Source organism: Stenotrophomonas sp. 93052_Sma (genome assembly GCF_056481145.1).
The window spans coordinates 3,473,340-3,531,010 of record NZ_CM151134.1 but is presented as its reverse complement, the minus strand read 5'-3'; the positions used below and the strand labels follow the sequence as shown (position 1 = coordinate 3,531,010).

Below are 57,671 nucleotides of genomic sequence, written 5' to 3'. Positions count from 1 at the left end.
GCGATCGAACACGTTCTGCACCGAGGCGTTCAACTCGAAGGCTTCAGTGATGTTCCAGCGGCCCGACAGGTCGAAGGTGGTGAACGAGGAGATCTTCTTGACGTCCGTTCCGTCTGCATACGCGAACAGATAGGAGCCGTTCGGACCACGGAAGTCCTTGTTGTCCATCTTCGAGATGTAGTTGGCAACGCCGCTGACGCTCCACGGACCCTGCCTCCAGGTGGTGCCGAAGTTGATGCGGTCCTTCGGGGTGCCGATGCAGTTGGTCACGTCGCAGTTGCCGTGAGTACCCGCGTAGTCAACCGTCACGTCGGCATCGGTGCGCTCGAACTTGAGCACATGGCTCCACTGCAGGTCCATCTCCAGCTGGCCCGGGCCGATGTCGAAGGTCTGGCGGATATCGGTATCGATACCCCGGACCCGGGTCGATGCGGCATTGATGTACTGCGTGTTGACTGCCAGGATGCTGCCGGTGCCGGGCACGCCGTTGAGCAGGTTGCTGTCACGCAACACGTTGCCGGCGGCGATGGCTTCGGAGGTGCTGCCCTGGGCAATTTCGTTGGTGCGCTTGATCTGCCAGGCATCGATGGTCAGCGAGGTCGTGGACGTCGGCTGCAGGACGATACCCACCGAGTAGCTCTTGGACTCTTCCGGCTTCAGATCCTTGTTCGGGCGGGTGATGATGGCCACCGGCAGGGCACCGCAGTCATCCCCGGTGGCACCCGGTGCAGGGTTGCCGTTCGGGCAACGTACCGGATCGGACGCGTTGGAGAACGCTGCCAGGCCACCATCGCCGTTCTCGGCCGGGTTGGGTGCCCGGAAGCCTTCGGCGTAGCTGCCACGCAGTGCGATCCAGTCGGCCGGGGTCCACTTGATGCCGATCTTCGGCGTGGCCTTGCCTTCACCGCTCTCGTACTTGTCGTAGCGAACCGCACCGGACAGTTCCAGGGTTTCCAGCACGGGCGCAGACAGCTCAACGTAGCCTGCGTACACGTTCTGGGTGCCGTCGTAGGCCGAGTAGCCCAGGCCGATGATCTGGCCCTTGTCGGTGTAGGTCTGCGGGGTCAGGCTGTTGCTGGTCTTGCGCCATTCGGTACCCAATGCCAGGCCCAGCGGGCCACCCTTCAGGTCCATCAGGCTGCGCGACACGGTGAAGTCGAACATGTCCAGGCTGGACTTGGCGCGGGCGCTGATATCCGGCGAGATGAAGTCGTACAACGCCTGCGAGTTCATGCCCGCGTTGTCACCGATGCGCCAAACACCACCGGCGCAGTTCGGGTTGGCCAATGCGCAACGTACGTTGTCGTAGTTGAGAAAGCCGGTGCGCTTGTTGACCAGATCAGTGCCCGAGTGCAGATAGGCGGTGTCGTAGCTCCAGTCGCCCCAGTTGCCCTTGACGCCGACCAGGAAGCGGGTGAACTCATTGGTGTTGTTGGTCACGCGGGGACCGACATCCCACGCCGAATAACGCAGGCGCGAGGCCTGGCCGGGAATGGGATTGTCAGGATGATTCGGGCCCAGCACCACTGCGCCCGGGCCACTGTTGCCGTTGACCGGGCCTTCGGGGAAGCCCCAGCTGCCGGATACGCCGGACGGGGTGTTGCTGAAGGTGGTCTCTTTCTTCGAGTAGCCGATTTCGGTGTAGATCTCGCCACCTTCACCAAACGCGAAGCTGGCACGGCCAAACACGTTGACGTACTTCTCTTCCGGGGTCAGATCGCGATACAGCTGGTTCGGATCCCACAGGCAGCCCTGCGCCTGTGCAGTAGCCTCGGTCTGGCCGGGAATGGTGGTCAGGCCAGCACAGCCCGGCAATGCGACCAGGAAGGCAGGATTGTCCTTGGTCACATTGCGATCGTCATACACCGAACCGTTCGGACCAACACCGCCGCGGGTCTTGCCGCTGAGGAAGGCGCCGCCGAGGAACTGGGCGTTGTTGCCATAGCCCCACGGGCGGGTATCGCCGGTACCGATCCACTTGCGGTTCTTGCGATCACTGATCTTGATCGCGTCGGTCTTTGCCACATCCAGGCTGAAGAAGGCATTCCAGCCGTCGGTGGCCAGATCGCCGGTACCGGCGGTCAGGGTCGCCTTCTTCGCGTCGCCATCGCTGTCGCCAGACAGGCCGTAGGAGCCCCGGAGGATCGCGCCCTGGAAGTCGCTGCGCAGGATGATGTTGACCACGCCGGCGATGGCGTCGGAACCATAGATCGCCGAGGCGCCGTCCTTCAGCACTTCCACGCGTTCGACGGCGTCGAGCGGGATGGTGCTCAGGTCGGTGAAGACCTTCTGGCCGTCATCGGCCAGGCCGTAGGTGGCCATGCGGCGACCATTCAACAGGACAAGGGTCGAACCCGCGCCCAAGCCGCGCAGCGAGATGCCGGCACCACCGCCGGCAAAGCCGTTGCCGAAGGTCTTGGGAATGGAGCCGGAACCGTCGGCGGTCAGTGTCTGCAGGTACTCGGCAACCGTGGTCTTGCCCGTACGGTCGATTTCCTGGCGGGTCACCACCTGCACCGGGGACGGTGTTTCAGTGTTGGTGCGCGGGATGTTCGAACCGGTGACCGTGATGCGGTCCAGGTTGGTGGCCTTTTCCTGCGCGAAAGCGGAGGTGGAAGCCACGGCGCCAACCAGCAGCAGCGTGCCGCCGGTAAGGATATGGGTGATGGACGATGCCAGGGTGGTGCGGCGGCGGCTGGCGGGCCGTTGGATCAGGTGTTTCACAGCTTCTCTCCTAACTGGAAAACCGTAGCGTTGAGGGCTGTCTCCGGAAGATTCCGGGACGGACCAATCTAGGTTTCCGACAGGTGACGAAGTCGTGAATTTTTGCTTAATCAATAACAGTTGATCCTGTTCCGTCCGTACCCGTCCGGACGGAAGCGCCGGCCCGGCAAGCAGCCGGGCCGGCGATCACCTCAGTCCGGCAGCGAGAACTGCACCGGCACCATGCCGATGGCCGGCACGGCCACGCCATCACGCTGGGCCGGCTCGAAGCGCCAGTGCCTGAGCACCTGTTGGCGTGCGGCCTGGTCCAGGCTGCGCGAGCCACTGCTGCGCTCGATGCTGACCACCGCCGGCTGCCCGTGGGAGTCCACCTCTACCCGCAACAGCACCGTCCCCTGCTCGCGGTTGCGCAGTGCCGCCAGCGGGTAGGCCGGCGGCGGGGCGCTGCGGTACTGCAGCTGGGCGCCGGCCAGAGGCGTGGAGGTGTCGATGCTCGGTGCCAGCTGGGGCGGAGCCGGTTCGGCGGCCGGCAGTGCGATGCCCTGGGTCTCCTCCACGGTCGCGGTAGGTGCGGGCAGGGGCGGTGCTACCGGCTGCGTCCGGGGTTTCGGCATCACCTGGACGATCTCTTTCGGCGTGATCGGAACCGGCGGCGTGGGCGGTGGCGGGATCTTCTCGATCAGCCTGACCGCAGTCTTGTCACGTGGGACCTGCACGGCCTGGTAGGTCGCCGGGATCAGCAGCAACAGGAAGGCCAGCAGATGCAGGGCGATGGCCGCGCTCCAGGCGGCAACGCGGGCGGGGTCGAAATGCGGGGATGCAACGGGATACGTACGAACCATGGTCCACCTCCATGCCAGTGACGAAGTCCTCAACGCACCAGGGCCCGTGGCGGGGTTGCCGCACGCGGCTGGCAGTCCATCAGTAGCGCGACAGGGCGGCCACTGCCTAGAGGCAGGGGGGCGATCGTTGGGCTGGCCTTCAGCCAACGCCGGCTGCGGGCATGAAAAAGGCGGACCCCCTGCGGGATCCGCCTTTGTCGGCAATGGCGAACGGGATCAGCGACCCAGTTCGAACACCACGTCCAGGTTGACCGAGACGGTCGACTCACCCGGTGCGACCGGGGTGGCCTTGTCCATCGCCGCGCCGGCCGACATGGCCCGCATCATCGGCATCGGGCGGTAGCCGCCGCCAGCGTTCTCGGAAATGCTGACGATGCGGCGCACCTGCAGGCCCAGCGACTTGGCATAGGTCTGGGCACGGGCCTGGGCTTTCTTCAGGGCAGCCAGGCGGGCTTCGTCATAGACCGGTTCCGGCTGGTCGATCTCGAAGCTGGGGCCATTGATCTGGTTGGCACCCTGTGCGGCCAGCGCGTCGAGCACCTTGCCGAGCTTGGCGATGTCGCGGACCTTCAGGCTGACCGTATTGCTGGCCTGGTAGCCGGTGATCTTCGGTGCTTCATTGTCGGCATAGCGGTACTGCGGGTTCAGGCTGACGCCGCTGGTCTGCACGTCGCGCTCGGCGATGCCGGCGGCCTTGATCGCGGCCAGCACCTTGTCCATCTGCTGGGCGTTCTGGCGCATGGCGCTGTTGCCGTCGGCGGCCTGGGTGACCACGCCGGCCGACAGGGTGGCGACGTCCGGCACGCGGGTCGCCTCGGCGTTGGCCGAGATGTTGAGCAGGGTGCCTTCGGCCGCGGCGGCGATCGACGGCGACGACGGGGCAGCATGGGCGGTCATCGAGGTTCCAAGGGCGAGGGACAGGGCGAGCAGCAGCGGGGTGGCGGTCAGGCGCATGGAGAACTCCTTGTTGTGCCGTTGAGGGTGGTGTCGTAGCGATGAACGCGCTGTGAGCCCGTTCGGGGTTGCGCACGTTCCGGGACGGGTTGCCGACGATTCAGGTGGCGGCCTCAGGTTATGCTGTGCCGATGCTCTATCTTGCTTCCCGCTCCCCCCGACGCAACCAGCTGCTGGCCCGACTCGGACGCCCCTTCCAGGCCCTGGACCTGGAGGTCGTCGAGCAGCGCGCCCGCTGAAAGCGCCGAACAGTATGTCTGCCGGGTCGCCGCCGACAAGGCGCGCCGGGCTGGCCCGGGTGCTGGCCGATGACCCGCAGGCGCGCGTGCTCGGCTCGGACACCGAGGTGGTGCTGGATGGCGACGTGTTCGGAAAGCCCACTGACGCCGCCGATGCGCGGGCGATGCTGGCGCGCCTTGCCGGGCGTACCCATCAGGTGATGACCGCCGTGGTGGTGGTCGGCGCGGACGGGCTGGACAGCGAACTGGTCATTTCCGAAGTGACCTTCGCCCCGATCGACGCTGCCGACATCGCCGCCTATGTCGCCACCGGCGAGCCGCTGGACAAGGCCGGTGCCTACGCCATCCAGGGCGGGGCCGAACGCTGGATCGAACACCTTTCCGGCAGCTACTCCGGCGTCATGGGGCTGCCATTGCTGCATACCGATCGTCTGCTGGCGCGCTGCGGCGTGCCGGCCACAACTGCCGATGCCGCCAGGGAGGCTGCCGATGTCTGAGGAAATCCTGGTCAATGTGACCCCGCGCGAAACCCGGGTCGCGGTGATCGAGAACGGCATGCTGCAGGAACTGCACATCGAGCGCGGCTGGCGCCGGGGTGTGGTCGGCAACATCTACAAGGGCAAGGTGCAGCGGGTGATGCCCGGCATGCAGGCGGCCTTCGTCGAAGTCGGGCTGGAGCGCGCCGCGTTCCTGCACGCCAATGACGTGGTGCGACCGGCGCCGGTGGCCAGTGCCGATACCGAGAACACCACGCTGCCGCCGCCGTCCAGCGTGCCGATCGTCGAGCTGCTGCGTGACGGCCAGGACATCGTGGTGCAGGTGGTGAAGGACCCGATCGGGACCAAGGGCGCACGCCTGACCACGCAGATCAGCATTCCCTCGCGCTACATGGTGCTGCTGCCGCAGTCGAAGGTGGTGGGCGTGTCGGCGCGCATCGAGGACGAAACCGAGCGCGCCCGCCTGAAGGCGCTGGTGACCGAACTGTCGGCGCAGCACGGGGGCTACGGCTACATCGTGCGTACCAATGCCGAGGGCCAGCCGGCAGAGGCCATCGCCGAGGACATCGCCTACCTGTCGCGGGTCTGGAACGTGGTCGAGCGTCGTGGCCGCGAAGCGGCCTCGTGCAGCAACATCTATGAAGACCTGAGCCTGCCGCTGCGATCGGTACGCGACCTGATCCGCAAGGACGTTGACAAGGTGAAGGTGGACTCCAAGGAGACCTTCGCGCAGTTGCAGGCCTTTGTTGCCAAGTACATGCCGGTGCTGGCCGAGAAGATCGAGCTGTACAGCGGTGATCGCCCGATCTTCGACATGTTCGGGGTGGAGGACGAGATCGGCCGCGCGCTGGACAAGCAGGTGCCGCTGAAATCCGGTGGCTACCTGGTGATCGACCAGACCGAGGCGATGACCACCATCGACGTCAACACCGGTTCGTTCCTCGGCCAGCGCAACCTGGAAGAGACGGTGTTCCGCACCAACCTGGAAGCGGCGCAGGCGGTGGCACGGCAGCTGCGGCTGCGCAACCTGGGCGGCATCATCATCATCGATTTCATCGACATGGACGATGCCGAGCATCGCCGCCAGGTGCTGCGCACCCTGGAAAAGGCGCTGGCCCGCGACCATGCCAAGACCACGGTGTACGACTTCTCGCCGCTGGGCCTGGTGGAGATGACCCGCAAGCGCACGGTGGAAAGCCTGGAGCGCCAGCTGTCGGAGACCTGCCCGCAGTGCAGCGGCCGCGGCAGCATCAAGACCACCGAGACGGTGACCTACGAGATCTTCCGCGAGATCACCCGTGCCGTGCGCCAGTTCGATGCCGCGCGCCTGCTGGTGATCGCGTCGACCAAGGTGGTCGCGCGCATCACCGACGAGGAATCCGCGGCGGTGGCCGAGCTGGAGGAATTCCTCGGCAAGAGCATCCGCTTCCAGGCGGACGAGCAGTACCTGCAGGAGCAATTCGATGTCGTTCTGCTCTGATCCTCGCCGGCCGCAGGCCGGCGGTGGCCGATGAGCGCGCCGCCGCGCCTGCGACTGCGAAGGATCCGCCGTCATTTCATTGCCGCCTGCGCGGTAGGCCTGGTCGGGCTTGCACTGCTGGTGGGCACCTTCAGCCAGCTGCTGCCGCTGGCTGAGCGCCATCCCGACAGGATTGCCGCCTGGCTGAGCGAGCGTGCTGGCCAGCCGGTGCGTTTCGACCAGCTGCAGACCGCCTGGACCCGGCGTGGTCCGCTGCTGCAGCTCAAGGGCCTGCGCATCGGCGCCGGCCAGGGCCTGGCGATCGGCGAGGCCGAGGTGCTGGTATCGATGTACAGCGGCCTGTTGCCTGGCCGGTCGCTGACCGAGCTGCGCCTGCGTGGCCTGGCGCTCGACCTGCAGCAGGGCGAGGACGGTCGCTGGTCGGTACGCGGCCTGCCGCAGGCCGCCAATGGCGGGGACCCGCTGGATGCGCTGCGCCGGCTGGGCGAGCTGCAGGTGATCGGAGGCCGCCTGGGCGTGCATGCGCCGGGGCTGGGGATCGACACCACGCTGCCACGCATCGACGTGCGCCTGCGGGTCAACGGCGACCGCCTGCGTGTAGGCGTGCGTGCCTGGGCCCAGACCGAAGCGCTGCCGTTGACGGCGGTGCTGGACGTGGACCGCGTGCGCGGCAATGGCCAGGCCTGGCTGGGCGCCGATCCGGTCGATTTCCATGCCTGGTCGCCGCTGCTGGCGGCCGGCGGTGTGCGCCTGCGCGAAGGCAAGGGCGAACTCAACCTGTGGCTGACCCTGCGCGATTTCGCGCCGGTGGCGGTGACCACCGATTCGGACCTGCGTGATGTCCGCATCGATGGCGCACCGATGCCCTCGATGGCGGCTCCGCAGCTGCAGCTGCAGCGGTTGCAGGCACGCCTGCGCTGGCAGCGCCAGGCTGATGGCTGGGCGTTGCAGGTGCCGCGCCTGCGCCTGAAAACCGAAGAGGGCGAGCAGCAGCTCGATGGCCTGCAGCTGCAGCTTGGCAAGCAGCTGCGGGTCCGTTCTGGCGAAGTGCAGGCCGGCACCGCGCTGCGTGCGCTGGCCCTGAGCGATCGTCTCGAACCGGCCCTGCGTCGCTGGCTGTTCCTGTCCAGGCCGCAGCTGGATGTGCGCGAGTTGCAGCTGGCGGGCGATCGCGATGGCCCGCTGTGGGCGCAGGGCGAACTGCAGTCGCTGGGCTTCGCCAGCGTGGGCAATTCGCCCGGCCTGCGCGGCCTGGGCGGGCGCTTCGAAGGCGACGCGGATGGCTTCAGCCTGCAGTTGCAGCCGCAACGGCAGCTGCAGTTCGATTGGCCGACCGGCTTTGGTGTGCGTCATGACCTGCATCTGGCGGGACAGGTGGTGGGCTGGCGCGACGAGGGCGGTGGTTGGCGTATCGGTACTGCGGCGATGCGCGTGGAAGGCACCGACTATGCGGCCGACGTGCGCGGCGGGGTCTGGTTCCAGGGCGACGGTACGCGGCCGTGGCTGCAGCTGGCGGCCAAGCTGGACGACGTGCCGATGACCGCGGCCAAGCGCTTCTGGATCCACTCCAAGATGAGCAAGGGCGCCACCGACTGGCTGGACATGGCGCTGGCCGGCGGCCAGGTGCGCAATGGCATCGGCCTGGTCAGTGGCGACCTGGACGACTGGCCGTTCGACAACAACGATGGCCGCTTCGAGGCCACCGGCCATATCACCAACGGTGACATCCGTTTCCAGCACGATTGGCCGTTGATGAGCCAGGTCGACGCCGATATCGCCTTCATCGGCCCCGGCTTCGACATGCATGGGCGCGGCGATCTGGCCGGTGTGGCGGTGCAGAAGTTCGAGGCGGGCATTCCGGATTTCGGGCAGCAGCCGCTGTATGTGCGCGCCGATGCGCAGAGCGAGGCGGGCAAGCTGCTGGCGATGCTGCGGCAGAGCCCGCTGCACAAGGATTATGGCGACACCCTGGACAACCTCACTGCTGCCGGCCCGGCGCATGTGACCTTCGATCTGCTGCAGCCACTGCACCACGATGAAGGTGGCGGCCACCTGCAGGGGACGGTTGATCTGGCCGGCGTGAAGCTGGTCGACAAGCGCTTCCAGCTCGCCTTCGACAACATGCAGGGGCAGGCGCGCTACAGCAATGGCGGTTTCGATGCCGAGGCACTGTCGGTGCGCCACCTTGGCCAGGACGGTCGCCTGAGCCTGCGTGCCGGTGGCTACGTGCACGACAGCAGACTGGCCTTCGAATCGCAGCTGTCGGCCACGCTGGATGCTGGCGTGCTGATCGACCGCGCGCCGGAGATGGCCTGGCTCAAGCCCTACATCACCGGAACCTCGCCGTGGACCATCGCGGTCAGCCTGCCCAAGGTCGCTCCAGGGGCGCCTGCGCCGCCCAGCGAGCTGCGGTTGAGCTCCGATCTGGTCGGGACCCGGCTGGACCTGCCGGCGCCGCTGGACAAACCGGCTGCCGAGCCGTTGGCGACCACCGTGGCTGCACAGCTGCCGATGGGGGCCGGCCGCATCGACGTTGCGTTCGGCCAGCGCCTGGCGCTGGCCGCACGCAGCCACAACAACCAGACCGGTGTGCAGGTGACGCTGGGCAGCGACCATGTCGACCGCGAGCCGCCGCCGAGCGGATTGACCGTCAATGGCCGCAGTCCGACCCTGGACGCTCTGGAGTGGATCAGTCTGGCGCGGGGTGGCAGTGATGACGACGCCATGCCGCTGCGTGCGGTGGACGTGCAGGTCGGCCAGTTGAAGCTGATCGGTGGCGTGTTCGAGCAGACCCGGTTGCAGCTGCGCCCGGGCGCGCAGGCACTGGATGTGCGCCTGGACGGCCCGTCGCTGGCCGGGCGCCTGACCGTCCCCAATGCAGACGGCGGCACCATCAGTGGCCAGCTCGACCGCGTGCACTGGCAATCCCTGCCGGCGGCTCCGGGTGCATCGGCCGCACCGGCACGGGTACAGGCCGGCGCCAACGACATGGACCCGGCCAAGCTGCCGCCGTTCGCGCTGGACATCGCCGACCTGAAGTTCGGCAAGGTGATGCTGGGCCAGGCGGTACTGCGTACGCGGCCGCTGGCCAATGGCCTGAACGTGGACGAGCTGCGCTTCCGTGCGCCCGACCAGGAGATCGACATCAGCGGTCGCTGGCTGGGCCGCACCGGTGGTGCCCGCACCGAGCTGACCGCACAGGTGCGCAGCGAGGACCTGGGCGGACTGATGCAGAACCTCGACTACGGCGGCCAGCTGCGTGGCGGTTCCGGCCAGGCGCAGCTGCAGGCCACGTGGAGTGGGGGGCCGTCGGACTTCCAGCTGGGCAACCTGCAGGGCCGCCTGGACCTGCACGCCCGCAACGGCCAGCTGCTGGAGCTGGAACCGGGCGCTGGCCGGGTGCTGGGCCTGCTCAGTGTCACCCAGCTGCCGCGGCGCCTGATGTTCGACTTCCGCGACTTCTTCTCCAAGGGCTTCGCGTTCAACCAGATCGACGGCAGCATGCAGTTCGGCCAGGGCATGGCACGCACCGACAAAGTGCTGATCGAAGGCCCGGCAGCCAACATCACCATCCGCGGCCAGGCCGACCTGCGCAACCAGCAGTTCGACCAGACCATCGACGTCAACCCGCGTGCAGGCAATCTGCTGACCGTGGTGGGTGCGGTCGCCGGTGGCCCGGTGGGGGCGGCGCTGGGCGCGGCCACCAATGCGGTATTGTCCAAGCCATTGGGCGAGATTGGCGCCCGTACCTACAAGGTGACCGGTCCATGGAAGGAACCGAAGGTGGAAGTGATCGAGCGCAGCCGCGACAAGGCTCCGCCACCCGTACCGGCACCGGCGCCGGCCATTCCGCCGACCGTCACCGGCCTGCCGCGCTCGCGTTGAGCGCGGCTTTCCTGTTCACGGGGCTTGCCTGAGCGCCCCCGCATCCCCAGATCGAGAACCATGACTGATATCGCCCTGACGCTTGCTCAAGACCGCCTGCTGCGCCCCGGCGGCCTGGATACCGCTGGCCTGGAGCGCACCTTCGGCCAGCTGCTCGGCCCCGGTGTGGACTTCGGCGACCTTTATTTCCAGCATGCCCGCCGCGAGAGCTGGAGCGTGGAAGACGGCATCGTCAAGGACGGCGCCCATTCCATCGAGCAGGGCGTGGGCGTGCGGGCGATTTCCGGCGAGAAGACCGGCTTTGCCTACTCCGACGACATCCATGCCGATGCGCTGCTGACGGCGGCGCAGTCGGCGCGTGCGATCTCGCGTGAAGGTGGCGCCCAGTCCGGGCGGTCGCTGCTGCGCGGCAACGCGCGCGCTGTACCCGGCGCTGGACCCGATCGATGGCATCGGCAACGAGGCCAAGGTCGAGGTGCTCAAGCGCCTGGATGGCTACCTGCGCGCCGCCGACCCGCGCGTGAAGCAGGTGATGGTGAGCCTGTCCGGCGGCGTCGATACGGTACTGATCGCCCGCAGCGACGGTGTGCTGGGCGCTGACGTGCGCCCGCTGGTGCGCCTGAACGTGCAGGTGATCGTCGAGCACAACGGCCGCCGCGAGTCCGGCTATGCCGGCGGTGGTGGCCGCTACGGGTATGAGGAGCTGTTCGCGGACGGTCGCCCCGAGGCCTTTGCCCGCGAGGCGCTGCGCCAGGCGCTGCTGAACCTGGACGCCGTTCCGGCACCGGCCGGGGTGATGCCGGTGGTGCTTGGTCCGGGCTGGCCCGGCGTGCTGCTGCATGAAGCGGTCGGCCATGGCCTGGAAGGCGACTTCAACCGCAAGGGCACCAGCGTCTACGCGGGCCGCATCGGCGAGCGCGTTGCCGCCCCGGGCGTGACCATCGTCGATGACGGCACGCTGGACGGACGCCGTGGTTCGTTGAACATCGACGATGAGGGCCACCCGAGCCAGTGCACCACCCTGATCGAGGACGGCATCCTGGTCGGCTACATGCAGGACAGCCTCAATGCGCGGCTGATGGGAATGGCGCCGACCGGCAACGGCCGCCGCGAATCGTTCGCGCACCTGACCATGCCGCGCATGACCAACACCTACATGCGCGCCGGCCAGCACGACCCACAGGAAATGATCCGTTCGGTGAAGAAGGGCCTGTACGCAGTCAACTTCGGTGGCGGCCAGGTCGACATCACCAGCGGCAAGTACGTGTTCTCGGCCACCGAGGCCTACCTGATCGAGGATGGCCGCATCACCGCGCCGGTGAAGGGTGCGACGCTGATCGGCAATGGTCCGGAAACCATGCAGAAGGTGCGCATGGTCGGCAACGATCTGGCCCTGGATGAGGGCGTGGGCATCTGTGGCAAGGACGGGCAGAGCGTGCCCGTGGGTGTCGGCCAGCCCTCGCTGCTGATCGAGGGCATCACCGTCGGCGGTACCCAGGCCTGAGCCGGGCGATGGCCAGCGCCACCGCCCAGGCCGGCGCGGACTCAGTCCTCGTCGGCTTCGTCGCTGTCGACGGGGTCGGCGTCTTCGGCGCTGGCCTTCAGGCCCAGTGCGGCCGGCAGCATCAGGGCGCGCAGCACCTGGAAGATTTCGCGGTAGGCGCGTGGCGGCTTGTTCCTGGCCTTTTCGGCCTGGGCATTGCGCACCAGCGTGCGCAGCTGCTGGCGGTCGGCCTGCGGGTAGTCGTCCAGCAGTGCAGCCAGCGCCTTGTCACCCTCGGCCAGCAGGCGCTCGCGCCAGTCTTCCGCGCGGTGCATCATCGCCACTTCGCGGCGGCCGGTTTCGCTGTTGGCGTCCAGCGCATCGCGGATCGCATCCAGCGTGGCGTCTTCTTCGCGGCGCATGTGCTTGGCCAGGAACGCCAGCTGGCGCTTGTGGGCGATGTGGGCGGTGATGCGCTTGCACTCGGCGATATGCGGCAGCAGGTCTTCCGGGATCGGCAGGCGTGCCAGCTGGGCCGGGGTCAACGACACCAGCTTCTCGCCCAGGGCCAGGACGTCGAGCGCGTCGCGCCGGTTCTGGCTGCGGCTCTTGTCGTGGAATTCACCGGTTTCTTCGTCGCGTCCGCGCATCGTTCCTACCTGATCTCAAAAAAAGTCGCCCGGCGTGATGCCGGGCCCAACCCGTACAGGATAAAGCATTGAACGTGATCGCCCCTGAAGTCGCTGTCGGCGACGACAGCCTGGCCCGGCTGGAACGGCTGGCCGACCTCTCCCAGCAGCTGCTCGACCGCGCCCGTGCGCTGGGCGCCAGCCAGGCCGAGGTCAGCTGCAGCGAGGATCGTGGCCTGGAGGTCAATGTCCGCCTTGGCGAGGTGGAGACCGTGCAGTCCACCCGTGACCGCGGTATCGCCGTCACCGTCTATTTCGGCCAACGCAAGGGCAGCGCCAGCACCGGCGACCTGAACGAGGCCAGCCTTGCCGCCACGGTCGAGCAGGCCTGTGCGATCGCCCGGCACACCGAAGATGACCCGGCTGCCGGCTTGGCCGAGGCCGCGTTGATGGCCACCGATTTCCCGGATCTGGATGCCTGGCACCCCTGGGCGCTGCAGGCCGACGAGGCGGTGGACCTGGCCCTGGCCTGCGAGAACGCAGGCCGTGAGGCCGATGCGCAGATCCGTAATTCCGACGGCGCCTCGGTGTCGAGCATGCAGAGCCTGTCGGTGTACGCCAATTCGCATGGCTTTTTCGGCCGTGAGCGTGGCACCCATCATTCGGTGGGCTGTGCGCTGATCGCCGGCCAGGGCGATGGCATGCAGCGCGATGGCTGGTACACCAGCGCGTTGGCCCGGGAGGACCTGGAAGACGTGGGCCTGGTCGGCCGTCGTGCTGCCGAGCGTACCGTCGCCCGCCTGCAGCCTCGCTCGATGGCCACCGGCACCATGCCGGTGCTGTTCGCCCCGGAAGTAGCGCGCAGCCTGGTTGGCCACCTGCTGTCGGCGGTGTCCGGCGGTGCGCTGTACCGCCAGGCCAGCTTCCTGCTGGACAGCGTTGGCCAGCAGCTGTTCCCGGACTGGATGCAGATCGAGGAACTGCCCCACCTGCGCCGTGGCCTGCGCTCGGCCGCCTTCGACGGTGACGGCGTGGCCACGCGTGCTTCGGCCCTGGTCCGTGACGGCGTGCTGCAGCGCTATGTGCTGGGCAGCTACTCGGCACGCAAGCTGGGCCTGCAGACCACCGCCAATGCCGGTGGCGTGCACAACCTGCAGCTGGCCGCCAACGCGGGTTCCCTGCAGGACATCGCCCGGCAGATGGGCGATGGCCTGCTGGTGACCGAACTGATGGGGCAGGGCGTGAACGGGGTGACCGGCGACTACTCGCGCGGTGCCGGCGGCTTCCGCGTCGAGAATGGTGAGATCCAGTACCCGGTGGATGGCGTCACCATCGCCGGCAACCTGCGCGAGATGTTCAGCAGCATCGAAGCGGTCGGCAGCGACGTCGACCCGCGCTCGCACGTCCGGACCGGTTCGATCCTGCTGGGGCGGATGACCATCGCCGGTAATGATTGATGGTATTGATGGCGTAAGCTATGCCCGCCTGACGCAACCAGCTTGGTGCTGGTGGGTCAAGACCACCCAATGAAAAGGAGTTTTGTCGTGAGCGAATTCGATAACGTCCCGCCGCCGCCGGCCACCACCGAGGCCCCGGCCGACCAGCGCACCATGGCGCTGGCTGCGCACCTGCTGGGCATTTTCACCTGGTTCATCGGCCCGCTGATCATCTGGCTGATCAACAAGGATGACGCCAGCAAGGCCTTCGTGACCGACCAGGCCAAGGAAGCGCTGAACTTCCAGATCACCATCACCATCGCGATGCTGATCTGCATCGTGCTGACCATCGTGATCATCGGTGGCATCCTGGCCCCGATCGTCGGCATTCTGAACCTGGTGTTCTGCATCATCGCCGCGGTCAAGGCGAACAACGGCGAAGCCTACCGCTACCCGTTCGCGCTGCGCCTGGTCAAGTAAGATCGGCCACATGCGGAACTGAAAACGCCCGGCATTGCCGGGCGTTTTCATGTGCGGAGAGTGACGGGCGGTACCCGGCGAGCGCGCAGCACTCAATGATCGCGTTCGACCGCCAGCGTCGCCAGCGCGCGCAACGCATCGGCTTCCTCGCCATGGCCGGCCAGGATCGACTGCATGCGTGCGGCGAGTTCGTGCAGCTGGGCCTTCGCACCGTCCATGCCAAGCAGGGCGGGGAAGGTGCTCTTGTCCTGTGCCTGGTCCTTGCCGGCAGTCTTGCCCAGCTGTTCGGAACTGGCCTCGACATCGAGGATGTCGTCACGCACCTGGAACGCCAGGCCGAGTGCATCGGCGAAGCTGTCGAGCTGGGCCAGCTGCGGTTCGTGGGCCTGGCCGCACAGCGCGCCCATGCGCACCGCCGCACGGATCAGCGCGCCGGTCTTCAGGGCATGCATGCGGGTCAATGCCGCCAGCGTCTGCTGCTGGCCGGTGGCATCGATATCCAGCGCCTGGCCACCGCACATGCCAGCGGCGCCGGAAGCGTGGGCCAGGGTCTGCAGGCAGGCCACGCGCAGCGTGGCCGGCAGCGGTGCATCGGCCAGCAGGCCGAAGGCACGCGTCTGCAGCGCGTCGCCTGCCAGAATCGCGGTGGCTTCGTCGAAGGCGATGTGGGTGGTCGGCTTGCCGCGACGCAGCGCGTCGTCATCCATTGCCGGCAGGTCGTCATGCACCAGCGAGTAGGCGTGGATGAGTTCGACGGACATGGCGGCCGCATCCAGGCTTTCCGGCTGCGCACCGAACAGGTGGCCACTGGCGTAGACCAGCAGCGGGCGCATGCGTTTGCCACCGCCCAGCACCGAATAGCGCATGGCCTGGTGCAGGCCCTGCGGTGCCTCGGCAGGCGAGGGCAGTGCGGCGTCGAGCTGGCTTTCAATACGGTCGCGCCAGCGCGCGAACAGGGCCTCAGCCGTCATGGCTGGGCGGATCGAAAGGCTCGGAGGCTTCCGGCTGCGCCGGATCGCTGAGCAGGCGCACGCGCAGCTCGGCCTGCTCCAGCGCCTGCTGGCACTGGCGATACAGACCGACGCCACGTTCGTAAGCACTGAGCGAAGCTTCCAGGCTCAGCTCGCCGGTTTCCATCTGCTCCACCAGCTGCTCCAGCGATTCGAGCGACTGCTCGAACTGGGCGACCGGGGAGGCGTTTTCGGGGGACTTCTTGGCCATGCGGCAAGTGTGGACGGGCCGCGCGCGGGGGTCAATTCACCAGCCGCCCGGGCGCCACTGCAACTGCGCGCCATGCGCCTGCAACCAGGCCTGCAGCGGTGCGGCGATGACCACGTCGGCGGCGGCCAGCAACTGCGGGCCATCAAAGATCAGCGGCAGCTGCGCGCGTCGCCAGGGGGCGAGGTGTTCGCGTTGCAGGCAGTCCTTCAACGCGTGCGAATGCTGGCGACCGGGCAGCAGGATGCGCTCGCCGCCCACGCGTGCACGGACCTGCAGTGGCTGTTCGAAAGCGCCGGCGCCCAGCAGGCTCAGCTGGCCGCCGTCGGGCAATGGCAGCGGTGCACGGCCATCCCACACGGCCTGCCAGTCGAGGGGCAGCGAGGGCAGCCGGGCCGGCAGCAGGTAGGCGTGGTCGCGCCATTGCTGGATCACGTGCTGCTGCCAGCGCACACGCGCCTGGCGGTCGGTGTCGGCCGGCAACAGCTCCTCCAGCGCCTGTTGCAACACCGAGGCCGGCAACGGTGCCGCATCATGGCCCAGCACCCACGCGCGCAGCACGCGTGCCGCGCGGCGCGGCGACATCTGGCGCAGCAGTTCCAGTGACAGCACGCGCGGTGCCACTTCCACATGCGCGATCAGCTCGGCGTCTTCCTCGTCCAGCAGTTCGCGGGTCTGCCGGCAATGCGTCGCGCTGCCCGCCAATGCTGCAGCCACATGCGGCCAGCGCTGGCGCAGCAACGGCAACACCTGCAGGCGCAGGAAGTTGCGATCGGCGTGGTCTTCCGCGTTGCTGGGGTCTTCGATCCAGCGCAGCGCGTGCTGGCGCGCGTAGTCGAGCAGTGCACTGCGTGGTACCGCGAGCAGCGGGCGCCACAAGGGATGTTCGCCAAGACGGCTGTATGTGGACATGGCTGCAAGGCCATCGACGCCGGAAGCGCGCAGGGCGCGCAACAGGAAGGTCTCGGCCTGGTCGTCCTGGTGCTGTGCCAGCGCCAGGGTTTCGCCGTCGCGCAGTTCGGCCGCGAACGCGGCGCGTCGTGCCAGTCGCGCGGCACCCTCGGTGCCCAGGCCTGTGCCGTTCTCGACCTGCACGCGGTGCACGGCCAGTTCGATGCCCCTGCCGTCGCATTGCTGCTGGCAGTGCAGCACCCAGTCATCCGCATCGGGCTGCAGCCCGTGGTGCACGTGCACCGCGCGCAGCGCCGTGCCGGAAGCTTGCGCGCAGCGCCACAGCCAATGCAGCAGCACGGTGGAGTCGACACCACCGCTGTAGCCCACCAGCAGCGGCGCATCCAGCGGAACGAGGGCAGGAAATTCAGTCACGGCGGCAAGTATAGGGTTGGTCGGCAGGGCTGCGCCCTGCACCCGCAGACGCGCAAGCAACGGCAACGGCCGAAGCAACAGCAGAAGCGGGTTTCCTGAGGGTTGGCGGGGTGGGCCCGGTTGCGGGGGCCGCTGCAAGTCCCCCTCCGGGGCCCGGCCCAGCCGCTGGCGGCTGTGCGTTCGGGCGCTTGCGAAGCAGTGCTTCGCAAGCAAAGCGCCCTCACCCATGTAAGCTCGGTCGCCGCTTGCTCGTGTGCGCAGTCCTGCGCACACGGCAAGACCGGGGTCGGGCGTCCTGCCCAACCCGCCCGAGGCATGCCTCGGGCCCATGCGGCTCACGCCCCCGCAACCGGACCCACCCCGGCTTCGACAGAATGCCGCGATCTGCCAGAACGGCGTCGTGCACCGCTTTGGTAGGTGTCGACCTTGGTCGACACAGTAGATCCACGCCATGCGTGGATGACTCATTCGATATCTGACAGATGTGTCGACCAAGGTCGACACCTACCAACAGCCGCGGAGATCTGTCAGAGGTGGGGCGGTGTGGGTTTGCGGGGTGTGAGCCGCATGGATGCGGCGATCAAGGCTACATGGACGTACTTGCGCCGTCCCCGCAAACCCACAGTGACCCGCCATCCCACGGAATGCACGCTGTTGCTTCGGCCGTTGCCGTTGCGTCTGCAGGTGCAGGGCGCAGCCCTGCCGAAAACCCTACTTCACCCGACGGCCCGAACGGTCGATGCGGAACCGCTCTCCGCCTTCCATCGGCGTGTGGCCATCGGCATCCGGCGTGCCGCGCCGGCAGCCATTGCAGACTTCGGCCACGCCATCCTGGAACGGCCAACCGAAATCGAAGGTGCCGGGCACCACCTGGCGGAACTTCAGATCGAAGTAGGCCACGCGGTTGCCGACGCGGGCGCGCAGCAGGCCTTCCTGCGGTGTTTCCGGACCGTTGTCCCAGGTCAGTACCGGCAGGCTGCGGCCCTTGCGGTTGACGTAGTGGAAGCCCTGGTCGGCGTACACCACGGCCAGGCCATGGTCGTCGTAATTCAGGTCCTTCAATGTGTCGGCACTGATCTTCGGCCGGTGATCGACCACTTCGCAGTTGGGCAGCGGCCACAACCCGTGTTCGTCGGTCAGCAGCTTGCACGCCGATGTCTGTGCCGCTGCATTGGCACTGACCAGCACGCCAAGCAGGACCAGCGACCGCGCGAAGCGGCCGCTGGCAGGAGCAGGGTAGGTCTGCCTCACGATCACTTGGCCTCGGCCTTGCGCTCGAATGCGGTCGGCGCCGGCAGCTGCACCGGCACGCCCTTGTCATCGCAGGTGCCGGCCTGGCACAGGCGTTCGCGCAGGGCCGGGGTGGCCTGCACGATCATGTGGTAGATCGCGTTCTGTTCCAGCGTGCCGCGGATCGCCTTGCTGCCCGGGCCGCGTGCCCAGATACCGACGTCTTCGCCGCCGTGCGACTCGGACTTCATCGGCACCAGTGCTTCCTGCATGTAGTCCGGATGCTCGGTGTCGACCTCGCGCAGGTTCGGGCGGCCGTTGGCCGGTTCGAAGCTGCTCGGGTTGTGCGGGTAACGCTTCGGACCGGCCGGCTGCTGGTTGCTGCTGCCGGTATGGCCCGGGCCATTGGCGTAGCTCAGGGTGGTGTACGGCTGGCCGGTGCCGTCCAGCGCGTAGTCGAGCTTGCCGGCGCCATCTTCGCCGCCCTTGTCCTTCACCTTGCCCAGGATCGGGTTGCCGCGCGCCGGGTAGCCGACGAAGTTCAGGGTGTGCGAGTGGTCGGCGGTGACGATGATCAGGGTATCGTCGGCCGAGGTCAGTTCGTTGGCCACGCGCACCGCGTCGGACAGGGCCACGGTCTCGGTCAGCGCCCGGTAGGCGTTGCCGCTGTGGTTGGCGTGGTCGATGCGCGCCTTCGATCATCAGCACGTAGCCTTCCTGGTGCTTGGCCAGGTTCTTGATGGCTGCCGCCGTCAGTTCGGCCAGGCTCGGCTCACCGCCCGGATCCTGCGGGCGCTCGTACTCGTAGCGCATGTGGTCCGGCTCGAACAGGCCAAGGATGGCCGGCGCATTCGCGGCGGCGGCCAGCTGCTTGCTGTTCCACACGTAGGCACCCTGCGGATGCGCCTGCTGCCATTCCTGCACCAGGCTGCGGCCGTCCAGGCGCTGGCCGACCTTGTCGTCGTACTCGGGATCGCGCTCTTCCACGGTGGTGAACTCACCACGACCACCGCCGAGGGCGACCAGCGGGCCACGGCCGTAGCGCGAGGTCGACAGCAGCTGCTGGGCGATGTCCTTGCAGCCGGCGGCCTTCGCGGCTTCGGTCAGGTCGGTGTCGTTTTCCCAGTTGCGCTCGGGCGAGTGCGCGTAGGTGGCGGCCGGAGTGGCATGGGTCAGGCGTGCGGTGGACACCACACCGGTGGCCAGGCCGGCGCTGTCGGCCAGCTGCAGCCAGGTCAGCAGGCCCTTGGACAGGCTGTCGGCGCAGTCGGTGCGGCTGCCGGCGCTGACGCCGATCGCGCCCATGTGGGTCTTCACGCCGGTGGTGATGGCGGTCATGGTGCCGGCCGAATCCGGGGTCTGCGAATCGGTGTTGTAGGTCTTGCTGAAGGCCGTGGCCGGGAAGCGCTCCCAGGACAGCAGGTTCTCTTCACCCGAGCCGCCCTTCTGCTGGCCTTCGTAGATGCGCGAGGCGGCCACCGTGGTCAGGCTCATGCCGTCGCCGAGGAACAGGATGACGTTCTTGGCCTTGCCGGACATCGCGCCGTTGGCGGCGGCCTGGGCGGCGCCGCTGCGGTACCACCACTGCGGGGTCTCGCCGGCCGGATGGGCAACGGGGTCGACGGCGACCTTCAGGCCGGCCGGGGCGGACGCGGGGGTGGTGCTGGCGCAGGCGCCCAGCAGCAGGGTGGTGGCGCAGGCGGCCAACAGGGAGACGGAACGGCGCATGGACGCTGGGATCTCACAAACTGTAACGGGACGTTCATTATGCCCGCCCTCGCAAGGCACGCCGATGACACACTGATTTGCCGGCCGGGCGGTCGTTCTGCGGGCCGCCATGGGCTATCGTGCCAGCATCCCTTCCTTCCCCTCTGGATTGCCTATGAAGCTGGTCTCTGCCTGGCTGCGGATTCCATTCTGGCAGCGCGTGGTCGGTGGCTTCGTGCTCGGCGCGCTGGCCGGCTGGGCGCTCGGCCCGGCCGCGGAAACGTGGTTCGGCCCGCTCGGTGAACTGTACGTCACCCTGATCAAGATGATCGCCGTGCCGCTGGTGTTCTTCGCGGTCATCAACGCGATCTCGTCGCTGCACGGACAGAAGTCCGTCGCCGCGCTCAGTGGCCGCACCTTCCTGTGGTTCGTGATCACCGCTGCGTTGGCGGTGTGCGTCGGGCTGGGCGTGGGTACCGTGCTGCAGCCCGGCGCCGGTGGCCTGCAGCTGTCGATGGCCAGCAACTACGTGCCGCGTGAAGTGCCCAGCGTGGTGCAGGTGCTGCTGGACGTGGTGCCGGCCAATGTCTTCTACGCGCTGTCGGGCATCGGCACCAAGGTCAATGCGGCCGGGGAAACCGTGCTGGCTGCCGGTCGCGGCTCGATCCTGCCGGTGATCTTCTTCGCCGGCCTGGTGGGCTTTGCCATCGTCAAGCTGGGCGAGAAGGTGACCGAGGCGCGCAAGCTGGTCGGCCAGATGAGCGACATCATGATCCAGGTGACCCGCTTCGTGCTGGAAGTCACCCCGATCGGCACCTTCGGCCTGATTGCCGGCCTGGTCGGCAGCTACGGCTTCGAGAAGCTGCTGCCGCTGGGGCATTTCGTGCTGGCGCTGTACGTGGCCTGCGCCCTGCACATCGTGGTGGTCTACAGCGCACTGCTGCTGGCGCACGGCCTGAACCCGCTGAAGTTCTTCCGTGGCGCGGCGCCGGGCATGCAGGTTGCCTTCGTCAGCTCGTCCAGCTTCGCCGCGATGCCGGTAGCGCTGCGTTCGATCACCCACAACCTGGGCGTGAACAAGGACTATGGTTCGTTCGCGGTGCCGCTGGGCGCCAGCATCAAGATGGATGGCTGCGGCGCGATCTATCCGGCGCTGTGCGCGGTGTTCATCGCGCAGTACAGCGGTGTGCCGCTGACCCCGGAGCAGTACGTGGTGGTGCTGATCGCGTCGGTGCTGGGCAGCTTCGGTACGGCCGGCGTGCCGGGTACTGCTGTGATCATGGCCACGGTGGTGCTGAGCGCAGCCAACCTGCCGCTGGAGACCATCGGCTACCTGTATGCCATTGACCGCATCCTGGACATGATGCGCACGATGACGAATGTGACGGGCCAGATGCTGGTGCCGGTGATCGTGGCCAAGGAAACCGGCCTGCTTGACCAGGCGGTGTATGACAACCCGTCCAGCAACGTGGGCGTGGACGATCCGGACCCGACACCGCCACGCGGCTGAGGTTGCGTGGAGATGAAAGGCCCGCCCTGAACGGCGGGCTTTTTGTTTTGGAGCTGACTGGCGCGGTGCCGATCAGGGTAGGTCCCCGGTAGATCCACGCCATGCGTGGATGGCCGCAGTGCCGACCAACGGTCGGCACCCACTGGGGCAGGTGGCGCAGTGCCGGCCAAGGTCGGCACCCAGTGGGGGCGCAAACAAAAAAGCCGCTGCAGGGCAGCGGCTTTCTCGTGTCAGGCGGCGCGGTGGCGCCAGCGGGTCAGAGATCGACCCGGCGGGCCTGCATGAACTTGTTGCCCCAGTAGCCGCTGAGCAGGGTGTCCACGCGGACGTCCTTGCCGGAGCTCGGTGCGTGCAGGAAGCGGCCATCGCCAACATAGATGCCGACGTGGTCGACGCGGCCCTTGCGGCCGAAGAACACCAGGTCACCGGCAGCCAGTGCGGTGCGGTCGTTGATCAGTTCGGCGTTGTCATCGTGCGCCATTTCGCGGGAGACGCGCGGCAGCTCGATACCCAGGGCCGAGCGGAACACGTAACCGACCAGGCCGCTGCAGTCGAAACCGCTGTCCGGGTTGCTGCCACCCCAACGGTACGGGGTGCCCAGCAGGGTCATCGCGCGGCGCAGCAGCGATTGCACCTTGCCGTTGTCGGCGGCGGTGCCGACAACGCTGCCATTGGCGGCGCTGCTGGTGTCGTAGTTGGCGAGCAGGCGGCTGAGATCACCGGCTACCACGGCCGAGCGGTCCATCAGCGGAATGGTGTCATTGGCGGCCAGGTGCGGCAGCAGGGCGGCCAGCGTGGCGCTGGCGGCGGCATCGACGCGGCTGCGCTGCGGAGCGGCAGCCTCGGCCTTGGCGGCCGGTCGGGCGGTGCTCTCGGCCACCGGGGCCGGGGTCACATCGGAACGGTTCGGAGCAGTCTGCGACCAGGCCGGAAGGCTGGTCAGACACAGTGCCAGGCCAAGCAACAGCGGGCGGGCACTACGTGAAGATACGGAAGTCTGGCCTTCGCTTTTCAGGTCGTCAGTCGTCACGCGTCGGTCACAGGAAAAAAACGATGGGGCATCATGCCCTGTAAAAGCGGCAATAAGTTAAAAATTCCGTTAGTAAATCGTTAGTTGCACGGTGATGTGCGTCACAATTTTGAACATATCGCCTGTTCATCTTAGCGAAGGACGCGTTTCGCCCCGGTGTAGTGGTCCTTCCAGTACGGACCGCTGAGCGAGTCCAGCCGGACCGTGCCACCGGTGCTCGGCGCGTGCACGAAGCGCCCTTCACCCACATAAATGCCGACATGGGTGACGCTGCCGCGGCTGCCGAAGAACACCAGGTCGCCGGTGGCCAGGCGCTGCGGGTCGATCTTCGGGCCCTGTACCGCCGCAAGGTCGCGCGAGGTGCGCGGCAGTTTCAGGTCCAGCATCTCGCGGTAGACGTAGGCCACCAGGCCGCTGCAGTCGAAGCCGGAGTCGGGAGTATTGCCGCCATAGCGATAGGGGGTGCCGACCAGGCTGATGGCGCGCATCAGCACCGAGTTGGCCGCCTCGGGATTGTCCGGCACGGTCTTCGGCCAGTTCGCGGTCGGCGGGGGCGGCGCGGGTCGGGTGGCCTTGCCGCCGCCGCAGGCGGTCATCAGCACGGGCAGGGCCAGCAGCAGGGCCGGGGCGAGGAGCCGGCGCAGGCCGGACGAAACTGGCGTGATGTGCATGATCTCCGGATAATGCGCCACCTTAGGATTGGCCGTCATGATGGCGGCGTCCCCGCCGGGCGACAACCCGCCCCAACCCGCCTGCCTCCGGCAGATCCAGACAGAGTTGCGCATGAAGATCGAAAAAGACCGCGTTGTCCGCTTCCACTACACCGTTTCCGAAGTCGGCCAGGAGCCGATCGAATCGTCCAAGGACCGCGGCGAGCCGCTGGCGATCCTGATCGGCCACGGCAACATCATCCCGGGCCTGGAAAACGCCATGATGGACAAGGAAGCCGGCGCGACCTTCAGCGTCGACGTCAACGCTGCCGATGCCTACGGCGAGCGTCGTGAGGGCCTGTCCCAGCGCGTGCCGAAGAAGCACTTCGGCAACACCAAGCTGGCTCCGGGCCAGCAGGTCGTGCTGCAGACCAACTTCGGCCCGCGTGCGGTGACCGTGCAGAAGGTCGGCATGAGCGTCGTCGACGTCGACCTGAACCATCCGATGGCCGGCAAGGACCTGCACTTCGACGTGGAAATCGTCGATGTGCGCGAAGCCGGCAAGGAAGAAATCGACCACGGCCACGTCCACGGCGACGGCGGTCACCAGCACTGATCGCAGCGCGATCGTGATGGCAGCAACGGCCCGCTTCGGCGGGCCGTTGCGTTTGTGGAACACGGCGCGGCCATCCATGGCGCGCAGGCCGGCGGCATAATGGCGGACCTGCCCGACGGACGCCCTGTGAACGCCGCTTCTCCTTCCCTGCAGCCGGTGGCTTCCGGCGAACGCATCGCCGTGCTTGACGTGCTGCGCGGTGCTGCGCTGCTGGGCATCCTGCTGATGAACATCGAGGCCTTCAGCGGGCCGCTGGACCTGGCGTTCACCGGCATCGACGTGCATTGGCAGGGCATCGACTACTGGGCCGATGCCTTTGTCTACGTGTTCGTGCAGGGCAAGTTCTTCACCCTGTTCTCGTTGCTGTTCGGTGCCGGCTTCGCGGTGATGGCGCAGCGCGCTGAGGCCGCCGGGCGCGACTTCACCCCGTTCTACCTGCGCCGCAGCGCTGGCTTGCTGCTGATCGGTCTGTGCCATGCACTGCTGGTCTGGTCCGGCGATATTCTGGTGATGTATGCACTGATCTCGTTGCCGCTGCTGGCCTGCCGCGAGGCGCCACGCAGCTGGCTGCCGTGGATGGGGCTGATGGTCTACCTCGGCGGTGTGGCGATGATGCTGCTGGTCGGCGCGATGGTGTCGATGGCTTCGGCCGAAGAGGTGCAGGGCATGCTTGCCGAGGCGCAGCGAAGCATCGACCTGCAGCGGCAGGTGTACGGGCAGGGCAGTTGGGCGCAGGCCAATGTGCAGCGCCTGAGCGAGTTCGGTACCTCAATGGGTGCGCTGCTGATCACCGGCCCGGAAGTGCTGGGCATGTTCCTGATCGGCAGCTGGTTCGCCGGCAGTGGCGCGCTGACGGCGCCGGAGCGCTTCCCGCGGCTGTACGCGTCGCTGCGCTGGATCGCGTTGCCGCTGGGCCTGCTGGTCACGTTGATCGGCGTTGCGTGGAAACCCTACCTGGCACCGGGCGCCTACAACCTTCCGGTGACGGCGGCGATGGGCCTGGTGACCATAGGCGGCCTGCCGATGTGCCTGGGCTATCTGGCGTGGATCGTGCATTGGCGCACGCGGCTGGCCTGGCTGGCGCCGGTGGGGCGCATGGCGCTGACCCATTACCTGGCGCAGTCGCTGGTCTGCACGCTGCTTTTCTATCACTACGGACTGGGATGGTTCGAGGTGATGCCGCGCAGCGTGCAGCTGCTGTTCGCGCTGCTGTTGTTTGCACTGCAGGTGGCCCTTTCGCAGGCCTGGTTGCGCCGCTTCCGTTTCGGGCCCATGGAATGGCTGTGGCGTGCGATGACCTACCGGCAGTGGCCGCCGATGCGGCGCGGGGCCGGGCAGGGCTGATCGATGCAGGGCGCGCGAGGATGTGATCGTGGTCGGCGCCGGTGCCATTGGACTGGCCGTCGCGCTCGCGCTGCGCGCACAGGGCCGGCAGGTACGCGTGATCGACCGTGGGCGTGTCGGCGGCGCGACCTCGCATGGCAACTGCGGCACCATCACCCCCAGCCACGCGCCGCCGCTGCCAGCGCCTGGTGTACCGTTGCGCGCTGCGCTGGATGCTCGATCCGCGTGCGCCGTTGTACGTGCGTACGCGACTGGACCCTGCATTGTGGCGCTGGCTGCTGCAGTTCAGCGCACGCTGCAATGCCCGCGACTGGCTGCAGGCCACGCGCGCCCGCGCTGCGCTGCTGAATGATTCCCGGCTGCGTCTGGCTGAGTGGGTGCAGGTGCATGCGCTGGACTGCGAATTCGATACCCGCGGTCTGGACTACGTGTTTGGCGATGCCCGCAATTTCGATCACCACGCCGCTGAGTGTGAGGCACTGAACGCGCAGGGCATCGCCACGGCGCGCATCGATGGCGCTGACTATGCGCGCGACAATCCAGCCTTCCATGATCGCATTGCCGGCGCGATCCACTTCCCCGGCGATGCGCAGCTGCGTCCGGACCGCTACACCGCCGAACTGGCGCGCGTGCTGCGTGCACAGGGCGTGGTGATCGAGGAGCAGGCGGACATGCAGGATTTCAGCACCGACGCGCAGGGTGTGCGCGTGCACGTCGGCGAACGCACGCTGCACGCACGCGAGCTGGTGCTGGCCACCGGACCGTGGTCGCCGCGCTGGGCACGGCAACTGGATCTGCGCGTGCCGATCCAGCCCGGCAAGGGCTATTCGCTGACCTGGTCGCGACCGGTGCAGGTGCCGCAGCGCCCGGTGGTGCTGAAGGACCATTCCGTGTTCGTGATTGCTTGGCGCGAGGCGTTGCGACTGGGCGGCACCATGGAATTCGCCGGTGCCGAACCGCAGCTGCGCACGGCCCGCCTGCAGGCCCTGCAGCAGGCCGCCGACCACTACCTGCGGCGCCACGCGGTGCGCAGCTGCAGGAGCAGTGGTGCGGGTGGCGCCCCATGAGCGTGGACGACGTGCCGTTGATCGGCCGCGCGCCTGCGCATCCTCACGTCTGGCTTGCAGCGGGGCATGGCATGCTCGGCATCAGCATGAGCGCCGGCACCGGCCAGCTGATCGCCGATCTCGTCTGCGGCCGCACGCCAGCGATCGATCCTGCCCCTTACCGACCCGAGCGATTCCGATGAGCACTGCATCCTATGATTACGACCTGATCGTCCTTGGCGGCGGCTCCGCCGGCCTGGCCGGCGCGATCCGCGCCGCGCAGCATGGCAAGCGCGTGGCAATGCTGGAGCCCGGTGAGCTGGGCGGGACCTGCGTCAATGTCGGCTGCGTGCCGAAGAAGGCGATGTGGCTGGCGGCCGACCTGCACGAGCGCATCGGCCTGGCCAGTGCGATGGGCTTCGATGTTCAGGCGCGCCCGGCGCTGTCGTGGAAGGAACTGGTGATCCACCGGCAGGCCTATATCAGCAACATCCACACCAGCTACCACAAACGCCTGGATGAGACCGGCGTGGTGCGCATTCCGGCGCGCGGCCATCTGCTCGATGCGCATACCGTGGCCTGCAGCGATGGCCTGCGTTACAGCGCCGAGCACATCCTGATTGCCACCGGCGCGCACCCGCTGCGTCCAGATATCCCCGGCGCGGAACTGGGCCTGGTCTCCGATGATTTCTTCGACCTGCGTGCGGCGCCGGCCGAGGTGGCGATCATCGGCGGTGGCTACATCGCGGTGGAGCTGGCCGGCCTGCTGCAGGCACTGGGCAGCAAGGTGAGCCTGCTGGTGCGTGGCCAACGGCTGCTGGATCGCTTCGACTACGAGCTGACTGATCAGCTGGCCGAGAACCTGAAGCAGCAGGGCGTGCGCATCCATTTCGGCTATCGCCTGCGCGAACTGCAGCGCGATGGCGAACGGGTGCGTGCATTCGGCCATGACGGCCCGCTCGACAGTGTGTTCGACGCGGTGTTCTTTGCTACCGGGCGTCGCGGCAACAGCCGTGATCTGGGCCTGGAAGCGCTCGGCATCTGCATCGGCGAGCACCAGCAGGTGCAGGTGGACGAATGGCAGACCACCAGCGTGCCGAGCGTGCACGCGGTGGGTGATATCGCCGGCAAGGTTGGCCTGACCCCGGTGGCGGTGGCTGCTTCGCGACGGTTGATGGATCGCCTGTTCGGTGGTCGCCCGCAGTCGAAGATGGATTACGAGAACGTGGCCAGCGTGGTGTTCTCGCACCCGCCGCTGGGTGCGGTGGGCATGAGCGAGGAAGAAGCGCGCGCGTTTCGACCAGGTGAGCGTTTACCACAGCCGTTTCCGACCGATGCTGCAGGCGCTGGCCAACGGTACACAGCGCAGCCTGTTCAAGATGGTCTGCGCCGGCCCGGAAGAACGCGTGGTAGGTATCCACCTGCTGGGCGAAGCGGCCGACGAGATCCTGCAGGGTTTTGCGGTGGCGGTGAAGATGGGCGCGACCAAGGCCCAGTTCGATGACACCGTGGCGATCCACCCGACCTCGGCCGAGGAAGTGGTGCTGATGCGCTGACCTGCGGTTGCTGCAGAGCCGAGCCCATGCTCGGCCGTCGCTCTTTGTAGAGTCGAGATCCTATGTTCGTGGTCAAGCCTGCTGGAAGCAGGCTTGACCCACCTTCAGCATGGCCGGATCGAAGTCCCGGCCGCTTTTGAAGACACCCCAGGCGATCCTGGCCAGCTTTCTGGCCAGGATGTTGAAGACGGCGGTGCTGGGGTGACCGCGTTTTGACAGCTCGTCGTAGAGCGGTTGCCCCTGGCGACACCGCTTGAGCCCCATTGCGGCCATGTAGAGCATCTGGCGCAGCACTGGCGCGCCCTGTTTGGACAGCCGACGCCGTCCCGTTCTGCCGCCAGACTCGTTGGGCCGGGGATCCAGGCCCGTGCAGGCGATCCACGCGTTGGCGTTGGCCAACGGCCAGCGCGTCATGTAGTAAATCAGGTGAGCGGCGACGGCGGGGCCGATACCAAGGATGGTCAACAGGCGCTTGTAGAGCGTGCCATGCTCTCCATCGCGACCCAAGCGCTGCAGTTCGCTTTCCAGCTCGGACAGCGTCCCAGCCAGAGCGCAGAACAGATCTGACAGCTCCCCGGGGGCACTTTTGCTTACCCCGAAGGATTGCTCCAGCCGCGCGCGTGTCTTTACCAGCGTCTGCCGCTTGCGCAGCAAATCGTGCATTTGCTGCTGCTCGTCGGTACGCGGTACGTATTCACGCAGGCGATCGTTCTCCTTCTTCACGTATCGGGCGATCGCTTCGGCGTCCATGGCGTCCGTCTTGCCACGCGAGCCCGTCGCCCGGCCGTAGTGCTTGATCAGACGTGGATTGATCACATAGACAACGTGGCCTGCCTGGCCAGCCATCCGAGCCAACAACTCGTAGTACCGCCCCGTCGCCTCCATGCCAATCCGGCATCGCTGGGGCAAGGTGTTGAGCCACTGGGCTATGCCGGCCCGGGTGTTGGCGATCCTGTCGCCGGCCTTGCGGTCGGCCACTGCCGGTACGAACTCCTTGGAGTCCACGTCCACGCCAATATCGAGAGAATCAGACATTTGTACGGCTCCCAGCTATCTTTAAGGGGCTGGGGTGGTACCGCACCGACGTTAGCTTGCCTACATCGACGATCCCCTTTGGGGGCCGTACGATCCTTTATCGACGTTCGTGTGCGGGATGGGGATCGCTCGACTCGTCTGTCGGCTAGTATCCGCAGATGCATGCTTGACGGTCCCTCCACCCTGGCTCCTACATACCTCGTAGGAGCCGGGAGGAACATACAAGCCATGCTCGACTGCGGTGGAAAGACAGTCGAGCATGGCTCGACTCTACAAGGCGGGCACCGGACGCCCCCGTGCGACAATGGGCGCCCCCACGCTTTCCCGGACCGCTCCGAGCGGCCCGCCGTCGTCCTGATGTCCAATCCCGCTTCCCGTATCGCCACCGCCTCCCCACGCATTGCGCTGGGGGGTATCGGCCTGGCCGCGATCGGCGCCATCGCTGCTTCCGGCAAGGCGATCATTGTCAAGCTCGGCCTGCGTCACGGCGTGGATGCCACCACGCTGCTTGCCCTGCGCATGCTGATGGCGCTGCCGCTGTTCGTTTTGATGGCGCTGTGGGCCGCGCGTCGGGCCGAACCACTGTCCTGGGCCGACCGAGCTCGTGTGCTGTGGCTGGGTTTCACCGGCTACTACCTGTCCAGCCTGCTCGACTTCCAGGGCCTGCAGTACATCAGCGTGACCCTGGAACGATTGATCCTGTACTTGAATCCGACCCTGGTGCTGCTGATCAACGTGCTGCTGGCGCGCCAGCGGCCGGGCCGATGGCAGATCGGCGCGCTGGTGCTGAGTTATCTGGGCGTGCTGCTGGCGTTCGGCCATGACCTGCAGCGCGAGGGTGGGCAGATCATCGTTGGCAGCCTGCTGGTGCTGGGCAGTGCGCTCAGCTATGCGCTGTACCTGTTCGGCAGCGGGCAGGTGGTCGCGCGTATCGGAGCGGTGCGGCTGACCGCTTACGCCAGCTGCGTGGCCAGCGTGCTGGTGCTGCTGCATTTCGCGGTGACCCATCCGCTGCCGTTGTTGTGGCAGGCACCGGCGCCGGTGCAGTGGTTGTCGCTGGTCAATGCCACCGTGTGCACGGTGCTGCCAGTGCTGGCGATCATGCTGGCGGTGCAGCGCGTGGGTTCGTCGCTGGCCGCGCAGGTCGGTATGCTGGGCCCTGTTTCCACCATCGTGATGAGCCTATGGCTGCTCGACGAACCGATGGGGCCGGCGCAGATCGCCGGCACCGTGCTGGTGCTGATCGGCGTTCTGCTGGTAACCCGCCTGCGGCGCTGACGCCTGAGCAGGCGCGCGCGCATCCTGGCGGTGATCCGCGCGATCCCGGCGGGGCAGGTGATGGGCTATGGGCAGGTGGCGCTGCGCGCGGGCCTGCCCGGGCGTGCGCGCCTGACCGCGCGCATCCTGGGCCAGAACGACGACCCGGACCTGCCCTGGCATCGCGTGCTGCGCTCGGATGGGCGCATTGCCATGGAGGAAGGTTCGGCTGGTTGGCGCGAACAGTCACAGCGGTTGCGCGCCGAGGGCGTGCGGGTGGAGAACGGCCGGGTGCGGATGACGGCGGCTGATCCGGCGGCGGCACTGGATGCCGCTGTGTGGGGTCCGGGCTGAGCACCGCTGGCGACTGAACAGGCCGCGCCTGCCGGTCGCCAACAAGACACGGTGCTGCGGCTATGATGGAGGCCGTTCCATGCCGGTGCTCCCATGTTCCCGCGACTGCCAACCGTCACCAAGGCCCTGCTGATCGCCAACGCGATCCTGTTCCTGCTGCAGCAGCCGTTCCTGCTCGGCATGCAGACCTTCGAGCCGTTCATGCTCCAACCCCTGCAGCAGGGCTTCGACGCATTCTCGCCGGGCGGCAACTTCCAGCCCTGGCAGCTGCTGACCTACGGCTTCCTGCACGGCAGCTTCGGCCATCTGTTCTTCAACATGCTGGCGGTCTTCATGTTTGGCGCGCCACTGGAGCAGACCTGGGGCGAGAAGCGCTTCCTGCTGTATTACCTGGTGTGCGTGGCCGGTGCCGGTGTCTGCCAGCTGCTGGTGGGTACGCTGCTGGAAAACCCGGCCACGGTGCTGGGTGCTTCCGGTGGCGTGTTCGGCCTGCTGCTGGCCTACGGCATGCTGTTCCCCAACCAGCGGGTGATGCTGCTGTTCCCGCCGATCCCGATGAAGGCGCGTACCTTCGTGATCCTGTTCGGCGTGGGCGAGCTGGTGCTGGGCATGACCGGCTGGCAGCCGGGCGTGGCCCACTTCGCACACCTCGGCGGCATGCTGTTCGGCTGGTTGCTGATCCGCTACTGGCGCGGACAATCGCCGTTCAACAAGCGCCGCCCGCCCGGCCCACCGAAGCGCCCGAACCATCTGCGCAGCGTGAAGTGAGGCGCGATGCGCCTCGCTTCACGCGGGTAGGTGCCAACCTTGGTTGGCACGCTTTGAATGGGATCATTTGACGCGGTAGGTGCCGACCGTTGGTCGGCACACATTCTCCCACGCGGGTAGGTTGGCACGCTTTGAATCGGATCATCTGACCCGGTAGATGCCAACCTTGGTTGGCGTCCGCTCTGCCACTCTGTGCCAACCAAGGTTGGCACCTACCCATCCTGCAACACCACCTGCGCGGCATTGTGCCCGGGCGCACCGGTCACACCGCCACCGGGATGGGTACCCGACCCACACAGATACAACCCCGGAAGGGCGCCGCGGTAGCCGGCCTGGCCGACCATCGGTCGAGCCGAGAACAGCTGGTTGGCACTGAGCGCGCCATGGAAAATGTCGCCGCCGACCAGGCCGAAGGTGCGTTCCAGATCCAGCGGCGACAGCACCTGCCGACCGAGCACGCTGCCGGCAAAGCCGGGCGCATACCGTTCGACGGTGGCAATCATCAGGTCCGCCACAGTCTCACGGTGATCATCCCAGTGGCGCCCGTCGGGCAGTACCGGCGCCACGTGCTGGCAGAACAGGCTGGCCACATGCTGCCCCGGCGGCGCCAGCGAATCGTCCAGCGTGCTGGGAATCAGCATCTCTACGATCGGTTCGTGCGACCAGCCGTCGCGGCGCGCGTCCAGCCAGGCGCGGTCCATGTAGTCCAGGCTGGGTGCCATGATGATGCCGGCGCTGAGGTGATCGCCGGGGCCGGGCAGGGCACGGAAGTCCGGCAACCGCGACAGCGCCACGTTCATCCGGAAGGTGCCGGAACCGCAGCGCCAGTTCGTCATGCGTTCGCGTGTGGCAGCGGGTACCTGCGTTGGCTCCAGCAGCTGTTCGTACAGCAGCTTCGGATTGACGTTGGCCACCACCGCGCGTGCACGCAGGGTTTCGCCGTTGACCAGTTCCACCCCCACGGCGCGGCCTTGTTCGATCAGTACCTGTTGCACACCGGCATCCACGCGCAGTTCGGCCCCGGCCTCGCGCGCCGCGCTGGCGATGGCCTGGCTGATCGCGCCCATGCCGCCGATCGCGTGGCCCCACGCACCCTTTACGCCATTGCACTGGCCGAATACGTGGTGCAGCAGTACGTAGGCACTGCCCGCTGTATACGGGCTTGCGTAGTTGCCGACGATGCCATCAAAGCCGAACAGCGCCTTGATCGGCTCGCTCTCGAACCAACGGTCCAGGTACTCCGCCGCCGACAGCGTGAACAGGTCCAGCAGTTCCTGCCGCAGTGGCGCATCCAGCGCCGCCAGTTCGCGGCCGAGTTTCCCCATCTGCCATAGTGCGGGCAGCGCACGCCAACCGCCTGCTACACCCAGGTCGGGCGGCGCGCAGGGCCCATGCGCGCAGTACGTCGGCGAAGATTTCCAGGCGTGCCTCGTACGCGGGCAAGCGCTGCGCATCCCGCTCGGAGAACTTCGCCACTTCGGCCTGAGTGCGGCCAGGTGCCGACAACAGATAGCGGTCGACGGGCAATGGCAGGAAGTTGTTGGCCGGGCGCGCGACGATGCGCAGCCCATGCGCATGCAGCTGCAGGTCGTCGATCACCTTCGGCTGCAGCAGCGAGACCGTGTACGAGGCGACTGAATTGCGGAAGCCGGGATGGAATTCCTCGGTGACCGCAGCGCCGCCAAGAACGCCGCGACGTTCCAGCACCAGCACCTTCTTTCCGGCACGCGCCAGATAGGCCGCGCAGACCAGGCCGTTGTGGCCACCACCAACGATGATCGCATCCCAGGTCATCTGCACCTCGGAAAAAGGGGACGGAGGGGATTAAGTCGCAATTCGCATGGGGGCACCGGCAATGGGGAGAAACGACTTAATCCCCTCCGTCCCCTTTTTTGATCGCTGCTTCGATGGTGGCGATGTCGATCTTCTTCATCGGCATCATCGCGTTGAATGCGCGCTTGGCCAGTGCCTTGTCCTGGCTGGTCACCGCTTCGATGAGCATGCGCGGGCTGATCTGCCAGGAGATGCCCCAGCGGTCCTTGCACCAGCCGCATTGGCTCTCCTGGCCACCGTTGCCGACGATCGCATTCCACAGGCGGTCGGTCTCGGCCTGGTCCTCGGTCTGGATCTGGAAGGAAAACGCTTCGCTGTGCTTGAACGCGGTGCCACCGTTGAGGCCGACGCAGGGGATGCCGCAGACCGTGAATTCAACGGTCAGTACGTTGCCTTCCTTGCCGTCCGGATAGTCACCGGGGGCGTGATGCACGGCGGTCACCGCGCTGTCGGGCAGGATACTGGCGTAGAAGGTGGCGGCCTCGAGTGCGCCGTTGTCATACCAGACACAGATCGTGTTCTTGTGTGCCATGTCGGGGCTCCACGTTGGACGAAGCCGCAGCGATAGCATGCGCGGTGTTAATCCGGGATCGTGCTGCACCTGCAAAAAAGGAGGGCGCCCGAAGGCGCCCTCTGCGTTACCCGTGCAGCTGGATCAGCGCCATACCTTGATCTGCTCGGCTTCACTGCGCTGCATCGACTGGCCGGCCTTGCAGCTGAAGGTGGCGCCGAAGGCCGGCAGGTTGGCCAGCGTGCCGTTGCTGCGCCACAGGCCCGGTGCACGGATGTCGGCGGTCAGGCGACGTACGGCCTCGTTCGGCGCCAGCTGCTGCGCCCACAGCGCAGACCAGGCGCGGAAGAAGCCCTGCTGCTGGGCCTGCTTGGCCTTCGGCTCCTGCGCGACATACGCCGCCCAGGCCAGTTCCAGACCGGCGATGTCGGCCAGGTTCTCTTCCTGGGTGAGCGTGCCGTTGACCTTGGCACCCTTCACGCCCGGGAAGTCGTAGGCGCTGTACTGCGCGGCTACGCGGTTACCGAGCAGGGTCCAGGCGGTCTTGTCGGCCGGGGTCCACCAGCTGCGCAGCTCGCCCTTGGCGTCGACCAGCGCGCCCTTGGCATCGATCGCGCGGGTCAGCTCATGGCCGACCAGGCCACCGAAGCTGCCGAACTTGTCGGCAGCGTCGGCCTTGGCGTTGAACACCGGGCCCTGCAGGATCGCGGCGGTGACGATCAGGCGGTTCTGGGCCAGATCGTAGGCCAGCGAAGGCTGCTGCGGCAGCACGTCCCAGCGACGGTCGGCGTTGCCCTTGCCGATGCGCTTCATTTCCTCGCGATGGCGCCAGGTCGAAGCAATCAGCATGTTGCCACCGAACGAACCGCGGCCCATCGGCTGCACGCTGTAGTCGAGGTCGCGCAGCGGGGTGCCGATCTCGATCTTCAGCGCAGCCAGCTTGGCCTGCGCTTCGGCCTTGGCTTCGGTGCTCATCCAGCTGCTGTTCTTGACCGCTTCGATCTGCACTTCGCGCACCTTGTCGACGATCCACGCCGCCTGGCGACGATCTTCGGCGGACAGGTAACGGGCAGCGTATTCGCGACCGACCATCGGGCCAGCGGCTACGTTGATCGCCTCCAGCACGTCTTCCCAGCGCTGCGGCGGCAGGGTTTCGCCACGCAGCACGCGGCCGCGGAATTCGAACTCGGCATCGCGGTAGGCCTTGGACAGGTACGGTGCCATCGAGTCGCCCACGCGCCAGCGCAGGTAGGCCTTCCACTGGTCCGGCTTGAGCTTGGTGACCATGCCGTCGAGCTGCTTGAACAGGCCCGGGTCGGCCAGCGAGACCAGGTCGTCATCCACGCCCTGTGCCTTCAGGAAGGCATCCAGCTGCAGGTTGCGGTAGCGGCTGTTGAGCTCCTTGGTGGAGATCGGCACGTAGTTGTTGAACGGATTGTTGATGCCGGCCAGCGACTGCGCATTGCGTGCCAGCTCGGTTTCCAGCGCGATCACCGCCTGCGACTCGGCATCCAGCTTGGCCGCCGGCGTGCCGGTCAGTGCCAGGATCTGCTTGACGTAGTTGCGGTAGCGGCCCATCAGCGCCACGGTGTCGGCGTCGGTGCGCGTATAGAACGCCGGATCCGGCAGGCCCATGCCGCCCTGCATGAAGTAGCCGATGTGACGGTCCAGCGCTTTCAGATCGACGTCGGGGCCGAAATTGAATGCCACCGGGATGCCGACCTGGTGCAGTGCGGCGATCGAGGCCGGCACATCCTTGGCCTTCTTGATGGCGTTGATGCGGGTCAGCAGCGGGGCGATCGGGTTGGAGCCGTCTGCTTCCACGGCCGCTTCATCCAGGCCACTGGCCCAGAAGTCACCCAGCAGCTTCTGCACGTTGCCCTGCGGCGCCTTCATCGCTGCGTCGAGCAGTTCACGCTGCTGCTGGCGGCTGCGGTCGACCAGCTGGCCCAGCGCGGTGGTGGCGCCGGTCTGCGGCACCGGGTTGGCCTTCAGCCAGCCTGCATTGGTGGCGTCGTAGAAGTCGCTGCACTGGGCACTGACAGCCGGGGCACGCGCGGCCTTTTTCTTGGCGGCGAAGGCATCGTGGGTCGGGACCAGAGTCGCCAGGCTGATGCCCAGGGCGATGGCAAGCGGACGGAAATTGGGCATGTGGAACGAATCCGTGATGGATTGAGGGCGCGCGCACTATAGCAAGCCGCGCATGGGCGCGGCATGCACGCATCACGGCGCATCCGCCGGGCATGGCCCGGCGCTACCGGGTGTGTGGCATCGACATCGCATGCACGCATCACGGTGGCTCCGCCGTGCCGTGCGCCGACCAAGGTCGGCATCTGCCAACGGCGTGGGCCTGCACAGGCGCAGCAGATCCACGCCATGCGTGGATGACGGGCGCGGCAAAAAAACAAAGGCCCGGGAATTCCCGGGCCTCTGCAGGTCTACCTTGGCATCAGCCAGGGCTTACCAGATCACCACCTGCTGCTCGCCGGCGCGGGCCATCGGCGAACCGGCCTTGCACTGGAAGGCCGCGGCAAAGGTCGGCAGGTTCGACGGCGCACCCATGGCGCGGAACTGCGCCGGCGCGTGCGGGTCGGTGGCCAGGCGGACCTTGGCGTTTTCCGGGGTGTACTTGGTGCGCCACACGGTGGCCCAGTTGAAGAAGAAGCGCTGGTCGCGGGTGAATCCATCGACCTTTGCATCTTCCTTGCCGGCGGACGCCTTCTGCAGGGCGTCGTAGGCGGTAGCCAGGCCGCCCAGGTCGGCGATGTTCTCGCCCAGGGTCAGGTGACCGTTCACGGCCTGGCCGTCGACCTTGTACTGGTCGAACTGCTTGACCAGCTTGCCGGTCAAGCCTTCGAAGTTCTTCTTGTCAGCGGCGGTCCACCAGTCTTCCATGTTGCCGGTCGGCCCGAAGCGTGCACCCTGGTCGTCGTAACCGTGGGTCATTTCGTGGCCGATCACCGCACCGATGCCGCCATAGTTCAGTGCGTCGTCGGCCTTCGGATCGAAGAACGGCGGCTGCAGGATGGCGGCCGGGAACACGATCTCGTTCTGCAGCGGGTTGTAGTAGGCGTTGACCGTCTGCGGGGTCATGCCCCACTCGGTCTTGTCCACCGGCTTGCCGATCTTGGACAGGTTGAACTTGTAGTTGAACTCACTGGCTGCGCGCACATTGCCCAGGTAGCTGTCGCGCTGGGTCTGCAGGCCCGCCCAGTCACGCCACTTGTCCGGGTAACCGATCTTCGGAGTGAAGGTTTCCCACTTGGCGATGGCCTTGGCCTTGGTTTCATCGCTCATCCAGCTCAGGCCCTGGATGCGTTCCTTCAGCGAAGCGGCCAGGTTCTTCACCAGCTCTTCCATCTTCGCCTTGGCTTCCGGCGAGAAGGCAACCTTCACGTACAGCTGGCCGAAGGCTTCACCGGCGTCGTTCTCGATGGTGCCCAGCACGCGCTTCCAGCGCGGCTTCTGTTCCTTCTGGCCATTGAGGGTCTTGCCGTAGAACTCGTAGTTCTCCTGCACGAAGGCATCGGCCAGGTACGGCGAGGCGCTGTCCACGGTGTGGAAGCGCAGGTAGGCGCGCCACACCGACGGATCGGTATCGCCCAGCGCCTTGCTCACTTCCTCATGGAAGGCCGGCATGGCCAGCGAGAACTTCTCCGGCGCGGCTACGCCCTGCGACTTGAAGAACTCGGTCCAGCTGAAGTTCGGGGTCAGCTTGTCGGCGTCAGCCAGGGTGACCGGGTTGTAGTACAGCTCGACGTTGCGCGACAGCTCGACGCGCGACTTGGAGGCCTTGGCCAGGCGGGTCTCGAACTTGACCACGTCCTCGGCCTGCTTGGCAGCGTCGGCAGCGGCGACGCCGGACAGCTCCAGCACCTTGGCGACGTGTGCCTGGTAGGCCTTCAGCTTGTCGGCGTTCTTGGCATCGGTGTAGTAGGTGCTGTCCGGCAGGCCCAGGCCGCCCTGGCTGGCGTAGGCCAGGTTGACGGCCGAGTTCTTGAAGTCGGCTTCGGCGCCGAAGCCGAACAGGACGTTGTCACCCTTGGCCGCGCTGCTGCGCAGGTAGTCGGCGATGGCCGCCTTGTCCTGCAGGCCGTCGATCGCGGTGAGGTCGGCCTTCAGCGGCTCGATGCCCTGGGCATTGATCTTGGCTTCGTCCATGCCGGTGGCCCACAGGTCGCCGACGATCTTCTCGATATGGTTCGGGTTCTTGACCTGCGCGACCTGTTCAGCCAGCTGGTGCTGCACGGCCACCGAACGCTCGTCGAGGATGGTGAACGCGCCCCAGCTGGTGCGGTCGCCCGGAATTTCATTGGCGGCCAGCCACTTGCTGTTGACGTAGTCGCCGAAGGCGCCACAGGCGTCCTTGCTGGCATCCAGATCGCTGGGCTGGAAGGCGTTGTAGGCCGGCAGCTTGCTCTCGTCCAGCGTGTAGTTGGTGGCTTCGGCCGCGGCCGGCGTGGAGGCGGTGGCGTCCTTGGCCGGGGTTTCGTTCTTGCCGCAGCCGACCAGCGCGGCCGAAACGGCCAGGGTCAGCAGCACGATCTTGGGAGTACGGGTCACTTTGATGGCCTCCAGGCCGAGTGAGTCAGGGAAGGGCCGCGGGGACGGCCGTGGGCCGAACAATACGCCGCCGGCCTGCCCTGCAAGGGTGTCGAAGGTCATGGCCGGGCGCAAGGGGGGCCGCTTCGTGGCCCGGAAAAGACAGACCCGGCAAAAGCCGGGTCTGTCGGGGTACTGCGATCAGGCGTGGATCAGAACTTGTACTTCAGACGCACGAACGGGGTGCGGCCGTACAGGTCGTACTGGGTCGAGAATGCCGCAATGTTGCCGTAGCGGGCATCGCTGACACCGGTGGAGATCAGCGGCGGAGTCTTGTTGAAGATGTTGCTGACACCCACCAGGATTTCCCAGTCGGCCTGCGAGTAGCTGACCGATGCGGTGTGGTAAGTACGCGAATCGACCACGATGTCACGGTAGGAGTTCGGACGGCCCTGGTAGATGAAGACCGGATCCAGGTCGATGTCCTTGGTCTTGTGGATGTAGGTGGTCAGCCAGTTGAAGGTCCAGTCTCCACGGGTCAGGCTGAGTGCCAAGTTGCCCACAACCTTCGGACGCCCGATGTCACCGAGAAGCTCATTGGACGAAAGGCCACTTTCTTCAGCGCTGGAGAAGACCTGCTGGGTATCCTCGATGGTGTAAGTGACCTGGGTTTCGGCAGAGAACTTGCCGAACGAGAAGTCGTGGTCGAAGTTCGCAGTCAGATCGTAGCCGCGGGTGCGCTGCTTGTTGATGTTGACGTACTGGTTGTACACATCAGTGATGTTCCAAGCCTCATCGCCGGTGCCGGGGTTGCGGACCAGCAGGCCGCAGAAGGCGTTCGGATACACCGCAGCACCATAGCAACCCTTGACGATGTCCGCCGTGGTGATCTGGCCGATCTCGTTCTTCACCTGATAATCGAAGTAATCGATTGCCACACTCAGATTGGCAAAAGTGGGGGTGAACACGATACCTGCGGTCTTGGCACGGGAGGTCTCCGGAATCAGCTGGCCTGCACCGCCGCCCGAATATACAGTTGCACTGCTGCCGGCACCTGCGTAGTCGGCAGGAATGCCTGCCGCGGCACAGTTGCGCTGGTAGTTGGTGTTGGAGCTCTCACCCCAGCGGATGCAGGGGTCGATGCCGGTCTGTCCCAGGAAACCGGTCTGGTTGCCCAGATACAGCTCATACAGGCCCGGAGCACGGTAGGAGGTGCCGATCGAGCCGCGCAGGCGCAGCGACGGAATGACCTGCCAGTTGAGGCCCACCTTCCAGACCTCGTCGGTGCCATCCACCGAGTCGTACTGGAATGCGCGGCCGGACGCGTTCAGGCTCAGCGACTCAATCGCGGGCAGGCCCTTCAGCAGCGGGACATCGAATTCAACAAATGCTTCCTTGACCTTGTCGTTGCCCTTGGTGACATTGGCCGAGCTCGAGCCCCAAACGTCCTGTGCCCTTGACAGTTCACCCGGCTGGTCATTGATCGAGTAGTAGCGGTACTCCAAGCCCGCGGCTACGCCCACAGCACCTGCCGGCAGCTCGAACAGGTCGCCGCTGACGACGGCATTGATCGTGGCCTGCTTGTAGATCGTCTTACCCCAATCCCACTGTCCCAGCAGATTGCTGAGTTCATCGACTTTGGCCCCGCTCAGATAGCCCGGATCGAGGTAGTTCAGTGTCGGCGCGTTGTCAGTGTAGTCAACGTCGCCGGTCTTGGAGGCCTGGATGCCAAAGTTGCCGTACTTGCCCTTGGAGTGGCTGAAGTTGGCATTGACTTCCCATGCCCAAGTGTCAGTGCCTTTGAACAGACCATCGAGCTTGGTGGCGCCGTAGAAGTAGTCGACCGTGACGTCCTGCTGCGACTTGAACGGCATGATCGGACGGATGACGCCGGTGAAGCCTGAACCTGCCGGTGCCTGGATGCGCGGGAAGAACTGGCGCCAGCGGAAGGCTTCGGTCTCGCGACGGTTGAACAGCCACTGGGTCTTCCAGTTGACGGAGTCGAAGGCGAAATCGGTGGCTACGAAGACGCTTTTGCGCTCCTGCTGGTTGATGATCTGCTCTTCACCAAAGCGTGCGAAGTTCAGCGGCTCATCATAGTAGGCCTGGCCGCCGCCTGCGTAGGTACGGGTGGTACGCGGGCGATAGCCGGGGAGTGGGCCGATGGTGTTGCCTTCCGGTGAAGGGACATAGCGGATGGCACCTACGTCGACAACGTTATGCAGCAGGTTGTTGCAGTTTGCCAGGTTGGTGCCGGCAGTGATTGAGCGGTCCTGACGGTCGATGCGGTTGCCATCGGCATCCTTGACCAGATCATTGCTGCAGTTCAGGTAGTCACGGTCGTTGCGGTTCAGTTCGTAGTGCTTGTACCACTCTGCCGCAGCCACGATGCTGCCTTTCTCGAAGTTCCAGCCGTTGGCCAGTGAGGCAGCGAACACTTCACCGCCGCCTTCGGTCGGCACGCGGCCGGTAACGGTCAGCTCCGGGCGCTCGATGTTCTTCTTGGTGATCAGGTTGACCACACCGGCCACGGCGTCGGAACCATAGATCGAGGACGAACCGTCCTTCACGATCTCGGCACGCTGCAGGATGGCGGTGGGAATGACGTTCAGGTCGAAGGCGCCGACGGCGCCACGGGTACCGGCTGGGCCGGGGCGCTGGCCATCGAGCAGCACCAGGGTGCGGTTGGCGCCCAGGCCACGCAGCGAAACCGTCTGCACGCCAGTACCGCCGTCCACGACGAAGCCGCCGAACTGGTGGGTGATCTGGGTTTCGGCCGAACCGATGGCCGACTTCTGCAGGAACTCGGCCACGTTGACCTGGCCCTGCTTCGCGTTGGTTTCGGCATTGATCGTGAACACCGGCGAGGTGGTCTCATAGTCCGCACGACGGATCAGAGAGCCGGTGACAGTAATCTTGTCAAGATCCGTCGCGCGCTGGGAAGACGAGGAAGTGCTTGACGCCTTTGCTTCCTGCGGGGTGGATTCCTGGGCCAGAGCCGGTGCGACCTGCAGGCAGGCCAGCACAGCAAGAGTCAACGGGACGCGGCTTGGCTTGGTTTGGCGGTTGGCGGTGCGCATTTCGTTTTGATCCCCACTTGTTATGCTTCGGTTAATGGAGTGTATGTGTCGCGTAAAGTAAATGCAACATGAATGATAAATATCCTTAACTTGTTGTTAGTAAGGGAAAATTCAGGGATTTGCGCATGAAAAAGCCCCTGCCGCGCGGGCAGGGGCTTGAGGGAGGCGCTTGATGCTGGGGAGAGATCAGAGGCCGCCGGGGCCGCAATCCTTGCTCAGGTAGTCGGCCATGAGCGTCAATGTCGTCCGGAAGTGCACGGGGTACCACGGCATGCTGTGCGGCATGTCGGGGATCAGCTCGAACCGGGCTGGGACCTTGCCCTGTACGCCGTTGTAGAAGTTCCTCGCATGGAAGGACGGCGTGCGTACGTCACGGTCGCCGACGAAGGTCAGCAGAGGAATCGTGGCCTTCGCGGTGTTCTGCATCGGGTCCATGCCCTTCACCGTGCGCCCCTGCAGAATGCGTTGCAGGCGGTTCTGGCTCCAGGAGGTGCCCAGCCGGCCAAGATCGGTGACCGGGGCACCCGCGATGGCGCACTGGTAGGGCGATGGGCTCCGGACCGTTGCGGCGGCAGCCGCGAAGCCGCCGTAGGAATAGCCGAAGATCGCGATACGGTCCTTGGCGGCGATGCCCTGTGAGACGAGCCAGGCGGCGCCGTCATCCTTGTCGTCCTGCATCTTCTGGCCCCACTCGGCGTCACCTGCCAGCCAGAGCTTGCGGCCAAGGCCGGCGCTGCCGCGGTACTGAGGGCGCAACACGGCGTAGCCGCGCGAAGTGAAGAACGGCACCCAGCCTGATGCATCCCAGCCGGTGTAGTCGCGTGCCCACGGCCCGCCGTGCGGATGAACGAGTGCCGGCAGCGGGCCGTCGCCCTGCTTCCAGCCCGGCGGGAGATCCAGAATCGCTGGAATCTGCAGCCCATCGCGTGCGGTGTAGGTCACCCAGCGTTGTTCACCGATCTGCTTGCTGTCCACCCAGGGGCGCTCATTGCCGAGTGGCACGACATCCTTGCGATCGGCCAGGATGAAGTAGCTCTTCGGGTTGCGGTTGCTTTCCGTGGTGAACAGGACGCGCGAAAGGTCGTCGTTGTAGCCGGTGATGTAGATGCTCAGGCCGGGATAGGCTTTCTGCAGGCCCTCCTGCAGGGCCTTCATCTGCGGATCCACGTACACGGCCTGTCGTTGCGGACCGTCGATATAGAAGCCGAGGACCTGGTTGAAGTTGCTCTTGCGCGTGCCCAGGATCAGTGAACTGATCGAGAAGGATGGATGGGCGGCCAGAGGCTCCTTGTCGAACTCCTTTTTGGCAGGATCGTACAGTCGCGCCTGCACCAGATCCGAGAACTGGTCGGTCAGCACGTACAGCTTGCCGCTGTCATCGTCTATGCCGACGACTTCCACCGTATAGCGTTCGCTCAGTCGGGTGGTCAGGGGGGCGTGCACTTCGAACTGGCCGGCGCTGTTCTTGATCAGAATGCGTTGTTCGAAATCGTCGGAGCCGGCGGATTCGACCTGGGTCTGGGTAAGGACTTCACCTGTGCGGGGATGGAACAGGCCGGGTGACGTGCGGGAGCTGCCCTTGAACAGCAGTTCGGTCTGGCCTGTGCGCAGGTTGAAGCGATAGTAGTTGGCCTGCAGCGTGGCCTCATTGAGCTGGCTGATGATGACCCTGTCTGCGTCCAGCGGCAGCCCATGGACGAGCGAGGCGGTACCCGCAAGTTCGAGGCAGCGAAGGGTCTCTGGGCTGACCCCGAGCGTGCGGGTGTTGTTGGCGAAAGCCTCGTCGAACTTGGTCTGGGTGGCGTCGGTGAGGTAGGCCTTGGTCAGGAAGGTCTTGGTGGCTCCCGTACTGTTGCCTTCACCGCAGCCGCCGAGTTTGCCTGTCCATTCCTGGCGCCCGATGACGAGGTTGCGTCCCGCCTTCAGTGCGCTTGCCGCGATGAACTTCATCCGGTCACCGGATGGCGTGATGGCGACCGGGCCGGCGCCGAGGTTATCCAGGTTCCAGTTGGCCAGGGCGGTATCGCTGTTGTCGCTGCCGGGCGCGGCGACGATCGCGACCAGCTGCTTGCCGTCGGCGCTCATGGTGACCGACTGGATGGTGGGGATCTTGGCGAAATCCTCGGCTGGCAGAGGGCTTGCGAGGGCAGGGGCAATGCACAGCGCCGCCAGTGCGGCGGCGCCAAGGCGGGCGGGGGACAAGCGCAGTTCCATGGTCGGCAGGGTCCTTGTGGCGGGCACATCAATATGACCTGAAGATGAACGAAGACGTGAATCCAGTCAACTTGGCGTGAATGCCCGGGCGCGCGTCACGCACTGGAGGGACGGCCAGCAAAAAAAGACCCCGCCGGGGCGGGGTCTTTGGTGCGGCAAGGGCCTGGATCAGTGATCGCCGAACTCGTACTTGGCCTGCACATAGATGGCACGCCCGTAGGCGTTGTACAGGTAATTGTTGTACGGCTGGCCGCTGGTGCCGGCGAAGCTGAAGCGCTGGTTGTCCGGCATCTTGTTGAACACGTTGTTGACCATCAGCGACAGGGTCAGGTTGTCCAACGCACGGTAGTTCACGCTCAGGTTGTAAGTGGTGTAGGAGCCCCACTTGCCTGCCTTGTAGCCGGAGCTGTGGACGTAGTCGTAGCCATTGCCCACGTACGCCATGTAGTTCGGCGTCTTGCCAATGTAGTTGGCGTACAGGGTGGTGGTCCACTTGTCCTTGGCCCAGCCGACCGAACCATCGGCGCGCACCTTGGCGTACGAGTCGTACACCCACATCGCGTACGGGTCACGCAGCAGGTCCAGGAACTCATCGCCCGGCTGCGGCTGCAGTTCGCGCTTGAGCATGTCGGTGTAGTTGCCCGAGAACTGAAGCGAACCGAAGCGGCCCATGTCGTGCACGTACTTGAAGCTGGCGGTCAGCGCTTCCAGGTTCTGGCGGGCGACGTTCATCTTCGGGGTATAGATCTCGTCCAGCACGCCGGACGCATCGCGGGTGATCCAGTCGTTGACGTTCTGGCAGCTGGCCGAGGTGTTGTTGGCCTGGCCGCCACGGCAGTAGTACTCAGCCAGCAGCAGCTGGTCGGAGCTGAGCGTATCGACCTCGTTCTTGATCTTCCAGTTGTAGTAGTCCACCGACAGCGACAGGTTGTTGATCGGTGCCCACACAACACCTGCATTCCAGACGTCGGCGGTGATCGGTTCCAGGTCCGGATTGCCGGCGCGGGTGCCGAATACCGAGACGCTGTCATACGGGCAACCGGTGGTGTTGGCCGGGTCGTAGCCCAACTGGCCGCAGCGGTAGTAGTCGGTGGAGCCGTTGGCGTAGTAGCCGCTACGGCCCTGGAACGCGTCGGACAGCGTCGGAGCGCGGAACGCCGTACCGTACTTGCCGCGGAACAGCAGGCTTTCGATCGGACGGAACTCGACGCCGATGCTGTAGGTGGACTTGTCGACGGTATTGCTGCCGATCTTGAAGGCGTCGTAGCGACCGGAACCGGTCACCGTCAGCATGTCATGCAGGGGCAGGCGCAGTTCGCCGGTCACCGCATAGTTGCTGCGGTGGCCAGCACCGGAGACCGCCGTGGTGCCCCAGACGCTGCCATCCATCAGGCCCGGATCGGGGCTGTAGTCCCAGCCTTCGCTTCCACCTTCAACGACCACGGCCAGGCCGGCGTCGCCGCCGGGCAGCTTGAACAGTGATCCATTGGTGACCTGTGCACGGGCCAGGTTCTGCCAGGTGCGGCTCTGGCTGTAGCTGTAGCCGGTGAAGGTCTGGAAGTCACCGGCCGGCAGCGGCGCGTAGAACGCTTCCCAGTTCGGGCTGTAGATGTCGTAGCCGGTGCTGGTGGTTCCCAGCACCGGGCCGAGCACGCGCTGTTCGAAGTAATCGTTGATCGGGTCATTCCAGCGCACGAAGTTGCGCTCGGTCAGCTTGTACTCGCCGCGGGTGAAGCTGAGGCTGTAGTCCCAGTTGCCGGCCGTGCCGCGGCCGCCCAGCGTCACCTGATAGGCCTTGTTGCGGTCGGTGTTCATGATGTCGCGGTAGCCGGCGCCGCCGATGTCTTCCGGGGCGAACACGCGCTGCAGGTTCATGTACTGGCCGCTGGCCTGGTCGTAGAAGCGGCCCCAACCGGAAGAGGTGCCCCACCAGGTGTAGCCGGAACCCGTCGCGTACTTGACCTCTTCCAGGCTGTACAGCGCATCGCCGAACAGCTGGAAATTGTCATTCACGTCGAAGGTGGCAGAGCTGTAGATCTGCGCGCTTTCCTTGCCGTTCTTGATGGTCTTGTAGCCGGTGCCATAGGTCGAGCCGCATGCCTGGCCGGTGGGCCGGGTGCCGAGCACGGTGGTGCCATCGAACTGCCCGGCGACGTTGGCGCACAGGTTCGGGTCCATCATGGCGTAGGCGTTGTTGGCCGCCGGCAGCAGCACCAGGAAATCGTTGGAGACGTACTGCGGGCTGTAGCCGTCGGGATTGTTGACCTTGGTCAGATCGCGTTGGTAGCCCCAGATCGGGCTGGTCTTTTCGTACTGCACGTTGACCAGCGCGTGGAAGCGGTCATCGACACCATTGAAGCCGCGGGCGCCGCTGAAGCGGAAGCTGTTGCCGCCGCCTTCGCTGTAGGCGCCGCCACGGACGTTGAGGACGCCACCATCCATGCGTTCCTTGAGGATGATGTTGACCACGCCAGCGATCGCATCGGAGCCATACAGTGAGGACTGGCCGCCCGGCAGGATCTCGATGCGCTCGACGATGTCGATCGGAATGCCGCTGATGTTGTTGAACGTATCGCCGCCGTTGTACAGCGCCGGATATGAAAGCATCGGGCGGCCGTTGATGAGGTACTTGGTGTAGCCCGGGCTGAGGCCGAACATGCCGGCGGCTTCGGCGCCCTGGGTGAACGAGGCCGAGGTCTGGCCACCCTGCAGGCCGCCAGTGGACAGCGAGGACTGCTGCAGGACATCGGCAACGCTGGTGAAGCCGCGGGTCTGGATGTCCTCTGCGGTCACGGTCAGGACCGGCGTGTGGTTCTCGATCTCGGTCTGCGGAATCAGCGAACCGGTGACCGTCACGCGGTCAAGCTGGGTCGGTGCATTGCCGCTTTGCGCCAGGGCCGTGCCGGAGGCGAGCAGTGTGCCGAGCAGGGCGAGCGTCAGTGGGTGGCGCGAGAGTGTGGAACGATGGCGAGACATGGAAAATCCCCGTAGTTAGCGATGTCTTGGCTACCGGCTTCCGTGTCGGCTTAACGATCTGTTCAGTTGCATTCCATTCAGCCGGACCGTAACACGCACTTAACGCAGGGAACACACGATCGTCATTTCGTCAATCCGGCTTTTGCCTGAAAAATGGCGATATATCAATGACTAACGCCAATTGTTTTGGAGTGTTTCAAAAGATGGCGATATGAAGGGCATTCTTTCGTAGTGCATTTGCTGCTTCTGCATCAATGCTTTACCGAAGGCTTCCTGGAACCAAAAAAAAGGCCCCGCCGAAGCGGGGCCTGGTCCAGACACGAAATCCGGAAAACGACGGGATCAGAAGTTGTACTTGACCTGGGCCGAGATCTGGCGGCCGTAGACGCTGTAGAAGCCGTCATTGAACGGGGTCGATTCGTTGCCCGGGTAGTTGTAGCGCTGGCCTTCCGGCAGCTTGTTGAACACGTTGTTGACCATCAGCGACAGGACCAGATCTTCCTGTGCCTGGTAGTTCATGCTCAGGTTGTACGTGGTGTACGAACCCCACTTGCCGGCCTTGGCGCCGGAGGAGTGGACGTAGCCGTAGCTGCGGCCGGTGTAGGCCAGGTAGTTCGGGGTGCTGCCGACGTAGTTGGCGTACACGGTGGTGGTGAACTTGGCGATGTTCCAGGCCACCGACAGATCGCCGCGGACCTTGGCGAAGTTGTCGTAGTACCACATGTTGTACGGATCGCTCAGCAGATCCAGCTTGGCGGCACCCGGCATCGGCTGCACTTCACGCTTCAGCATGTTGGTGTAGTTGCCGGAGAACATCAGCGAGCCGAAGCGGCCGATATCCTGCTGGTACTTGGCCGCCACGGTCACCGCTTCCAGGTTCTGGCTGGCAACGTTGAGCTTCGGCGTGTACACGCGGGTCAGGTTGCCACCGGCATCGCGGGACACCCAGTTGGTCACGTCACCGCAGCTGGCCGAGGTGTTGTTCGGCAGGCCGTTGTGGCACTGGTACTCGGCCAGCAGCAGCTGGTCGCTGCTGAGGGTCTTGACCTCGTTCTTGATCTTCCAGTTGTAGTAGTCGGCCGACAGCGAGAAGTTGCTGACCGGGGCCCATACCACGCCTGCGCTCCAGACGTCGGCGGTGATCGGCTTCAGGTCCGGGTTGCCGGACTTTTCGCTGTACACCGAGGTGTTCTTGTAGAACGAGCAGGCCTCGTCACGCAGGCCGTAGCCCAGCTGGCTGCAGCGGTAGTAGTCGTTCTGGCCGGACGAGTACGAACCGCTCATGCCCTGGAAGGCATCGGACAGGGTCGGCGCGCGGAAGGCGGTACCGTACTTGCCGCGCAGCAGCAGGCTCTCGATCGGACGGAATTCCAGACCGATGCTGTAGGTGGCCTTGTCGACGGTCTTGTCGGCAATCTTGAAGGCGTCATAGCGGCCCGACGCGCTGACGGTCAGCTTGTCGTGCAGCGGCATGCGCAGCTCGCTGGTGACCGCATAGTTGCTGCGGTGGCCGGCACCGGCGACAGCGGTGGTGCCCCACACATTGCCATCAACGAACGCCTGGTCCGGCGAGTAGTCCCAACCTTCGCTGCCACCTTCCAGCACGACGGCCAGGCCGGCGTCACCGCCCGGCAGACTGAACAGCGAGCCGTTGGTCACCTGCACGCGGCCCAGGTTCTGCCAGGTCTTGCTGCGATGGGTACCGTAGCCGGTGAAGCTGGCGAACTGGTCCGGAGTGATCGGCGAGTAGAAGGCCGCGTAGTCCGGGTTGTAGATGTCGAAGCCATCAGCGGTGGTGCCCAGCTTGGGGCCCAGCACGTTGTCGCCGAAGAAGCCATCGATCTTGTCCTTCCAGCGCACGAAGCGGTTCTGGTCCAGGCGGTACTCACCACGGGTGAAGCTGGCGCTGTAGTCCCAGTCGCCGACCATGCCCTTGCCGCCCAGGGTGACCTGGTAGGCACGGCTTTCGTCGGAGTTCATGATGTTGTTGTAGTGGCCCGGGCCGATTTCTTCCGGCGCGAAGGCGCGCTGCAGGTTCACGACCTTGCCCAGGCCCTGGTCGTAGAAGCTGCCCAGGCTCGACTTGGTGCCCCACCACAGGGCGCTGGAGCCGGAGGTGAACTCGGTCTTTTCCTTGCTGTACAGCACATCGGCGAACAGCTGGAAGTTGTCGTTCACGTCGAAGGTCATCGACGAGTAGAACTGGCCGCTGTTCTTGCCGTTCTTCAGGGTCTTGTAGCCGGCGCTGTACACCGAACCGCAGGACTCGCCCGACGGGCGCTGGCCGACCACGGTGGTGCCGTCATACAGCCCAGCGACGTTCGCGCAACGGCTCGGGTCCATCATCAGCAGCTTGTTGTCAGCGTTGGTGATGACGGCGAAGTCGTTCGACGGAACCTGGGCGGTGTAGCCGACCGGGTTGTTCTGGCGGGTGATGTCGCGCTGGTAGCCCCAGATCGGGCTGCCGTTCTCGATCTGCACGTTGAACAGTGCATGGAAGCGGTCGTCGAAGGCGTTGATGCCCTTGGCGGCGCTGAAGCGGATGTTGCTGCCACCGCCTTCGGTGTAGGTGCCGCCACGGAGGGTCATGGTGCCGCCGTCCATGCGCTCCTTCAGGATGATGTTGACCACACCTGCGATTGCGTCCGAGCCGTACAGCGAGGACTGGCCGCCCGGCAGCACTTCGATGCGCTCGACGATGTCGATCGGAATGCCGCTGATGTTGTTGAAGGTTTCGCTGCCGTTGTACAGCGCCGGATACGAGAGCATCGGGCGGCCGTTGATCAGGTACTTGGTGTAGCCCGGGTTCAGGCCGAACATGCCGGCAGCTTCGGCGCCCTGGGTGAACGAACCCGAGGTCTGGCCACCCTGCAGGCCGCCGGTGGTCAGCGACGACTGCTGCAGCACTTCAGCAACACTGCTGAAGCCGCGGGTCTGGATGTCTTGGGCGGTGATGGACATCACCGGGGTCTGGGTTTCAACCTGGGTCTGCGGGATCAGCGAACCGGTGACGGTGATCTTGTCCAGGTTGGTCGCCTTGTCCTGGGCCATTGCCGGGGCGGCGGCCATCAGAGCGGAAATCAGGGCGACGGCGAGCGTGTTGCGACGTGCGGTGTTGCTTACGTAGTTCATGTAGTTCCATTGGAGAGCAAAAACAAAAACGGCACTGCGCATGCGCCATCGCGCGGGCTGGAAATGCCAGCTCCGCAGCCCAAAACAGTGCGGGTCGAACGTAACATGAACTTAACAATCTGTGCACGAATCTGTAGCAATCCTGAATTTCAGTCAGGTTACGTCCAGCTTGTATGATGCTCGGTTATTCCCCCTGACCCCGCCGGTGCTCGTTGTGAACAGTTCTCCCCGCCGTCCCCATGCAAGCCAGGTCCAGAAGGGACTTACGCCGCATGCCCGCATCCGCAACGTGATCGCGGTTGGTTCGGGCAAGGGCGGCGTCGGCAAGTCGACCACTGCGGTCAATCTGGCCGTGGCCCTGCAGCAGCTCGGCGCACGCGTGGGCGTGCTTGATGCGGACATCTACGGGCCGAGCGTGCCGGCCATGCTGGGCCTGTCCGGTCGCCCGGAAAGCCCGGACAACAAGAGCATCGAGCCGCTGCGTGCGTTCGGCGTGGACACCATGTCGATCGGCTACCTGATCGAAGAAGACACGCCGATGATCTGGCGTGGACCGATGGCCACCTCGGCGATGACCCAGCTGTTCAATGACACCCTGTGGGATGACCTGGACTACCTGCTGATCGACCTGCCACCGGGCACCGGTGACATCCAGCTGACCCTGACCCAGAAGATCCCGCTGGCCGGCGCGGTGATCGTCACCACCCCGCAGGACATCGCCACGCTGGATGCGAAGAAGGCGCTGAAGATGTTCGAGAAGGTCGAGGTGCCGGTGCTCGGCATCGTCGAGAACATGGCGGTGCATACCTGCAGCAGCTGCGGGCATGTCGAGCACCTGTTCGGCGAGGGCGGCGGCGAGCGCATGGCCGCGCAGTACGGCGTGCCGTTGCTGGGTTCGTTGCCGCTGCAGATCGGCATCCGCGAGCAGGGCGATTCCGGTACCCCGATCACCGTGGCCCAGCCGGATTCGGTCCCGGCCCAGGCCTACCGCCATGCCGCCCAGCGCCTGATCGAGGCGGTTGGCAAGCGTCCGCGTGCCTCGATCCCGATCCTGTCGTCGCTGCTGTAAGTGCCAGGGCAGGGGCCGCCGGCGACGCCCGGCCCCCTGCTAGAATCCTCGCGCCCCCTCGTACCCCAGGACAAAGCATGAGCATCAAGAGTGACCGTTGGATCCGCCGCATGTCCGAGCAGCACGGCATGATCGAGCCGTTCGAGGCCGGGCAGGTCAAGCAGGCCAACGGCGAGCGCATCGTCAGCTATGGCACCTCCAGCTACGGCTACGACGTGCGCTGCTCGCGCGAGTTCAAGGTGTTCACCAACATCAACTCGACCATCGTCGATCCCAAGCACTTCGATCCGGGCAGCTTCGTGGATATCGTCGGCGATGAATGCATCATCCCGCCCAACAGCTTCGCGTTGGCGCGCACCGTGGAGTACTTCCGCATCCCGCGCGACACCCTGGTGGTGTGCCTGGGCAAGAGCACCTACGCGCGCTGCGGCATCATCGTCAACGTGACCCCGCTGGAGCCGGAGTGGGAAGGCCACGTCACCCTGGAATTCAGCAACACCACGCCGCTGCCGGCACGCATCTACGCCAATGAAGGCGTGGCGCAGATGCTGTTCTTCCAGGCGGCCGCCGATGACATCTGCGAGACGTCGTACCGCGATCGTGGTGGCAAGTACCAGGGCCAGACCGGCGTGACCCTGCCGAGGACCTGAGCGGCGCGCCATCGCATGACGAAAGCGCCGGGCATGCCCGGCGTTTTCATGGGTGCGGCCACACGCTGCGCTCGCCGGGCATGGCCCGGCGCCAGCTTATTTCCCGCGACCGAACAGCATCGCGATGCCCACGCCCACCAGTGCCACCGGCCACCAGGTCAACAGCAGCTTGGACAGGTTCAGGTGCGTCCAGCCGAGGTTGCTGGCAAGCATGAACAGGCCGATCAGGATCAGCAGGACGGCGGCAACGAGGTTGAATCGCATCGGGTCGGCAAACGCTCAGGACTGGGCTGGATATCCTAGCCGTTCCTTCCAGTAGGCGACATGCTGGTCCAGCGCACCCGGCTCGTAGCGGTGCGCGGGGCCACTGCCCCAGACCGGGCCCGGCCACGCGGGGTCGCCGTCATGGCGGCCGATCACATGGAAATGCAGCTGGCGCACGATGTTGCCCAGCGCCCCGATGTTGATCTTTTCCACCCCGTCGGAGCCCTTCAGGGCCTTGCAGGCGCGGTTGAGCTCGGTGCGCAGCTTGTCCTGCTGCTCGCCGTCCAACTCGATCCACTCGGTCACCCCGGCCAGGCGCGGTACCAGCACCAGCCAGGGGAATCGTTCGTCGTTCATCAGCCGCACTTGCGACAACGGTCCTTCCGCCACCAGCACGCTATCGGTGGCCAGGCGTGAATCGAGTTCGAATTCGCTCATCCAAGATGCTCCGAGAAGAAGTCCAGGGTGCGTTGCAGCGCCAGGGTGGCGCTGTCTGGATCATACGCATGTCCGACCTCCCGGTTGAAGGCGTGGTCGGCCGGATAGACGAAGGTGGCCATCTGCGGCAGCTTCTCGCGATGGGCCTGCACGGCCTCCGGCGGAATGCTCTTGTCCTGGGCACCGAAGTGGAAGATCACCGGGGCCTTGGGTGTCTCATCCAGGAACTGGACGTTGCGCGCACCGTAGTAGCTGACCGATGGCAGGCCCAGGCGCAGGGCCGACAGCATCGCCACCGTGCCGCCCCAGCAGTAGCCCACCGTGCCGACCTTGCCGTAGGGGGCCAGCCGGGTCGCTGCGGCACGGACCACCTCCAGCGCCTTCTCCATGCCCAGTGCGCTGACCCGTTCCAGGCCCTGCTTCACGCCGTCGGCGTCATAGGGCAGGGCGTCCGGATCGGCTTCTGTGCCGTCAATCAGGTCGAAAAAGGACGGCGCCAGCACCGCATAGCCTTCGGCCGCGAAGCGCTCGGCCACGCCGCGGATGTGCGGGTTGGCGCCGAAAATTTCCTGCACCACAACCAGCCCGCCACGCGGGGTACCTTCCGGCAGGGCGTGCCAGGCCCGTACCGGGCCGTGATGCGTATCCAGGGTGATCCACTCGGCCATCGTTTCCATCTCGTTGCGGGGAACAGAACGGCATTGTCGGCGCTGCGTGGGTTAGCGCGGTGTCAGCGGCTGTGCGTGATCGGGCGGCTGGCCATTCAGAGCGCGGCCGCCAACCCCGGTATACTGGCGCCCTTTCAGGCCCCGGCCCCCAGGAACCCCTGCCACGACGGCAGGGGCCCAGGCCCCCAGAGTCCCGCGATTCCATGTCCCAGCTGAACCCCAAAGTCGGCTTCGTCAGCCTTGGCTGCCCGAAGGCCCTTGTCGATTCCGAACGCATCCTTACCCAGCTCCGCTCGGAAGGCTACGACATCGTGCCGTCCTACGATTCGGCCGACGTGGTGGTGGTCAATACCTGCGGCTTCATCGATTCGGCGGTGACCGAGTCGCTGGACGCGATCGGCGAGGCGATGAACCAGAACGGCAAGGTCATCGTCACCGGCTGCCTGGGCAAGCGCCCGGAGCAGATCCGCGAGGCGTACCCGAACGTGTTGGCGGTGTCCGGCCCGCAGGACTACCAGAGCGTGATGGAAGCGGTGCACGAAGCGCTGCCGCCCAAGCACGATCCGTTCGTGGACCTGGTGCCCGACTACGGCATCAAGCTGACCCCGCGTCACTATGCCTACCTGAAGATTTCCGAGGGCTGCAACCACAAGTGCAGCTTCTGCATCATTCCGTCGATGCGCGGCAAGCTGGTCTCGCGCCCGGTGGATGAAGTGCTGCGTGAAGCAGAGCGCCTGGTGCGTGGTGGCGTGCGCGAGCTGCTGGTGGTTTCGCAGGACACCTCGGCCTATGGCGTGGACGTGAAGTACGCCGAGAAGATGTGGCGTGACAAGGCCTACCAGACCCGCCTGAAGGCGCTGTGCGAAGGCCTGTCCGAGCTGGATGCGTGGGTGCGCATGCACTACGTCTACCCGTACCCGCATGTGGACGAGGTGGTGCCGCTGATGGCCGAAAACCGCATCCTGCCGTACCTGGACATCCCGTTCCAGCATGCCAGCCCGCGCATCCTGCGCCTGATGAAGCGCCCCGGCGCGGTCGAGAAGACCCTGGAGCGCGTGCAGAACTGGCGCCGCATCGCGCCGGACATCACCGTGCGTTCCACCTTCATCGTCGGCTTCCCCGGCGAGACCGAGGCCGAGTTCGAAGAGCTGCTGTCGTTCCTCGACGAAGCGCAGCTGGACCGCGTCGGCGCGTTCGCCTATTCGCCGGTCGAGGGTGCCACCGCCAACGACCTGCCGGATGCGGTTCCGGAGAAAGTGAAGCAGGAGCGCCTGGCCCGTTTCATGGAAAAGCAGGCGCAGATTTCCGCTGCGCGCCTGGAGGCCAAGATCGGCACCGTGCAGCAGTGCCTGGTCGACGCCATCGAAGGCGATATCGCGGTGGCCCGTTCCAAGGCCGATGCCCCGGAGATCGATGGCCTGGTGCACATCCAGAATGCCGACCAGGTGCCGTTGCGCGTGGGTGAGTTCGTCGACGTGGACATCACCGAGAGCGACGAGCACGACCTGTACGGTGACGCGCTGCCGGCCGCCACCCGCCCGGCATTCGATCTCAAGATGCTGTGACCGCGGCGACGACCGCCGCCGGTGACGGGGGCGGCGTCCGCCGTTTCGTGCCGCCGCCGCGTGCGGCGGTCGATCCACAGGTGTTCGGGCACCCGGTGTTTGCCGGATTGCGCGACGTTCGTGATCTGTTGGAAGGCCTGGAGTGGCCGGCCGTCGCCGTGCTCGATGCGCGCCTGCCACTGCCCGGCAAGCACTTGATCGAGCAGGATGCCACGCTGCTGGCCGACGGCCTGCACTACGAAGCCCGCATCGCACAGGGCCGCATCGCCACCCGCGCCGACAACTGGCATGACCTGTTCAACGCACTGGTGTGGGCCCACTACCCGCAGCTCAAGCAGGCGCTCAATGCGCAGCAGTGCCGGCATATCGAGGCGATGCCGCCGGGTCAGCGCAACCGCGCGCAGGCGGCACTGACCCAGTTCGACGAAACCGGCGTGATCGTGCGTGTGCGCGATCACACGCTGCTGGCTGCCTGGGATGTGCACGACTGGTGTGCGCTGTTCGAATCGAGACACTGGCTGAGCGGCGACATCGCCATCGCTGCGGTATTCGGGCACGCGCTGATGGAGCAGGCGCTGCTGCCGAGCCGCCGGCTGGTGGGCAAGTGCGTGGTGGTGCACGGCAAAGCTGATGTCACCTGCGTTGACGCAGTGACCGCGGCCATCGCCGAAGGCAGGGCAGTGACCGATCCCCTGCAGTTGCGTCCGCTGCCGTTGGCTGGAGTTCCGGGCTGGCACGAGAGACAGGACGCCGACTTCTATGCAGATGCCGAGTACTTCCGCCCGTTGCGTGCCGGCCGCCAGTATCCGCCGCCGTTGCACGGGGCTATGTAGAGTCGACTGTCAGTCGACTGCTCTTCGTTCCGAGGCCGTGAACGCCTGACAGATGGCTTCGGCGAGTCATCAACCGCGATTGAGGATCGCGGTGCGTTTGCCGTCCGGCTGCGGAGGTTTGTGCCGCGCTTCGCGCGGTAGTCGACTGACAGTCGACTCTACAACGGCTCGTATTCCACCCCGATTACCGCAAAGGTGAACTGGCCGCCGGGCAGCTCCACCGAGAATTCATCATCCAGCCGCTTCTTCAGCAGTGCACGTGCCAGCGGCGAATCGATGCTGATCCAACCCAGGCCTGCGTCGGTCTCATCCGGGCCGACAATGCGATAGCGGCTGGTGTCGCCACTGTCCACGTTCTCCAGTTCCACCCACGCACCAAAGAACACCGCCTGAGGATCGGTCGGCGTGGTGTCGACCACGCGCAGCGATTCCAGCCGCTTGGTCAGGTAGCGCACGCGGCGGTCGATTTCACCCAGCTGCTTCTTGCGGTAGGTGTACTCGGCGTTCTCGGAGCGGTCGCCTTCCGCGGCAGCGGCGGCCAGCGCCTTCACCACCTCCGGGCGGCGCACACGCCACAGCTCATCCAGTTCGGCCTTCAACCGGGCGTGGCCGGAGGCGGTGATCAGGGCGGTACTCTTTTCTGCAGGGGGACGCCAACGCGACATGTGGTGCAACTTCTTTTCAGGGGAACGATGGGGCCGGGTCCTTTCCACAGGAAAGGCCTCCGACCCCGGGAGGGCAGGTCAGCGTTTGCCGCCGAAGATGCCGCCCAGCAGGCCGCGCACGATCTGGTTGCCCAGCTTGGTGCCAACGGTACGCGTGGTCTGCTTGGCCATGGTCTCGATCATGCCCTGGCGGCGCTTGGTGCCGAAGATCGCATCCTTGATCGCCTGGCCGAAACCGCCTTCCTGCGCCTCGTCCTGCTCGCGGCTGCGGGCCGCCGGCGCCTGCGCCTGCTCGACCGTCTTCTGCGCGCTGGGCCAGCAGCTCGGCGGCCGATTCGCGGTTGATCGCGGTGTCGTAGCGGGTGCCGACCGGGCTGCCGGCACGCACCTGGGCACGTTCGGCCTCGGTGATCGGCCCCATCCGGCAGCGCGGCGGTGCGATCATCGTCTGCTGCACCGGCATCGGCACGCCCTTGTCCTGCAGCGTGGAGACCAGTGCTTCGCCGGTACCGAGCTGACTGAGCACCTTGGCCACGTCCAGCTTCGGATTCGGCACGAAGGTCTCGGCAGCGGTCTTCACCGCCTTCTGGTCGCGCGGGGTGAACGCACGCAGTGCGTGCTGTACGCGGTTGCCGAGCTGGCCGAGGATGTTGCCTGGCACGTCGTCGGGGAACTGCGAGCAGAAGTACACACCCACGCCCTTGGAGCGGATCAGGCGCACCACCTGCTCGATACGCTGCACCAGCGAGGCCGGTGCGTCGTCGAACAGCAGGTGGGCCTCGTCGAAGATGAAGACCAGCTTCGGCTTGTCCAGGTCGCCCACTTCCGGCAGCTGCTCGAACAGTTCCGACAGCAGCCACAGCAGGAAGGTGGAATACAGCTTGGGCTTGAGCACCAGCTGGTCGGCGGCGAGGATGCCGATCATGCCGCGGCCGTCGTGGTTGACCCGCATGATGTCGGCCAGTTCCAGCGCCGGTTCGCCGAAGAAGTTCTCGCCACCGTCCTGCGCCAGGCGCAGCACCGAACGCTGGATCGCGGCGATCGACTGCGCGCTGACCAGGCCGTACTCGGTGGAGATGTCCTTGCGCTCCTCGGCGACCAGGCCGAGCAGGGCGCGCAGGTCATCCATGTCCAGCAGCAGCAGGCCGCGATCGTCGGCCAGCTTGAATACGATATCGAGCACCCCGGCCTGGGTGTCGTTCAACTCGAGGATGCGTGCCAGCAGGGTCGGGCCCATTTCGCTGACCGTAGTGCGCACCGGGTGCCCGAGCTTGCCGTACAGGTCCCAGAAAATGGTCGGGCTGGCGGCCGGCGCGTAGTCGGCCACGCCGATCTCGGCGGCGCGCTTGAGCAGGTTCTCGGCACCGGTGCCGGGCACGGCCAGGCCGGACACATCGCCCTTCACATCGGCCAGGAACACCGGCACGCCCAGCCGCGAGAAGCCCTCGGCCAGGGTCATCAAGGTCACGGTCTTGCCGGTACCGGTGGCGCCGGCCACCAGGCCGTGGCGGTTGCCGAGTTTCGGCAGCAGGGTGACGGCAATATCATCGGTGATGCCTTTGCCGAGCAGAATCGGATCCATGGTCCAGCCCTTGTGGTGAATAGCCCAATGTTAACCGCCGGCGGTGACGGGCCGAAGGTCGGCTTGCCCGGACCTTGGCGGCGCCGCTACTCTGCCTGCCTGTTTCGCACACAGTGCCATCAATGCCCGTTCCTGTCCTGATTTCCCGCGGTTGGCCGCTGCTGGCCCTGGCCGGCCTGGTTTCCCTGGCGCCCGACGCCCATGCGCAGCGGGTTTCGGCCCGGGACAAGGTGAAGGTGGATGCGCTGCAGCAGCGCATGACCGCCGCCGAGAAGCGCTACAGCGATGCGCTGCTGCTGGTCGCCAATGCCGACCCCAAGGGCAGCAACGAGGCGGACGCCGCGCTGGAGGAC

At 65.9% G+C, this 57,671-nt stretch carries 38 protein-coding genes and 7 pseudogenes (2 of these 45 cut by a window edge); 19 read left to right on the top strand and 26 right to left on the bottom strand.

All coding sequences use genetic code 11. The annotated features are described in order from the left end of the window. From ACZK2V_RS16635 to ACZK2V_RS16625, 3 genes are all read right to left on the bottom strand, one after another. On the bottom strand, nucleotides 1-2,724 hold the 5' portion of the coding sequence (locus ACZK2V_RS16635) for a TonB-dependent receptor (RefSeq protein WP_032128988.1). 111 nt of this gene lie to the left of the window's left edge; the window shows 2,724 of its 2,835 coding nt (coding positions 1-2,724); its start codon is at nucleotides 2,722-2,724; its stop codon lies off the left edge, out of view. A gap of 191 nt (nucleotides 2,725-2,915) precedes the next feature. Further along, complete coding sequence (locus ACZK2V_RS16630) at nucleotides 2,916-3,566, bottom strand: energy transducer TonB (RefSeq protein ID WP_032128989.1); 651 nt, start codon at nucleotides 3,564-3,566, stop codon at nucleotides 2,916-2,918. 216 nt (nucleotides 3,567-3,782) lie between these two features. Further along, nucleotides 3,783-4,520, bottom strand: a complete 738-nt coding sequence (locus ACZK2V_RS16625) for an SIMPL domain-containing protein (RefSeq protein ID WP_054172258.1) — start codon at nucleotides 4,518-4,520, stop codon at nucleotides 3,783-3,785. A gap of 131 nt (nucleotides 4,521-4,651) precedes the next feature. Here ACZK2V_RS16625 and ACZK2V_RS16620 point away from each other — a divergent pair. The 4 genes and pseudogenes from ACZK2V_RS16620 (at nucleotide 4,652) to tldD (ending at nucleotide 12,125) form a co-directional block, all read left to right on the top strand. After that, a pseudogene (locus ACZK2V_RS16620) lies at nucleotides 4,652-5,256 on the top strand (Maf family nucleotide pyrophosphatase). After that, nucleotides 5,249-6,736, top strand: coding sequence for a ribonuclease G (gene rng / locus ACZK2V_RS16615; protein ID WP_010482960.1), 1,488 nt, complete (start codon nucleotides 5,249-5,251; stop codon nucleotides 6,734-6,736). The pseudogene ACZK2V_RS16620 and the gene rng overlap by 8 nt, the downstream one beginning before the upstream one ends. Before the next feature lie 30 nt (nucleotides 6,737-6,766). Continuing rightward, nucleotides 6,767-10,621, top strand: coding sequence for a YhdP family protein (locus ACZK2V_RS16610; protein WP_486322597.1), 3,855 nt, complete (start codon nucleotides 6,767-6,769; stop codon nucleotides 10,619-10,621). Between the two features lie 60 nt (nucleotides 10,622-10,681). Then, nucleotides 10,682-12,125 (top strand): annotated as a pseudogene (gene tldD, locus ACZK2V_RS16605) (metalloprotease TldD). A 41-nt stretch (nucleotides 12,126-12,166) separates the two neighbouring features. Here tldD and yjgA read toward each other — a convergent pair. Next, the gene (gene yjgA / locus ACZK2V_RS16600; RefSeq protein ID WP_049398682.1) at nucleotides 12,167-12,754 is read right to left on the bottom strand and encodes a ribosome biogenesis factor YjgA; all 588 of its coding nucleotides are present in this window, start codon (nucleotides 12,752-12,754) and stop codon (nucleotides 12,167-12,169) included. Between the two features lie 68 nt (nucleotides 12,755-12,822). Here yjgA and pmbA point away from each other — a divergent pair, with 68 nt between their 5' ends. Together pmbA and ACZK2V_RS16590 are read left to right on the top strand one after the other, a co-directional pair. Beyond that, a complete protein-coding gene (gene pmbA / locus ACZK2V_RS16595) occupies nucleotides 12,823-14,190 on the top strand; it encodes a metalloprotease PmbA (RefSeq protein ID WP_201117027.1) in 1,368 nt (455 codons plus the stop codon). An 87-nt stretch (nucleotides 14,191-14,277) separates the two neighbouring features. Further along, nucleotides 14,278-14,649, top strand: coding sequence for a DUF4870 domain-containing protein (locus ACZK2V_RS16590; RefSeq protein ID WP_014038018.1), 372 nt, complete (start codon nucleotides 14,278-14,280; stop codon nucleotides 14,647-14,649). A 92-nt stretch (nucleotides 14,650-14,741) separates the two neighbouring features. Here the strand turns inward: ACZK2V_RS16590 and ACZK2V_RS16585 are convergent, their stop codons facing one another. From ACZK2V_RS16585 to ACZK2V_RS16565, 5 genes and pseudogenes are all read right to left on the bottom strand, one after another. After that, nucleotides 14,742-15,620: a polyprenyl synthetase family protein gene (locus ACZK2V_RS16585; RefSeq protein WP_486322596.1), complete on the bottom strand. Its 879-nt coding sequence runs from the start codon at nucleotides 15,618-15,620 to the stop codon at nucleotides 14,742-14,744. After that, on the bottom strand, nucleotides 15,610-15,870 hold the full coding sequence (locus tag ACZK2V_RS16580; protein WP_005410522.1) for an exodeoxyribonuclease VII small subunit: 261 nt from the start codon (nucleotides 15,868-15,870) through the stop codon (nucleotides 15,610-15,612). The genes ACZK2V_RS16585 and ACZK2V_RS16580 overlap by 11 nt, the downstream gene beginning before the upstream one ends. 36 nt (nucleotides 15,871-15,906) lie before the next feature. Next, the gene (gene tilS / locus ACZK2V_RS16575; RefSeq protein ID WP_486322595.1) at nucleotides 15,907-17,193 is read right to left on the bottom strand and encodes a tRNA lysidine(34) synthetase TilS; all 1,287 of its coding nucleotides are present in this window, start codon (nucleotides 17,191-17,193) and stop codon (nucleotides 15,907-15,909) included. 711 nt (nucleotides 17,194-17,904) lie between these two features. Continuing rightward, a complete protein-coding gene (locus ACZK2V_RS16570) occupies nucleotides 17,905-18,450 on the bottom strand; it encodes a WG repeat-containing protein (RefSeq protein ID WP_201117015.1) in 546 nt (181 codons plus the stop codon). After that, nucleotides 18,447-20,151, bottom strand: a pseudogene (locus tag ACZK2V_RS16565) (alkaline phosphatase). The gene ACZK2V_RS16570 and the pseudogene ACZK2V_RS16565 overlap by 4 nt, the downstream one beginning before the upstream one ends. 154 nt (nucleotides 20,152-20,305) lie before the next feature. Between ACZK2V_RS16565 and ACZK2V_RS16560 the strand changes: the two are divergent. Next, the gene (locus ACZK2V_RS16560) at nucleotides 20,306-21,640 is read left to right on the top strand and encodes a dicarboxylate/amino acid:cation symporter (protein WP_046988032.1); all 1,335 of its coding nucleotides are present in this window, start codon (nucleotides 20,306-20,308) and stop codon (nucleotides 21,638-21,640) included. A gap of 256 nt (nucleotides 21,641-21,896) precedes the next feature. Here ACZK2V_RS16560 and ACZK2V_RS16555 read toward each other — a convergent pair whose 3' ends face one another. Then, a complete protein-coding gene (locus tag ACZK2V_RS16555) occupies nucleotides 21,897-22,670 on the bottom strand; it encodes a C40 family peptidase (protein ID WP_005414115.1) in 774 nt (257 codons plus the stop codon). 131 nt (nucleotides 22,671-22,801) lie between these two features. Further along, nucleotides 22,802-23,380 (bottom strand): C40 family peptidase, encoded by a 579-nt coding sequence (locus tag ACZK2V_RS16550; RefSeq protein WP_065428014.1) that lies wholly within the window; start codon nucleotides 23,378-23,380, stop codon nucleotides 22,802-22,804. A 73-nt stretch (nucleotides 23,381-23,453) separates the two neighbouring features. On the opposite strand from ACZK2V_RS16550, the gene ACZK2V_RS16545 reads away from it, so the two are divergent. From ACZK2V_RS16545 to gorA, 4 genes and pseudogenes are all read left to right on the top strand, one after another. Next, complete coding sequence (locus ACZK2V_RS16545) at nucleotides 23,454-23,936, top strand: FKBP-type peptidyl-prolyl cis-trans isomerase (RefSeq protein ID WP_049398704.1); 483 nt, start codon at nucleotides 23,454-23,456, stop codon at nucleotides 23,934-23,936. 99 nt (nucleotides 23,937-24,035) lie between these two features. After that, entirely contained in the window at nucleotides 24,036-25,280 is a 1,245-nt protein-coding gene (locus ACZK2V_RS16540) for a DUF418 domain-containing protein (RefSeq protein ID WP_486322594.1), read from the top strand. Between the two features lie 22 nt (nucleotides 25,281-25,302). Continuing rightward, nucleotides 25,303-26,529: pseudogene (locus tag ACZK2V_RS16535) on the top strand (NAD(P)/FAD-dependent oxidoreductase). Then, nucleotides 26,526-27,882: pseudogene (gene gorA / locus ACZK2V_RS16530) on the top strand (glutathione-disulfide reductase). The pseudogenes ACZK2V_RS16535 and gorA overlap by 4 nt, the downstream one beginning before the upstream one ends. A 72-nt stretch (nucleotides 27,883-27,954) precedes the next feature. Here the strand turns inward: gorA and ACZK2V_RS16525 are convergent. Continuing rightward, nucleotides 27,955-28,860 carry an IS110 family transposase gene (locus ACZK2V_RS16525; RefSeq protein ID WP_486322593.1) on the bottom strand — a complete coding sequence of 302 codons (906 nt, stop codon included), beginning with the start codon at nucleotides 28,858-28,860 and terminating at the stop codon, nucleotides 27,955-27,957. A 414-nt stretch (nucleotides 28,861-29,274) separates the two neighbouring features. Between ACZK2V_RS16525 and ACZK2V_RS16520 the strand changes: the two genes are divergently transcribed. The 3 genes from ACZK2V_RS16520 to ACZK2V_RS16510 all read left to right on the top strand — a co-directional run bounded on the left by ACZK2V_RS16520 (nucleotide 29,275) and on the right by ACZK2V_RS16510 (nucleotide 31,296). Further along, nucleotides 29,275-30,195: a DMT family transporter gene (locus ACZK2V_RS16520; RefSeq protein ID WP_049423794.1), complete on the top strand. Its 921-nt coding sequence runs from the start codon at nucleotides 29,275-29,277 to the stop codon at nucleotides 30,193-30,195. 30 nt (nucleotides 30,196-30,225) lie between these two features. Continuing rightward, a complete protein-coding gene (locus ACZK2V_RS16515) occupies nucleotides 30,226-30,528 on the top strand; it encodes an MGMT family protein (protein WP_049423796.1) in 303 nt (100 codons plus the stop codon). 93 nt (nucleotides 30,529-30,621) lie between these two features. Next, entirely contained in the window at nucleotides 30,622-31,296 is a 675-nt protein-coding gene (locus ACZK2V_RS16510) for a rhomboid family intramembrane serine protease (protein WP_032128229.1), read from the top strand. A 212-nt stretch (nucleotides 31,297-31,508) separates the two neighbouring features. Here ACZK2V_RS16510 and ACZK2V_RS16505 read toward each other — a convergent pair whose 3' ends face one another. The 9 genes from ACZK2V_RS16505 to ACZK2V_RS16465 all read right to left on the bottom strand — a co-directional run bounded on the left by ACZK2V_RS16505 (nucleotide 31,509) and on the right by ACZK2V_RS16465 (nucleotide 49,584). Next, nucleotides 31,509-32,495: a phytoene desaturase family protein gene (locus ACZK2V_RS16505; protein WP_486323334.1), complete on the bottom strand. Its 987-nt coding sequence runs from the start codon at nucleotides 32,493-32,495 to the stop codon at nucleotides 31,509-31,511. After that, nucleotides 32,482-33,090 carry a phytoene desaturase family protein gene (locus ACZK2V_RS16500; protein WP_486322592.1) on the bottom strand — a complete coding sequence of 203 codons (609 nt, stop codon included), beginning with the start codon at nucleotides 33,088-33,090 and terminating at the stop codon, nucleotides 32,482-32,484. Before ACZK2V_RS16500 ends, ACZK2V_RS16505 begins: the two co-directional genes overlap by 14 nt. 76 nt (nucleotides 33,091-33,166) lie before the next feature. Beyond that, nucleotides 33,167-33,661: a VOC family protein gene (locus ACZK2V_RS16495; protein WP_032128230.1), complete on the bottom strand. Its 495-nt coding sequence runs from the start codon at nucleotides 33,659-33,661 to the stop codon at nucleotides 33,167-33,169. Between the two features lie 123 nt (nucleotides 33,662-33,784). After that, nucleotides 33,785-35,791: a M13 family metallopeptidase gene (locus tag ACZK2V_RS16490; protein ID WP_486322591.1), complete on the bottom strand. Its 2,007-nt coding sequence runs from the start codon at nucleotides 35,789-35,791 to the stop codon at nucleotides 33,785-33,787. Between the two features lie 309 nt (nucleotides 35,792-36,100). Then, the gene (locus tag ACZK2V_RS16485; protein ID WP_049398732.1) at nucleotides 36,101-38,203 is read right to left on the bottom strand and encodes a M13 family metallopeptidase; all 2,103 of its coding nucleotides are present in this window, start codon (nucleotides 38,201-38,203) and stop codon (nucleotides 36,101-36,103) included. A 191-nt stretch (nucleotides 38,204-38,394) separates the two neighbouring features. After that, the gene (locus ACZK2V_RS16480) at nucleotides 38,395-41,262 is read right to left on the bottom strand and encodes a TonB-dependent receptor plug domain-containing protein (RefSeq protein ID WP_201117004.1); all 2,868 of its coding nucleotides are present in this window, start codon (nucleotides 41,260-41,262) and stop codon (nucleotides 38,395-38,397) included. A gap of 186 nt (nucleotides 41,263-41,448) precedes the next feature. Beyond that, the gene (locus ACZK2V_RS16475) at nucleotides 41,449-43,476 is read right to left on the bottom strand and encodes an alpha/beta hydrolase family protein (protein ID WP_049398711.1); all 2,028 of its coding nucleotides are present in this window, start codon (nucleotides 43,474-43,476) and stop codon (nucleotides 41,449-41,451) included. Nucleotides 43,477-43,644: 168 nt separating this feature from the next. After that, nucleotides 43,645-46,452, bottom strand: coding sequence for a TonB-dependent receptor domain-containing protein (locus tag ACZK2V_RS16470; protein ID WP_049423807.1), 2,808 nt, complete (start codon nucleotides 46,450-46,452; stop codon nucleotides 43,645-43,647). Between the two features lie 342 nt (nucleotides 46,453-46,794). Further along, nucleotides 46,795-49,584, bottom strand: a complete 2,790-nt coding sequence (locus ACZK2V_RS16465; protein ID WP_458075013.1) for a TonB-dependent receptor plug domain-containing protein — start codon at nucleotides 49,582-49,584, stop codon at nucleotides 46,795-46,797. A gap of 214 nt (nucleotides 49,585-49,798) precedes the next feature. Between ACZK2V_RS16465 and apbC the strand changes: the two genes are divergently transcribed. Both apbC and dcd read left to right on the top strand, forming a co-directional pair. Next, entirely contained in the window at nucleotides 49,799-50,653 is an 855-nt protein-coding gene (gene apbC / locus ACZK2V_RS16460; protein WP_180845112.1) for an iron-sulfur cluster carrier protein ApbC, read from the top strand. Nucleotides 50,654-50,730: 77 nt separating this feature from the next. Next, the gene (gene dcd, locus ACZK2V_RS16455) at nucleotides 50,731-51,303 is read left to right on the top strand and encodes a dCTP deaminase (protein ID WP_010483020.1); all 573 of its coding nucleotides are present in this window, start codon (nucleotides 50,731-50,733) and stop codon (nucleotides 51,301-51,303) included. A 96-nt stretch (nucleotides 51,304-51,399) separates the two neighbouring features. Here the strand turns inward: dcd and ACZK2V_RS16450 are convergent, their stop codons facing one another. Genes ACZK2V_RS16450 through ACZK2V_RS16440 form a run of 3 tightly spaced genes read right to left on the bottom strand, consistent with a single transcriptional unit; the run spans nucleotide 51,400 to nucleotide 52,673 of the window. Beyond that, on the bottom strand, nucleotides 51,400-51,567 hold the full coding sequence (locus ACZK2V_RS16450; protein WP_005418011.1) for a LiaI-LiaF-like domain-containing protein: 168 nt from the start codon (nucleotides 51,565-51,567) through the stop codon (nucleotides 51,400-51,402). A 15-nt stretch (nucleotides 51,568-51,582) separates the two neighbouring features. Next, nucleotides 51,583-52,005: an HIT domain-containing protein gene (locus tag ACZK2V_RS16445; RefSeq protein ID WP_049423811.1), complete on the bottom strand. Its 423-nt coding sequence runs from the start codon at nucleotides 52,003-52,005 to the stop codon at nucleotides 51,583-51,585. After that, nucleotides 52,002-52,673 carry a dienelactone hydrolase family protein gene (locus tag ACZK2V_RS16440; RefSeq protein ID WP_125895846.1) on the bottom strand — a complete coding sequence of 224 codons (672 nt, stop codon included), beginning with the start codon at nucleotides 52,671-52,673 and terminating at the stop codon, nucleotides 52,002-52,004. Before ACZK2V_RS16440 ends, ACZK2V_RS16445 begins: the two co-directional genes overlap by 4 nt. Nucleotides 52,674-52,876: 203 nt before the next feature. Between ACZK2V_RS16440 and rimO the strand changes: the two genes are divergently transcribed. Then, entirely contained in the window at nucleotides 52,877-54,238 is a 1,362-nt protein-coding gene (rimO, locus tag ACZK2V_RS16435; protein ID WP_486322590.1) for a 30S ribosomal protein S12 methylthiotransferase RimO, read from the top strand. Then, on the top strand, nucleotides 54,235-55,071 hold the full coding sequence (locus ACZK2V_RS16430; protein ID WP_486322589.1) for a DUF3025 domain-containing protein: 837 nt from the start codon (nucleotides 54,235-54,237) through the stop codon (nucleotides 55,069-55,071). Before rimO ends, ACZK2V_RS16430 begins: the two co-directional genes overlap by 4 nt. A 158-nt stretch (nucleotides 55,072-55,229) precedes the next feature. Here ACZK2V_RS16430 and greB read toward each other — a convergent pair whose 3' ends face one another. Beyond that, nucleotides 55,230-55,736, bottom strand: a complete 507-nt coding sequence (gene greB, locus ACZK2V_RS16425) for a transcription elongation factor GreB (RefSeq protein WP_032128239.1) — start codon at nucleotides 55,734-55,736, stop codon at nucleotides 55,230-55,232. A 78-nt stretch (nucleotides 55,737-55,814) separates the two neighbouring features. Further along, a pseudogene (locus ACZK2V_RS16420) lies at nucleotides 55,815-57,318 on the bottom strand (helicase HerA-like domain-containing protein). Nucleotides 57,319-57,440: 122 nt separating this feature from the next. Here ACZK2V_RS16420 and ACZK2V_RS16415 point away from each other — a divergent pair. Beyond that, a pseudogene (locus tag ACZK2V_RS16415) lies at nucleotides 57,441-57,671 on the top strand (transglycosylase SLT domain-containing protein); it runs 1,370 nt beyond the window's last position.

Bases quoted from the DNA above. Each gene is read 5' to 3' on its own strand.
- ACZK2V_RS16630 (WP_032128989.1), bottom strand. From the start codon at position 3,566: ATGGTTCGTACGTATCCCGTTGCATCCCCGCATTTCGACCCCGCCCGC.
- ACZK2V_RS16625 (WP_054172258.1), bottom strand. From the start codon at position 4,520: ATGCGCCTGACCGCCACCCCGCTGCTGCTCGCCCTGTCCCTCGCCCTT.
- rng (WP_010482960.1), top strand. From the start codon at position 5,249: ATGTCTGAGGAAATCCTGGTCAATGTGACCCCGCGCGAAACCCGGGTC.
- ACZK2V_RS16610 (WP_486322597.1), top strand. From the start codon at position 6,767: ATGAGCGCGCCGCCGCGCCTGCGACTGCGAAGGATCCGCCGTCATTTC.
- yjgA (WP_049398682.1), bottom strand. From the start codon at position 12,754: ATGCGCGGACGCGACGAAGAAACCGGTGAATTCCACGACAAGAGCCGC.
- ACZK2V_RS16585 (WP_486322596.1), bottom strand. From the start codon at position 15,620: ATGACGGCTGAGGCCCTGTTCGCGCGCTGGCGCGACCGTATTGAAAGC.
- ACZK2V_RS16580 (WP_005410522.1), bottom strand. From the start codon at position 15,870: ATGGCCAAGAAGTCCCCCGAAAACGCCTCCCCGGTCGCCCAGTTCGAG.
- ACZK2V_RS16560 (WP_046988032.1), top strand. From the start codon at position 20,306: ATGAAGCTGGTCTCTGCCTGGCTGCGGATTCCATTCTGGCAGCGCGTG.
- ACZK2V_RS16550 (WP_065428014.1), bottom strand. From the start codon at position 23,380: ATGACGGCCAATCCTAAGGTGGCGCATTATCCGGAGATCATGCACATC.
- ACZK2V_RS16545 (WP_049398704.1), top strand. From the start codon at position 23,454: ATGAAGATCGAAAAAGACCGCGTTGTCCGCTTCCACTACACCGTTTCC.
- ACZK2V_RS16540 (WP_486322594.1), top strand. From the start codon at position 24,036: ATGGCGGACCTGCCCGACGGACGCCCTGTGAACGCCGCTTCTCCTTCC.
- ACZK2V_RS16520 (WP_049423794.1), top strand. From the start codon at position 29,275: ATGTCCAATCCCGCTTCCCGTATCGCCACCGCCTCCCCACGCATTGCG.
- ACZK2V_RS16510 (WP_032128229.1), top strand. From the start codon at position 30,622: ATGTTCCCGCGACTGCCAACCGTCACCAAGGCCCTGCTGATCGCCAAC.
- ACZK2V_RS16500 (WP_486322592.1), bottom strand. From the start codon at position 33,090: ATGACCTGGGATGCGATCATCGTTGGTGGTGGCCACAACGGCCTGGTC.
- ACZK2V_RS16495 (WP_032128230.1), bottom strand. From the start codon at position 33,661: ATGGCACACAAGAACACGATCTGTGTCTGGTATGACAACGGCGCACTC.
- ACZK2V_RS16490 (WP_486322591.1), bottom strand. From the start codon at position 35,791: ATGCCCAATTTCCGTCCGCTTGCCATCGCCCTGGGCATCAGCCTGGCG.
- ACZK2V_RS16480 (WP_201117004.1), bottom strand. From the start codon at position 41,262: ATGCGCACCGCCAACCGCCAAACCAAGCCAAGCCGCGTCCCGTTGACT.
- ACZK2V_RS16475 (WP_049398711.1), bottom strand. From the start codon at position 43,476: ATGGAACTGCGCTTGTCCCCCGCCCGCCTTGGCGCCGCCGCACTGGCG.
- ACZK2V_RS16470 (WP_049423807.1), bottom strand. From the start codon at position 46,452: ATGTCTCGCCATCGTTCCACACTCTCGCGCCACCCACTGACGCTCGCC.
- ACZK2V_RS16465 (WP_458075013.1), bottom strand. From the start codon at position 49,584: ATGAACTACGTAAGCAACACCGCACGTCGCAACACGCTCGCCGTCGCC.
- dcd (WP_010483020.1), top strand. From the start codon at position 50,731: ATGAGCATCAAGAGTGACCGTTGGATCCGCCGCATGTCCGAGCAGCAC.
- ACZK2V_RS16450 (WP_005418011.1), bottom strand. From the start codon at position 51,567: ATGCGATTCAACCTCGTTGCCGCCGTCCTGCTGATCCTGATCGGCCTG.
- ACZK2V_RS16445 (WP_049423811.1), bottom strand. From the start codon at position 52,005: ATGAGCGAATTCGAACTCGATTCACGCCTGGCCACCGATAGCGTGCTG.
- ACZK2V_RS16440 (WP_125895846.1), bottom strand. From the start codon at position 52,673: ATGGCCGAGTGGATCACCCTGGATACGCATCACGGCCCGGTACGGGCC.
- rimO (WP_486322590.1), top strand. From the start codon at position 52,877: ATGTCCCAGCTGAACCCCAAAGTCGGCTTCGTCAGCCTTGGCTGCCCG.
- greB (WP_032128239.1), bottom strand. From the start codon at position 55,736: ATGTCGCGTTGGCGTCCCCCTGCAGAAAAGAGTACCGCCCTGATCACC.